At 46.8% G+C, this 57,390-nt stretch carries 59 protein-coding genes, 1 pseudogene and 1 riboswitch (1 of these 61 only partly in view); of the genes and pseudogenes, 21 read left to right on the forward strand and 39 right to left on the reverse strand.

Annotation, left to right across the window (positions count from 1 at the left end; all coding sequences use genetic code 11):
* From FN782_RS10275 to FN782_RS10285, 3 genes are all read right to left on the reverse strand, one after another.
* On the reverse strand, positions 1–270 hold the start of the coding sequence (locus tag FN782_RS10275) for a gamma-glutamylcyclotransferase family protein (protein WP_185956209.1). The gene continues 615 nt to the left of window position 1, outside the view; the window shows 270 of its 885 coding nt (coding positions 1–270); it begins with the start codon at positions 268–270; its stop codon lies off the left edge, out of view.
* 530 nt (positions 271–800) lie between these two features.
* Positions 801–1,046, reverse strand: coding sequence for a hypothetical protein (locus FN782_RS10280; protein WP_142505706.1), 246 nt, complete (start codon positions 1,044–1,046; stop codon positions 801–803).
* Between the two features lie 196 nt (positions 1,047–1,242).
* Positions 1,243–1,800: a DUF420 domain-containing protein gene (locus FN782_RS10285; protein WP_142505707.1), complete on the reverse strand. Its 558-nt coding sequence runs from the start codon at positions 1,798–1,800 to the stop codon at positions 1,243–1,245.
* 241 nt (positions 1,801–2,041) lie between these two features.
* Between FN782_RS10285 and lepB the strand changes: the two genes are divergently transcribed.
* Genes lepB through FN782_RS10305 form a run of 4 tightly spaced genes read left to right on the forward strand, consistent with a single transcriptional unit; the run spans position 2,042 to position 5,126 of the window.
* The gene (lepB, locus tag FN782_RS10290) at positions 2,042–2,515 is read left to right on the forward strand and encodes a signal peptidase I (protein ID WP_142505708.1); all 474 of its coding nucleotides are present in this window, start codon (positions 2,042–2,044) and stop codon (positions 2,513–2,515) included.
* 22 nt (positions 2,516–2,537) lie between these two features.
* Complete coding sequence (locus FN782_RS10295; protein ID WP_142505709.1) at positions 2,538–3,170, forward strand: Yip1 family protein; 633 nt, start codon at positions 2,538–2,540, stop codon at positions 3,168–3,170.
* Positions 3,171–3,179: 9 nt separating this feature from the next.
* Positions 3,180–4,622, forward strand: a complete 1,443-nt coding sequence (locus FN782_RS10300; RefSeq protein WP_142505710.1) for a DUF4244 domain-containing protein — start codon at positions 3,180–3,182, stop codon at positions 4,620–4,622.
* A 15-nt stretch (positions 4,623–4,637) separates the two neighbouring features.
* Positions 4,638–5,126, forward strand: a complete 489-nt coding sequence (locus tag FN782_RS10305; protein WP_142505711.1) for an SMI1/KNR4 family protein — start codon at positions 4,638–4,640, stop codon at positions 5,124–5,126.
* A gap of 341 nt (positions 5,127–5,467) precedes the next feature.
* Here FN782_RS10305 and FN782_RS10310 read toward each other — a convergent pair whose 3' ends face one another.
* Positions 5,468–6,247: an FxLYD domain-containing protein gene (locus FN782_RS10310; RefSeq protein WP_142505712.1), complete on the reverse strand. Its 780-nt coding sequence runs from the start codon at positions 6,245–6,247 to the stop codon at positions 5,468–5,470.
* A gap of 254 nt (positions 6,248–6,501) precedes the next feature.
* Here FN782_RS10310 and FN782_RS10315 point away from each other — a divergent pair, with 254 nt between their 5' ends.
* Both FN782_RS10315 and FN782_RS10320 read left to right on the forward strand, forming a co-directional pair.
* Positions 6,502–6,945 carry a MarR family winged helix-turn-helix transcriptional regulator gene (locus FN782_RS10315; protein WP_221930175.1) on the forward strand — a complete coding sequence of 148 codons (444 nt, stop codon included), beginning with the start codon at positions 6,502–6,504 and terminating at the stop codon, positions 6,943–6,945.
* Complete coding sequence (locus FN782_RS10320) at positions 6,942–8,318, forward strand: MATE family efflux transporter (protein WP_142505714.1); 1,377 nt, start codon at positions 6,942–6,944, stop codon at positions 8,316–8,318. Before FN782_RS10315 ends, FN782_RS10320 begins: the two co-directional genes overlap by 4 nt.
* A 62-nt stretch (positions 8,319–8,380) precedes the next feature.
* On the opposite strand, the gene FN782_RS10325 is transcribed toward FN782_RS10320, so the two are convergent.
* Positions 8,381–9,379, reverse strand: a complete 999-nt coding sequence (locus FN782_RS10325; protein ID WP_246064922.1) for an acrylyl-CoA reductase family protein — start codon at positions 9,377–9,379, stop codon at positions 8,381–8,383.
* Positions 9,380–9,695: 316 nt separating this feature from the next.
* Here FN782_RS10325 and FN782_RS10330 point away from each other — a divergent pair, with 316 nt between their 5' ends.
* Positions 9,696–10,013 carry an iron-sulfur cluster biosynthesis family protein gene (locus FN782_RS10330; protein WP_142505716.1) on the forward strand — a complete coding sequence of 106 codons (318 nt, stop codon included), beginning with the start codon at positions 9,696–9,698 and terminating at the stop codon, positions 10,011–10,013.
* Between the two features lie 43 nt (positions 10,014–10,056).
* Here FN782_RS10330 and FN782_RS10335 read toward each other — a convergent pair whose 3' ends face one another.
* Positions 10,057–10,857 (reverse strand): TatD family hydrolase, encoded by an 801-nt coding sequence (locus FN782_RS10335; protein WP_142505717.1) that lies wholly within the window; start codon positions 10,855–10,857, stop codon positions 10,057–10,059.
* Positions 10,854–11,255: a DUF309 domain-containing protein gene (locus tag FN782_RS10340; RefSeq protein ID WP_246064923.1), complete on the reverse strand. Its 402-nt coding sequence runs from the start codon at positions 11,253–11,255 to the stop codon at positions 10,854–10,856. The genes FN782_RS10335 and FN782_RS10340 overlap by 4 nt, the downstream gene beginning before the upstream one ends.
* A 101-nt stretch (positions 11,256–11,356) precedes the next feature.
* Between FN782_RS10340 and FN782_RS10345 the strand changes: the two genes are divergently transcribed.
* Positions 11,357–11,584, forward strand: coding sequence for a DUF1128 domain-containing protein (locus FN782_RS10345; protein WP_142505718.1), 228 nt, complete (start codon positions 11,357–11,359; stop codon positions 11,582–11,584).
* Positions 11,585–11,623: 39 nt separating this feature from the next.
* Here FN782_RS10345 and FN782_RS10350 read toward each other — a convergent pair whose 3' ends face one another.
* Positions 11,624–12,019, reverse strand: a complete 396-nt coding sequence (locus tag FN782_RS10350) for an acyl-CoA thioesterase (RefSeq protein ID WP_142505719.1) — start codon at positions 12,017–12,019, stop codon at positions 11,624–11,626.
* 282 nt (positions 12,020–12,301) lie between these two features.
* Here FN782_RS10350 and FN782_RS16860 point away from each other — a divergent pair, with 282 nt between their 5' ends.
* The gene (locus tag FN782_RS16860) at positions 12,302–12,454 is read left to right on the forward strand and encodes a hypothetical protein (protein WP_185956211.1); all 153 of its coding nucleotides are present in this window, start codon (positions 12,302–12,304) and stop codon (positions 12,452–12,454) included.
* A 753-nt stretch (positions 12,455–13,207) separates the two neighbouring features.
* Here FN782_RS16860 and lpdA read toward each other — a convergent pair.
* The 5 genes from lpdA to FN782_RS10375 all read right to left on the reverse strand — a co-directional run bounded on the left by lpdA (position 13,208) and on the right by FN782_RS10375 (position 18,868).
* Positions 13,208–14,623 (reverse strand): dihydrolipoyl dehydrogenase, encoded by a 1,416-nt coding sequence (gene lpdA, locus FN782_RS10355; protein WP_142505720.1) that lies wholly within the window; start codon positions 14,621–14,623, stop codon positions 13,208–13,210.
* Position 14,624: 1 nt separating this feature from the next.
* On the reverse strand, positions 14,625–15,905 hold the full coding sequence (locus FN782_RS10360) for a dihydrolipoamide acetyltransferase family protein (protein ID WP_142505721.1): 1,281 nt from the start codon (positions 15,903–15,905) through the stop codon (positions 14,625–14,627).
* Between the two features lie 27 nt (positions 15,906–15,932).
* Positions 15,933–16,913, reverse strand: coding sequence for an alpha-ketoacid dehydrogenase subunit beta (locus FN782_RS10365; protein WP_142505722.1), 981 nt, complete (start codon positions 16,911–16,913; stop codon positions 15,933–15,935).
* A 2-nt stretch (positions 16,914–16,915) separates the two neighbouring features.
* The gene (gene pdhA, locus FN782_RS10370) at positions 16,916–17,989 is read right to left on the reverse strand and encodes a pyruvate dehydrogenase (acetyl-transferring) E1 component subunit alpha (RefSeq protein ID WP_425462706.1); all 1,074 of its coding nucleotides are present in this window, start codon (positions 17,987–17,989) and stop codon (positions 16,916–16,918) included.
* Positions 17,990–18,430: 441 nt separating this feature from the next.
* Positions 18,431–18,868 carry a ferritin-like domain-containing protein gene (locus FN782_RS10375; RefSeq protein ID WP_185956212.1) on the reverse strand — a complete coding sequence of 146 codons (438 nt, stop codon included), beginning with the start codon at positions 18,866–18,868 and terminating at the stop codon, positions 18,431–18,433.
* 165 nt (positions 18,869–19,033) lie between these two features.
* Between FN782_RS10375 and mnmL the strand changes: the two genes are divergently transcribed.
* From mnmL to pknB, 3 genes are all read left to right on the forward strand, one after another.
* Complete coding sequence (gene mnmL / locus FN782_RS10380) at positions 19,034–20,032, forward strand: tRNA modification radical SAM protein MnmL/YtqA (RefSeq protein ID WP_142505725.1); 999 nt, start codon at positions 19,034–19,036, stop codon at positions 20,030–20,032.
* On the forward strand, positions 20,029–20,640 hold the full coding sequence (gene mnmM / locus FN782_RS10385) for a tRNA 5-(aminomethyl)-2-thiouridylate-methyltransferase MnmM (RefSeq protein ID WP_142505726.1): 612 nt from the start codon (positions 20,029–20,031) through the stop codon (positions 20,638–20,640). The genes mnmL and mnmM overlap by 4 nt, the downstream gene beginning before the upstream one ends.
* A 112-nt stretch (positions 20,641–20,752) precedes the next feature.
* Entirely contained in the window at positions 20,753–22,369 is a 1,617-nt protein-coding gene (pknB, locus tag FN782_RS10390; protein ID WP_142505727.1) for a Stk1 family PASTA domain-containing Ser/Thr kinase, read from the forward strand.
* A gap of 96 nt (positions 22,370–22,465) precedes the next feature.
* Here pknB and FN782_RS10395 read toward each other — a convergent pair whose 3' ends face one another.
* A complete protein-coding gene (locus tag FN782_RS10395; RefSeq protein ID WP_142505728.1) occupies positions 22,466–22,837 on the reverse strand; it encodes a S1 RNA-binding domain-containing protein in 372 nt (123 codons plus the stop codon).
* A gap of 218 nt (positions 22,838–23,055) precedes the next feature.
* Between FN782_RS10395 and pckA the strand changes: the two genes are divergently transcribed.
* Both pckA and udk read left to right on the forward strand, forming a co-directional pair.
* Positions 23,056–24,636 carry a phosphoenolpyruvate carboxykinase (ATP) gene (gene pckA / locus FN782_RS10400; protein ID WP_142505729.1) on the forward strand — a complete coding sequence of 527 codons (1,581 nt, stop codon included), beginning with the start codon at positions 23,056–23,058 and terminating at the stop codon, positions 24,634–24,636.
* 230 nt (positions 24,637–24,866) lie between these two features.
* The gene (gene udk, locus FN782_RS10405; RefSeq protein ID WP_142505730.1) at positions 24,867–25,487 is read left to right on the forward strand and encodes a uridine kinase; all 621 of its coding nucleotides are present in this window, start codon (positions 24,867–24,869) and stop codon (positions 25,485–25,487) included.
* A gap of 48 nt (positions 25,488–25,535) precedes the next feature.
* Here the strand turns inward: udk and gcvH are convergent, their stop codons facing one another.
* The 3 genes from gcvH to FN782_RS10420 all read right to left on the reverse strand — a co-directional run bounded on the left by gcvH (position 25,536) and on the right by FN782_RS10420 (position 27,019).
* Positions 25,536–25,919 carry a glycine cleavage system protein GcvH gene (gene gcvH / locus FN782_RS10410; RefSeq protein WP_142505731.1) on the reverse strand — a complete coding sequence of 128 codons (384 nt, stop codon included), beginning with the start codon at positions 25,917–25,919 and terminating at the stop codon, positions 25,536–25,538.
* 13 nt (positions 25,920–25,932) lie between these two features.
* Positions 25,933–26,385, reverse strand: coding sequence for a redoxin domain-containing protein (locus FN782_RS10415; RefSeq protein ID WP_281285940.1), 453 nt, complete (start codon positions 26,383–26,385; stop codon positions 25,933–25,935).
* Positions 26,386–26,479: 94 nt separating this feature from the next.
* On the reverse strand, positions 26,480–27,019 hold the full coding sequence (locus FN782_RS10420) for a peroxiredoxin (protein ID WP_221930176.1): 540 nt from the start codon (positions 27,017–27,019) through the stop codon (positions 26,480–26,482).
* A 296-nt stretch (positions 27,020–27,315) separates the two neighbouring features.
* Here FN782_RS10420 and FN782_RS10425 point away from each other — a divergent pair, with 296 nt between their 5' ends.
* Positions 27,316–28,917 (forward strand): bifunctional metallophosphatase/5'-nucleotidase, encoded by a 1,602-nt coding sequence (locus FN782_RS10425; protein ID WP_142505732.1) that lies wholly within the window; start codon positions 27,316–27,318, stop codon positions 28,915–28,917.
* A 7-nt stretch (positions 28,918–28,924) separates the two neighbouring features.
* On the opposite strand, the gene FN782_RS10430 is transcribed toward FN782_RS10425, so the two are convergent.
* From FN782_RS10430 to FN782_RS10465, 8 genes are all read right to left on the reverse strand, one after another.
* Positions 28,925–29,119 (reverse strand): hypothetical protein, encoded by a 195-nt coding sequence (locus tag FN782_RS10430; protein WP_142505733.1) that lies wholly within the window; start codon positions 29,117–29,119, stop codon positions 28,925–28,927.
* 47 nt (positions 29,120–29,166) lie between these two features.
* Positions 29,167–29,850, reverse strand: coding sequence for an SOS response-associated peptidase (locus FN782_RS10435; RefSeq protein WP_142505734.1), 684 nt, complete (start codon positions 29,848–29,850; stop codon positions 29,167–29,169).
* A gap of 59 nt (positions 29,851–29,909) precedes the next feature.
* Entirely contained in the window at positions 29,910–31,541 is a 1,632-nt protein-coding gene (locus FN782_RS10440; RefSeq protein ID WP_142505735.1) for a thiamine pyrophosphate-binding protein, read from the reverse strand.
* 568 nt (positions 31,542–32,109) lie between these two features.
* The gene (locus FN782_RS10445) at positions 32,110–32,469 is read right to left on the reverse strand and encodes an arsenate reductase family protein (RefSeq protein WP_142505736.1); all 360 of its coding nucleotides are present in this window, start codon (positions 32,467–32,469) and stop codon (positions 32,110–32,112) included.
* 33 nt (positions 32,470–32,502) lie between these two features.
* A complete protein-coding gene (locus tag FN782_RS10450; protein WP_142505737.1) occupies positions 32,503–33,060 on the reverse strand; it encodes a cob(I)yrinic acid a,c-diamide adenosyltransferase in 558 nt (185 codons plus the stop codon).
* Positions 33,061–33,072: 12 nt separating this feature from the next.
* Positions 33,073–33,897 carry a heme ABC transporter ATP-binding protein gene (locus tag FN782_RS10455; protein WP_142505738.1) on the reverse strand — a complete coding sequence of 275 codons (825 nt, stop codon included), beginning with the start codon at positions 33,895–33,897 and terminating at the stop codon, positions 33,073–33,075.
* Between the two features lie 28 nt (positions 33,898–33,925).
* Positions 33,926–34,888 carry a FecCD family ABC transporter permease gene (locus FN782_RS10460; protein WP_342778387.1) on the reverse strand — a complete coding sequence of 321 codons (963 nt, stop codon included), beginning with the start codon at positions 34,886–34,888 and terminating at the stop codon, positions 33,926–33,928.
* Between the two features lie 65 nt (positions 34,889–34,953).
* Complete coding sequence (locus FN782_RS10465) at positions 34,954–35,895, reverse strand: ABC transporter substrate-binding protein (protein WP_142505740.1); 942 nt, start codon at positions 35,893–35,895, stop codon at positions 34,954–34,956.
* Between the two features lie 135 nt (positions 35,896–36,030).
* Positions 36,031–36,224, reverse strand: a riboswitch (cobalamin riboswitch).
* 107 nt (positions 36,225–36,331) lie between these two features.
* Between FN782_RS10465 and FN782_RS10470 the strand changes: the two genes are divergently transcribed.
* Positions 36,332–37,180 carry an alpha/beta hydrolase family protein gene (locus FN782_RS10470; protein WP_185956213.1) on the forward strand — a complete coding sequence of 283 codons (849 nt, stop codon included), beginning with the start codon at positions 36,332–36,334 and terminating at the stop codon, positions 37,178–37,180.
* Between the two features lie 227 nt (positions 37,181–37,407).
* Here FN782_RS10470 and FN782_RS10475 read toward each other — a convergent pair whose 3' ends face one another.
* From FN782_RS10475 to FN782_RS16865, 5 genes are all read right to left on the reverse strand, one after another.
* Positions 37,408–38,211 (reverse strand): DUF2797 domain-containing protein, encoded by an 804-nt coding sequence (locus FN782_RS10475; protein ID WP_342778382.1) that lies wholly within the window; start codon positions 38,209–38,211, stop codon positions 37,408–37,410.
* 36 nt (positions 38,212–38,247) lie between these two features.
* Complete coding sequence (locus FN782_RS10480) at positions 38,248–38,811, reverse strand: glycerol-3-phosphate acyltransferase (protein WP_142505743.1); 564 nt, start codon at positions 38,809–38,811, stop codon at positions 38,248–38,250.
* A gap of 62 nt (positions 38,812–38,873) precedes the next feature.
* On the reverse strand, positions 38,874–39,446 hold the full coding sequence (locus FN782_RS10485) for a nitroreductase family protein (RefSeq protein WP_142505744.1): 573 nt from the start codon (positions 39,444–39,446) through the stop codon (positions 38,874–38,876).
* A 126-nt stretch (positions 39,447–39,572) separates the two neighbouring features.
* A complete protein-coding gene (locus tag FN782_RS10490; protein ID WP_185956214.1) occupies positions 39,573–40,610 on the reverse strand; it encodes a YkvI family membrane protein in 1,038 nt (345 codons plus the stop codon).
* A 132-nt stretch (positions 40,611–40,742) separates the two neighbouring features.
* A complete protein-coding gene (locus FN782_RS16865; RefSeq protein ID WP_185956215.1) occupies positions 40,743–40,880 on the reverse strand; it encodes a hypothetical protein in 138 nt (45 codons plus the stop codon).
* A gap of 295 nt (positions 40,881–41,175) precedes the next feature.
* Here FN782_RS16865 and FN782_RS10495 point away from each other — a divergent pair, with 295 nt between their 5' ends.
* From FN782_RS10495 to FN782_RS10510, 4 genes and pseudogenes are all read left to right on the forward strand, one after another.
* Positions 41,176–41,373: a helix-turn-helix domain-containing protein gene (locus FN782_RS10495; protein WP_142505746.1), complete on the forward strand. Its 198-nt coding sequence runs from the start codon at positions 41,176–41,178 to the stop codon at positions 41,371–41,373.
* A complete protein-coding gene (locus tag FN782_RS10500) occupies positions 41,370–41,879 on the forward strand; it encodes a hypothetical protein (RefSeq protein ID WP_142505747.1) in 510 nt (169 codons plus the stop codon). The genes FN782_RS10495 and FN782_RS10500 overlap by 4 nt, the downstream gene beginning before the upstream one ends.
* A 14-nt stretch (positions 41,880–41,893) precedes the next feature.
* Positions 41,894–42,235, forward strand: coding sequence for a DUF4064 domain-containing protein (locus tag FN782_RS10505; RefSeq protein ID WP_142505748.1), 342 nt, complete (start codon positions 41,894–41,896; stop codon positions 42,233–42,235).
* Positions 42,236–42,983: 748 nt separating this feature from the next.
* Positions 42,984–43,220, forward strand: a pseudogene (locus FN782_RS10510) (tyrosine-type recombinase/integrase); the annotation flags it as partial.
* Positions 43,221–43,272: 52 nt separating this feature from the next.
* Here FN782_RS10510 and FN782_RS10515 read toward each other — a convergent pair.
* The 3 genes from FN782_RS10515 to FN782_RS10525 form a co-directional block, all read right to left on the reverse strand.
* The gene (locus FN782_RS10515) at positions 43,273–45,864 is read right to left on the reverse strand and encodes a transglycosylase domain-containing protein (protein ID WP_142505749.1); all 2,592 of its coding nucleotides are present in this window, start codon (positions 45,862–45,864) and stop codon (positions 43,273–43,275) included.
* Between the two features lie 163 nt (positions 45,865–46,027).
* Positions 46,028–48,676, reverse strand: coding sequence for a transglycosylase domain-containing protein (locus FN782_RS10520; RefSeq protein WP_185956216.1), 2,649 nt, complete (start codon positions 48,674–48,676; stop codon positions 46,028–46,030).
* Between the two features lie 178 nt (positions 48,677–48,854).
* Positions 48,855–51,329 (reverse strand): transglycosylase domain-containing protein, encoded by a 2,475-nt coding sequence (locus FN782_RS10525; protein ID WP_185956217.1) that lies wholly within the window; start codon positions 51,327–51,329, stop codon positions 48,855–48,857.
* Positions 51,330–51,488: 159 nt separating this feature from the next.
* Between FN782_RS10525 and FN782_RS16870 the strand changes: the two genes are divergently transcribed.
* The gene (locus tag FN782_RS16870) at positions 51,489–51,662 is read left to right on the forward strand and encodes a hypothetical protein (RefSeq protein WP_185956218.1); all 174 of its coding nucleotides are present in this window, start codon (positions 51,489–51,491) and stop codon (positions 51,660–51,662) included.
* 93 nt (positions 51,663–51,755) lie between these two features.
* On the opposite strand, the gene FN782_RS10530 is transcribed toward FN782_RS16870, so the two are convergent.
* From FN782_RS10530 to FN782_RS10555, 6 genes are all read right to left on the reverse strand, one after another.
* Positions 51,756–52,520 carry an SDR family oxidoreductase gene (locus FN782_RS10530; RefSeq protein WP_142505752.1) on the reverse strand — a complete coding sequence of 255 codons (765 nt, stop codon included), beginning with the start codon at positions 52,518–52,520 and terminating at the stop codon, positions 51,756–51,758.
* Positions 52,521–52,644: 124 nt separating this feature from the next.
* Complete coding sequence (locus FN782_RS10535; RefSeq protein WP_142505753.1) at positions 52,645–52,896, reverse strand: hypothetical protein; 252 nt, start codon at positions 52,894–52,896, stop codon at positions 52,645–52,647.
* Positions 52,897–53,250: 354 nt separating this feature from the next.
* Positions 53,251–54,849, reverse strand: a complete 1,599-nt coding sequence (locus FN782_RS10540; protein ID WP_185956219.1) for an esterase/lipase family protein — start codon at positions 54,847–54,849, stop codon at positions 53,251–53,253.
* A 285-nt stretch (positions 54,850–55,134) separates the two neighbouring features.
* Positions 55,135–55,326, reverse strand: coding sequence for a hypothetical protein (locus tag FN782_RS10545; RefSeq protein WP_142505755.1), 192 nt, complete (start codon positions 55,324–55,326; stop codon positions 55,135–55,137).
* Between the two features lie 280 nt (positions 55,327–55,606).
* Positions 55,607–56,587, reverse strand: a complete 981-nt coding sequence (gene cbiB / locus FN782_RS10550) for an adenosylcobinamide-phosphate synthase CbiB (protein WP_142505756.1) — start codon at positions 56,585–56,587, stop codon at positions 55,607–55,609.
* Entirely contained in the window at positions 56,578–57,315 is a 738-nt protein-coding gene (locus tag FN782_RS10555) for an adenosylcobinamide amidohydrolase (protein ID WP_342778384.1), read from the reverse strand. The genes cbiB and FN782_RS10555 overlap by 10 nt, the downstream gene beginning before the upstream one ends.
* Positions 57,316–57,390: the final 75 nt, after the last annotated feature.

Genomic DNA, 57,390 nt, shown 5'->3' on the forward strand with positions numbered 1-57,390 from the left:
ATATTGATCCGGGAAATCCGGATCTTCCGGTCGGAATCCCTCCAACTCATCCAACCGGGACAAGGTCTCCCGGTTTACCCGGTACAACTCCCCATAAACCCGTCTCTCTCCCGGAACAGAGAGTCCCGGATATCCCTGTAGGGTATCAAATAATTCCCCTTTGATCCAAGCCTGCATCGCCTCCGGTTTCGACTGAGCGAGCAAGGAGTGATACTTCTCTCCCCGCCGCAGGGAACCATATACAAACACCCGATGTTTTACTTCGTGCAAACCGGTCTCCCCTTCCTTCAAACATGAATCAAGATCAATCCTATAAAATTTATTACCAATATTTTATGCGATCATTTGCTTCAGAGAGCAAACAGCCATCCAACTCCTCCGGAATTTATGCGTTCCTTTGCTCCCAGAAACCTCCACAGAGTGCTACACTATCCGAAAAAATAAAACCCCATATTGACTCTACAGGGATCTGGATACATATTCATCCCCTTTCCTATCCTAAAATAACAGCAATAATCAGAATGATATCAAAATACGGGATAAAGATCCCGTGAGACTGCTGACAAAAATAATAAGAAGGGGATATCCGGTGGAGCATCCTTTTCCGACAACTCAGCGGAACCCCTGGAGGTCCCAACCGTTTAGCGGACAAGCTGCTTTTCCTTTTGTCCGCTGGTTGGGACCGGAGGGGGTGAAGCGGACTCCTTCCTCTTCGTTGCTGGAGGAAAGAGATGCGGAGACGGCAATCCCCTCTCCCAGACTTTGTCATGAACCTCACGGGATAAAGTATCCCGTTTTTCTTACAACCTCCAAGGTAATGTCCTTGGTTGTCCGTCCTCCTCCGACTCCTCAGAACCCTCTGTACGCTTTTGATACCTTTCATAGGATTCAATCGCCCCTTGAACATCTTCCCAATACCTTGTCCCCTTGGCCAGTTCCACCAATATTTCGATCAATTTATCTTCCGGTCGCTCATCATCCTGAGGAGACTTACACAGTTTTTGGGCTTCATCGACCAGTGAAGCGATCCGTTCTTTTTTTCCCATGTGACAACCTCCAACTCCCAAGTGATAGAAATTACGTATATATACAATTCCGACTTAAAAACCCATAAGGAATCTCAGCCGTGCAACGTTTCAAAATCCATTATACAAGCTGAGACTTCTTCAGGAAATTATTCTTTGATGTAAAACGAAAAAACCCCGGCTCAAAAGCCGGGGCGGCAAAAGACAACGGGATCTTTCAGTAATACGGAGAGATCAGAATATACACCAATACCCCTGTAATGCTGACATAAAGCCAGAGAGGCATCGTCCAACGAGCAATTTTACGATGTTTCTCCACTTTCATACTCAATCCCCGGAAGAAGGAAACCAATGCCAGGGGAACAATCATCGCTGCCAGTACTATATGGGTGATTAAAATGAAATAGTAAATGATCGCCAGCACACCATCCCCGCCATAGCTGGTGGAGGGGGCCATGGAATGATAGTACAGATATGAGATCAAAAACAGAAACGTGGATGCAAACGCTGCATAAATAAACCTTCGATGAAGCGTAATGTTCTTTCGACGGATAAAGAAGAGCGCTCCCAAAAGAAACAATGTGGTAAACGAGTTAAAGATGGCATTCAGTCGAGGGAGAAAAACCAATGTTTCATGATCAACGGTCTGATCCTTCGGCATCACATACAAAACGGCTACAATGGCGACAATCAGAATGGAAAGCCCCGTCACCCAGGGAGTGTAATGGATATTTCTCTCCGGTCCATATTCTGATGATCGATTATTCTTTTCCATAAAAAATCACCCTGACACTCATGTTCTCATTCCTGTCATCAGTATAGCATGCCCTGTTTCTACACCCAAAACAGAAATCAACAAAAGCGTGGCAATACGATATATATGAGTTTCTCTTGAGAAGGGAAATTCTAATAAAACATTATTTTCAATTCAAAATATATAATAAGACTTATTGACGCTAAGAAAATATTGTTATAAAAGTAGATATGCATTGTTACTAAAGAATGGAAGGAGGTAATTGACAATCTATAAAAAACAAGCCCTGCTAATCACCCTTTGCACTCTGGGATTCACACTTTTTTCCCTTATTTTCTTCTTCCGTTTTTTTCAATTTTATACCATCAAGGGAGAGAGTATGAGTCCATCTTTACATAATGAAAGAACTTATTTGATGGAAAGAGGTCCGCTTCAACCAAACCGTGGAGATATTATTATTTTTAATGATAAAGAAGCACAAATCGCTTATGTCAAAAGGGTGATTGCTCTACAGGGAGAACAAATCCAAATTAAGAATGGCAACGTCTTTATTAATGGAGAAAAACTATATGAACCCTATCGAGCTACAGATGAACAAATAGACTTTGGGCCGTTCCAAGTTCCAAAAAACCATGTATTCGTTCTAGGTGATAATCGATCAAAAAGTACTGATAGTCGCCAATTTGGTCCCATCTCCTTGCAACAGATTCGTGGAAAGATTGTGGGTTATGAATAAGTACAATGAGGAGGTTGTTTAGATGAATCCTTATTACAATACGACAGACGATTCCACAAATCCTTGGCTCTCCATATGGATTCAACCCAAGGAGACAATTCGTGAACTTCTTCACAAACAATCGAAATTGCCCATAATATTAGCCCTTCTTTTCGGTATCATCATGATTTTGGACCATATGTCCAATAGAGATTGGGGAGACTCTGTCCCGTTATTTTTTATTTTCTTTAGCACCTTCATTTTGGGTCCAATAATCGGTTTTGTAGGTTGGTTTGTAGCCAGTGGAGTTTTTTTTGGTCTCGCTCGATTGTTTGGCGGAACTGCTACTTTCCTTGAAACAAGATTAGCCGTTGCTTGGGCAACCATTCCCTATGTATTAAAAGGAACGTTATGGATTCCACAACTATTCATCTTTGGACGTGAAATGTTTACATCAGATACTCCCGTTATGGACAGTAGTTTGATTCTGATTCTACTATTCTTTTTATTTAGTTTGCTTGAATTGGTGATTCTCATTTGGCACGTAATTATCTTATCCCATGCTATAGGAGAGGTTCATCAAATTTCAGCTTGGAAAGGCTTTGCGTCCGTAGTCACTGTCCCTGTCTCATTCTTTCTCGTTTTATTGATTCTTAGTGGGCTACTATATGCGTGAGGTTCAAATATGAAACAATCTTATCGACATTTTTTAAACCGGCGAGGCGCTTCTACTCTTGAGTATGTGATTATACTCGTTGCTGCAATGATCTTGGCTACCCTCTTATATAACATGGTCTCAGGTGATGAAGTCAAAGGAAAAATCCTAACGGCGATCGAAAATGCTATTAATGGAAAGAGCTCAGGAGAAACCAACGAACCTCATAAAGACAAAGCATCACCAACAAAAAAGCCAGATAAGAAAAAGAAAGCATATTCAAAAAAATCAAATCCTTCATGGGAAAATAGACTCAAACAAAAATATAAGAAATACGAGGAATATATAAAATGTAGCAGAGCATTCCGTGGCGATATAGTCAGTTATTGGACATGTCTAAATCAAGACGATATTGATAAAGATATCAAGGATTTTACTGAAGATCCTAAGGGGTATATAAATGATGTTTTAGGCTTGGATGATCTAAAAGAATCTGTGAACAAGCTTGCAAATGTCAATTATAAAGAGCAATTAAAGCAGGTATGGAATAACCCAGGCGGGTATCTGAAACGGAAAGGTGACTTTTTAAAACAGAAGTGGAAGGCATTTAATCAAGACCCCATGGGTCATGCCAGCACTTTCGTAGCTGAAATTAGCGGGTGGAATGACGCTATAGCCTGGTGGACGGGAATTGACCCCCAAACGGGGGAAAAGCTTAGAATCCCAAATCGTCTGTTTCGACTTGGTACGGCGATACCTTTCTACACAAAGGCAGGTAAAGTTGCATCAAAAGCTACAGATCGGGATGTACTCGATTTTCTTCATGACTTTGCATGTGCCAAAGGAAAAAACTCTTGTTCTAAACCAGATCTTAAAACGCATTCTAGTAATGATACGAACTTTGATTATGATCCAAATAAAGTTAAAAAGCAACTCGATCCTGAAATGGGAAAAGTAAGTGAAGTTACGAAAACATATAAAAGGGACACAAAAAAATATAAAACAGGAGATGAAGTTCTCAAAAGAAGAAAGATTGTCAATTGGGAAGGTAAAAAGAAATCCATATTTAACGGTGATAAAGACAAGGTGGATATACAAACAGAAGATGGAAAGAAGTTCTCCGTTCCCTTTAAGAATGGCTTCCCCAATTTTGATAAATGGTCAGCGATTGAGCTTAAGTTGCCGGAAGAGACATGGTTTAAATCAGACGTTGTTCAGTTTAGGGCACTAAATAGGAAAGTTTATCAACGTGCCCAGTCAGACCCCAACCTGAAAGAACAATTTACAGATGAAGAATTGGAAAAGTTAAAGAACGGCGAGAATATTAATAGGTTCACTTGGCACCATCATCAACAACCTGGTAAAATGCAGTTAGTTTTAAGAGATGTACATGGACAAGTAAGACATACTGGTGGTCGAGAGATTTGGGGAGGAGGAGAAGAGGGACGAACCGGAAAGTTAGATCCCAGTTAAAAGGAGGATCAAACAATGGAATGGAGAAAAAATGAAACACCCGCAAATTCATCCATAATCAGAGATATTGAACAAAAGCTGGGGATTTGCTTCCCAGCCGATTACTTGCAAGTAGTTAAAGACTCTCATGGAAAACAACCCACTCCAAATGTTATCGACTTTGGAGGGCTTCAAGAAAAAGTTTTTGGAAGTTTATTATCTTTTGAAGAAGGATGCCCTGTTAATTTATGGTTTACTTATAAGTCAGTAAAAGATGTATTACCTAAAAAAGTGATCCCTTTTGGATGTGACCCTTTCGGTAACCTATATTGTTTTGATTATAGGAAGAGTGAAGACCCCACCATTGTCTACTGGTATCACGAAGCAGATCGGATTACTAAAGTATGTGATACCTTTACCGAGTTGGAAGGGATGTTCTACGAACCAGAGGGTATTGAAGAAGAAGTGGAAAAAGTCTTGAGACTGATGGAAGAAAATGAAAAGAATAACTTCGATTCTAAATAACTAAAAAACCATCTTTTGATAGGCAGAGACTGTTGACAACGTATCCAGGTCAGCAGTCTTTTTATATTAAAATAAGAAATTAAAATACAATATTTTCCCTCTTTTCCATACTCCCATCTATCTTATAAAATTAACTTTTTAAGGTATACGAAGGAGGATCAAACAATGGAATGGAGAAAAAATAAAACGCCTGCAAATTCATCCGTGACGAAGGAGATTGAATAGCTGGACAGGTGGAGGAAAATAGAAAAAACGACTGGGAACTTACTGACAAAAAAAGGGTCTAGACTGCTGACTTACATATGTGATAAGCAGTCTCAACCCATTCCATTGATAGGTGACTATTTCTTTTTCTCTTGGTCCTTCTCTTCTTCCTTGATGACTGGATAGGCATAGCCTTCCAACTGAGTCGCTTTCTTGGTGAGCTTATACGGAAGCTTTTGGTCGTCTGCTTTAAATTTGGCTTCGCCAGCCGGAGGAATCCCAGGGACCAAGTAATCGCTGAGTACAGCGACCAGTTTTCCCTTCTCATCTTTCATTGCTGTCGTGACAAGAACGCTTTCCACTTGTTTATCATTTGGGTTTTTTACCGTCCCTTTGACAATGGTAGATTTCTTTTTCTTATCTTTCGTTTTCTTTAATGACTCCGTCTCCAGTTTCATTTGTGAGATATAGGCTGGATGAACCTCTGCCTCCACCGCTACATCCTTCAGATCTTTTGTTGATTTTGCCTTTTTAATCTGAACTGTTCCCCCCACATAGGCCGATTCACCAGGCTGGATAATTCGGGGGACCACAGCCAGGATCTCTTCTTTCGCCAGCAAATGGTCCTTTTTCCCCATAAATTTCAGTTGAACGGAATCAAATTGAAGCGGTTTTTCACCTGTGTTTTTGATTTCCGCTGCCCCGTGAACCATCACTTTCCCATCTGATGTTTCCCACGATGTAGAAACCGTTGTATCTTTGATTTTCAGTTCTTCTTTATGTTCTTCCTTTTTTGCTTTTACCTGTGATTCTTCTTTTTTTTGTGCTGAATCGCCTTCCGTTGAACAACCTGTGACAATCAATGTCAGCACGGTCATCAAACCGACGCCCACCCGACTCCATTTATGGACTCCCACGTTTTTTCCTCCTTCTCACACGGAATGCAGATTTATCTTATCATATCTCCCCGTTCGAACAAGGAAAAAATATTCCTTTTACAGCCAATGACGGGAAAATGGTTATTCCAACCCATTAGGACTTCAAGTTCGGGGAGAAGTCTGATGTCCTCGATAAAAAATAGTTGCATAGGCAACTTTTCATTGATATACTCCTATTTAGTTGCAAACACAACTATCAACCGAACGGATCGCAATTGAAAAGAGGGAATAAATTGGAATCAATTGGGAAGTGGATTTCCACAATTCATCGTTATGCACATATGTATTTTGCGCAAGAATCCGAAGGGCTGGGCATCTGTGGTGGACAATTCATGTTTCTCAAATTTTTATACCATCAAGATGGGGTTTCCCAGGAGTATATTTCCAAACAGTTGCTGATTGATAAAGGAACGACTGCAAGAGCGATCCAAAACCTTGAGAAGTTGGGTTATGTCATTCGAAAAAAATCACAAACAGACCGACGCCAAAATGTTGTTTTTCTTACAGAGAAAGCACATGGTATCAAAGCAGAAGTCATGGACAAATTCTCACGTTGGACAGAGATTTTAACCAAAGATTTTTCCCAAGAGGAAACGGAAATCATTCTACAACTGCTTCACAAAATGGCTCATAATGCAATGGAACATATTCAGCAAAAGGAGAACTGTAACAGATGAAAACGAACCAAACCAGTGCACAGCTCGGTGCAGAAAAGATTCCCAGGCTGATCATGAAACTATCCGTTCCCGCATTTATCGGAATGTTTGTCATGGCACTTTATAATGTGGTTGATACCATCTTTATTGCGCGAGGTGTCGGCACCATAGGAGTGGCAGGTTTGTCCATCGCCTTTCCGATTCAGATCATCATCAGTGCGTTTGCAATGGCTGTCGGGATCGGTGGAGCTTCCATTGTATCCATTAAGCTGGGAGCAAAACGGAAAGATGAAGCGAATGAAGTCTTTGGGCATCTCGTATGGTTAGTGGTTGTCTTAAGTATCGCGACAATCGTCATTTCTCTGTTGTTTCTGGAACCATTACTCCGTCTGTTTGGAGCAACGGAAGCCATCTTGCCTTATGCCAGTGATTATTTATCGGTGATCCTCATCGGCTCACTGTTCCTATCTTTTGCAATGTCCACAAACAATGTTGTACGAGCTGAAGGAAATGCAAAAATGGCCATGTGGACCATGGTGGTATCCGCGGGGATCAACTTGGTATTGGACCCGATTTTTATATTCGGTCTTAATATGGGAATCCAAGGGGCGGCCATCGCGACCGTTATTGCTCAAGCTTGCTCAGCATTATGGATATATGCTTACTTTAAAAGTGGAAGAAGTACACTTACATTGAAGTGGATTGGTCTGATTCCCAACATACAGGTTCTCAAAGAGATTATCAGCATTGGAACGTCAACGTTTGTTCGTCAAGTATCATCCAGCCTCATGTTTGTTGTTGTTAACTGGATGTTAATCATGTATGGTAGCGAGATGCACGTTGCCATCTTTGGGATTATTAATCGGATCTTAATGTTTGCACTGATGCCGATCTTTGGAGTGGTACAAGGGATTCAACCCATTGTGGGTTACAATTATGGTGCTCAATTGTATGAACGTGTAGGAAATACCATTAAGTTAGGCTTTATGATTGCTACCTTGATGTCTACCATCGCCTGGCTTACTGTTCTTTTGTTCCCGCAGTTCTTGATTCATATATTTTCAACGGATCAAAAAGTGATTGAAGAAGGCGCATCTGCCTTGCGTACCATCTTAGTGATCGCACCGACGATCGGCTTTCAAATGGTATCAGGCGGAATCTATCAGGCATTGGGGAAGGCCAGGAAAGCTTTCATCTTATCGATTGCCCGTCAGCTATTGTTCCTCATTCCCATTGTCCTCTTATTGCCGATGATCTTTGATTTACCCGGTGTGTGGGCAGCATTTCCCATTGCCGACGGTTTGGCGTTTCTTTTGTCATTGATGATTATTTGGAAGGATCGGGAAAGGCTTTTTTCAAGAAAAGATTCCATTCCTGCAACGGGTACCATATAATATCCAACGACACCTGGCATGAAAAAACAGCCTCGAATTCTTTCTGAGGCTGTTTTTTCGATTCAGGCCAAACGAACCAACTGCCGGCCACGAATCCCCCCCTTTAGTATTGTGGATAAAGCATCTGGAAGCTCCTCCAAGGTCACTTCTTCCATCACGATTTGATCCAGAACGCCTTCCGGTTTCAAATCGGTGGCTAGACGGTTCCACACTTTTTGTCGGTATGTATGGCTAACATGGGCGGAGTCGATTCCAAGGAGGTTGATCCCGCGGAGGATAAAGGGAAACACGGTAGAAGAAAATGCAGGCCCCCCGGCCAAGCCGCTGAGAGCTACAGAGCCTCCCCATTTCATGGTGCTGAGAAGATAGGAAAGGGTTTCTCCTCCCACAGGGTCCACGGCACCGGCCCAACGCATTTTTAGAAGAGGACGCTTCTTGGGATTGGACAATGTTTCTCTGGAAAGGATCTCATCCGCTCCCAACCGGCGAAGATAATCATGGGCAGTATCTTTGCCTGTTCCGCAAGCCACCGTATAGCCCCGTTTGGCCAACATGGTTACAGCTGTGCTGCCCACTCCCCCGGTCGCTCCTGTTACAATCACAGGTCCCTTCTCCGGTGTTAAACCGTTTTCCTCCATTCGCTGAATGGACATGGCAGCGGTAAAACCGGCCGTCCCCAGGATCATCGATTCTTTTAAGCTTAATCCTTTGGGCAAGGGAATCACCCAATCCCCTGGAACACGAGCCATTTCACTGAATCCGCCACAGTGGGACACCCCCAGTTGAGCGCTGGCTACAATGACTTCGTCCCCTTCCTTGAAACGGGAATCCTCAGAATGAATAATCGTTCCTGCCAAATCAATCCCTGGGATCATGGGATACGATTCCACAATCCTCCCGTCAGGCGTTCCGGCCAGACCATCCTTATAGTTTACAGCGGACCAAGCCACACGAACCATGACATCCCCAGGAGGAAGATCATCCAGAGTCAACTCTTTCAGTTCAAGAGAAAATGTAGCATCGGACTGATCCACAACCAGTGCACGGAAGGATTCACTCACGTTTTTTCCTCTCCTTTGCATCCATTTACCTCGATCTTATCATGATTTCACCCCATTCGTCACAAAAGCGTCAATAAAGAGATTTTTCTTATCAAAAACATCTCCATCCGTCCTATGTTAATCTGTGGTAAGATGATATGGAAATTGACGGATATTGACCAGTCATAGTGGGAACCGTGTTTAGCCACACTTCAGATACCATCCATCCAGGAAAAGATGGACGGTCCGCTCCAAATCCTTCAGGAAAATTTTTCTCTCCTCAGTTACTGGATCATCAACCGTTCTGTTTAAAATGAACTAAACGAGGGATGGAACAATGAAGATTCACATCAGTCACAAGGCGGCTGCACGTCTGCAAACATTACTTAGTCATGAAAACTCCGCTCAACTCGCTGTCAGAGTGGTTCCGCTCACTTCCGGGTGTAGCACTCCCTCTTTTGCCCTGGAGCTCACAAAGATTCGGCAGGGATTTATTACCCAGGAAAGCAAGGGTGTCTGTTTTGCCTGTCCTCGACAGGAAGCGGAGTGGATGGACGGGATGGTGATTGACTGGGATCAGGAGTCTGATAAATTTTCTGTTTATCACCCAAACCCTCCTTTTCTGAACGATTGCCAACGAACCGATGATCAGTGAGCGAAAAAACCGTCCACCCCTTCAGCCTCTCGGTTCCCCTGCATCAATATGGGTTAAACAGACGCGTTGCATTTGCTGTGGTCTGTGTGGCTACTTCCAACAGGGATGCCTGTCTGACTTGGGAAACCGCTTCCGCCACACGGCGAACCGCTGCTGGATCAGACGGAGCCCCACGAAAAGGTCCTCCATACCTCCAAGGCGCATCCGTCTCTAACAGAAGGGACGAAATCGGAATTCCCCTGACCCATCTCCGATCCCGATCTCGATAACAGACTTCCGGTGTAACAGAAACCATATAACCCGCGTCCGCAATTTTATACAATATTCTCTCCGGCGCTTTGATCCAGTGAAACACAGCCCTTTGCACCCGATGGGCACAAAGCATTTGAAAAGCCTCCTCTGCCCGGTGGTGCACCGCATGAAGCAAAACGGGCAAATCCATCTCCACTGCAAGTTGTAGAAATTGTTCCAACACCCCGCGAAATTCCGAATCGGCAGGTTCTTTTCGTTTCTCGACAGCCAACGAATACCAGGGCAATCCCACTTCTCCCACTCCCGACAACAACGCTCGATGTTCCCGAATCAGCCCAAGGATCCCGTTCACTTCTTCCCAGTTCACTGTTTGCTCCGGATGAAAACCAAAAGCGATATCCAGGAAATCTGGAAATCGTTGTTTCGCCCGAATCAATGCATTGCATGAAGCGATACCCGTTCCCACCCCCACAACTTTCATCACTCCAGCTTTTTTAGACCGAGCAACGATGGCATCCCATTCGCCCTCTGGAAACTGGTCCCAATGAACATGGGTATCCACCAACCGAATCATACCCTTCTTCCCTTTCATACTCCCCTCACCACCCGTCGTTTCAGTTCATGATCCAGAATCCTGATTTTTGGATCATCAAAGGCAACAGCCTGACCCTCCATTCGCTCCAACCTTTGCAGACGAATTTCCACATCACTCATCAATGCCGTTAGATCAATTCCCATAGAATCACCAGGGTAAGAACGAAGCTTGTCCAACGCTGCCCGAAACAGCTTGCGTGCTCCATTCATATTTTCCTGGTGATAATGGTATAAACCCACCGCCACTTGTAAAATCCCCTGGATCAATGGCTCCCTGCCTTCCTCCATCCATAATTCCTCCAACACCTCATGGCATTCATAATAATCACGGTCAACATTAAAATAGCGAAGAAATTGAATGAATAACGGAGAATAGCGACAATCATACATGGACATCTCCCCATCCCTCCTGTTTTCCCAGTCCATTTTGACAGGGTTGGGTATTTCTGTTCCATTCCTTTAAAATAGTAGAGAGACCATTCGAAAGGAGCCAACACATGAACCTGAATGAACCCACCCGCGAAAATCTGAACTTCCTACTTCAGGAAATCAAAAACCGTTTAAATTTGGTGAATGCCTCCGCCATCCAGCCAGAGGATTACAGCCTGGAAGATTACGACGAAGTCCGGGATCTGTATGAAATGATGAAAAAAAAGCAAGGTAAACTGACGATGATGGAGTTAGAAGGCATTTTGGAAGAGCTGGGTGAATTGCGCAAACGCTAACTTCGCCGGAAGTACAAAAACCGCCGATACAGGCGGTTTTTATGTTGAAAAGAGAACACCCAATTCCGCAGGAATCGGCACGCTTTTCCGCGTCTCTAGATCAATGGTCACACTGATGACTTCCGCATCAGCCACACGTTCTCCCGCTTCATTTACAATGACGTGCTTCAGTGTATAACTGGTACGTCCTTTTTTTACCGGTTGGGTATAAATCGTTAAATGCTCGCCTAGGCGAGCTTCTTTTCGATAATTGATATTAATATTGACGGTAACGGTACCGATGTTCATCTCCGTCAATCGATCAAAAGGCAATTCCGCTTTGTTATACCAATCTTCTCTGCCCCACTCCATGTATTCCAGATATTTGGCATTGTTCACATGACCCATCACATCAATTTCTGTTGGACGAACTTCAATCTCAATGAATGTTTCCATCGGGCCTCTCCTTCAAGCAATGATTTTCGCATATTTTACCATGGTTTGGTGAAGACTGCCAGTATACAAAGGAAAAAACAACTCGCGAACTTACACTGCGAAAAAATTGGTATAGACTCCAAAAAAGACGTCTGAGAAAAAAATTAAGCGAAAAACAGCTATATTTCCGCTTATACTTTGATATTACCTATTGACAACAAAATAAAACGCGTTATCTTTGATATAGGAGGAAATTACTCCTCAATCCTTCGCTTTACTAATTACCAAAAAGGAGGCCCGAAAATGAAAAAACAGCTGTTTTCTCTATCCAAAGGTCGAGGAAAGGAGGAACTGCCTGTACCTGCAGGGATCATCCCTCATTTCCTGTTGAAAAAAAGAAAGAAAAAAGAGGCCAGCCTGTTTAATGGGCCCGCCCAAGAAAAAAACATTCACTGATCACGAAAGATAAAGACTCACTTATACTGTAACATGAAATGCTTACTTTGCCAAAATAGGCCCTGGGGTTCCAGGGCCTTATTGCTTGATAGAAAGATCACATCACTGTACTGTGATGGGTCTGAAAAAACGGCGAACCTGTTCTTCCACAATCAAGCCCTGTAACAACGACCTTTAAGTAAACACCCTTTCTCAGGTTTATATACCCCAGAAAACATACCTTCCTTTCTTCCCTCTTTATCGATGATTATTGATTGATGAATAGAAAATGAACCCTCTTTAGGAAATGCGAGCGGAAATCCTCCCCATTTCAATGGGTAGATAAAAGCGAGCGCACCACGGGTGACCGAAGGAAATGCCTGTGGTGCACTTCCTTCGGTCGCACCACGGGCACTTCCTCCGGTCGTCGGACGAGGGGGGGTACCCCCCCTCGTCCGACAATTTTTGGTATACTTGAAGTACGAACGAAAACTCGTTAAACGATTTGTATCTTGAAAACCGAATCGTATGGGGTTGTGGTGAGGAAGGAACAGTCACCACGTAAAACGATTCCTGTCATGTGGAAGGACCCACAAAACCATTTTCAACATGTACCGTAGGAACTACGGGAAGTGAAGCTCGCGGAGAGTACTCGCCTGGGCTCGATGAACCGAGAAGCTCTACCACTTTCGTGGAGAGCAGTTCACGTCAACTTGACTGCACAAAAACAAAACTCCTTGGGCAAATTGCCCAAGGAGTTTCCGTAACCCTAGATTATTTTTTAACCATATGAACAGGGTTTCCTACGATGCCTTCCGCTGCTTCCATAAAGGTTTCCGGAAGGGTTGGATGAGCATGGATGGTTAGGGCAATATCTTCCGCATTTGCCCCCATCTCAATCGCCAACACCACTTCAGAAATCAGACTGGATGCTTCCGGCCCAACAATTTGTGCACCCAGAATCTGTTGGGTTTCCTTGTCGGCAACCACTTGGAAGAAGCCGTCTGCCGCATCCAGGGACAACGCCCGACCATTGGCAGCAAAGGAGAAGCGACTTACTGACACATCGTAGCCTTCTTCTTTTGCCTCTTTCTCGGTTAAACCGGTATAGGCCAATTCCGGATCGGAGAAGATGACATATGGCATCGCCCGATAGTCAACCTCGCTTGGCTCACCAGCGATCACTTCCGCAGCAATCTTTCCTTCGTAGCTGGCTTTGTGGGCCAACATTGGCTGACCGGCCACATCGCCGATAGCAAAGATCTTATCATTTTTCGTCCGCATTTGCTTATCTGTCGGGATGAAGCCTTTATCGTCCACTTCAATCCCCGCCAGGTCCAGTCCCAGTTCATCCGTATTCGGTTTACGTCCCACAGACACCAGTACTTTATCAGCAGAGAAGGATTTTACTTCCCCTTTTACTTCCGCGGTCACGGTGACTCCGTCGCCGGATGTATCGGCGGATTGAACCATGGCATTCGTCACTACATCTACACCCAGCTTTTTCAGGTTGCGTTTTACCATGCGTACCATGGAGGGGTCTACACCTGGAAGAATGGTATCCATCCCCTCCAGAACCGTCACTTCCGTTCCCAGCTTGCTGTAGGCAGTTCCCAACTCCAAGCCGATATAGCCACCGCCGACAACAATCATTTTTTCCGGTATTTCCGACAAGGACAAGGCCTCAGTGGAAGAAATGATTTTGTCTCCATCAAATTTGAGAGAGGGAATTTCAAACGGTCGGGAACCGGTAGCAACGATGCAGTGCTTAAACTGATAGGTGGTGCTGTCATTGTCAGTGGCCACTTTCACCGTATCTTCACCGGAGAAATAAACTTCCCCTTGTACCACATCCACTTTGTTTGCTTTCAGAAGCGAAGAGACGCCACCGGTCAGCTTTTTGACGACATCATCTTTCCATTTGATCATGTCGGCAAAATTAATTTTGACATTGTCCACTTCAATTCCCATATGGGAAGCATTTTTCATCTTATGCACTTCATCCCCGCCATGAATCAGGGCTTTGGAAGGAATGCAACCCCGGTTGAGGCAAACTCCGCCAATTTCCGCTTTATCGACAAGCGTTACACTTTTCCCCATTTGGGCAGCCCGGATTGCAGCCACATAGCCTCCAGGTCCACCTCCAACAACCAATACATCCACTTCTGTTGCAAAATCTCCAACTACCATATTAATTCATCTCCATCATCAAGAGTTTGGGGTTTTCCAACAACTCTTTCACACGGTTCAAGAAGCGTGCTGCCACATCTCCGTCAATCAACCGGTGGTCAATGGACAAAGAGACATTCATAATCGGACGGACAACCACTTCACCATCCACTGCGACCGGACGCTCTGCCATTTTGCCCATACCGAAAATGGCGACTTCCGGATAATTGATAATCGGAGTAAAGAACTGACCGCCAAAGGAACCGATGTTTGTAATGGTAAAGGTGCTTCCCTTCAAATCCTCCACACCCGCTTTCTTGGAGCGGGTACGATCCACCACATCACGGATTTCATCAGCCAGCTGGAAAATGGACTTCTGGTTGACATCCTTGACCACAGGCACAACCAAGCCATCTTCGGTTGCTGTAGCAATTCCCATATGATAATACTTCTTGATGACAATCTCTTCCCGTTCGTCATCAATGGATGCATTCAGGGTGGGGAACTCATGCAATACAGCCGTAAGAGCCTTGATGATAAAGGGAAGATAGGTAAGTTTAATCCCCCGCTGCTCCGCCATGGGTTTGGCCCATTTGCGCAACTCGATCAATTCGGAAGCATCCACTTCATCCATGATGGTCACATGAGGAGCCGTATATTTGCTTTGAGCCATGCGTTTGGCAATGGTCCGTCTCATCCCGCGCAACGGCATGCGCTCTTCATTGCCTTGCGGAACACTGGGTGCCGTAACCGCTGCCGGTTCTTCCTCCCTGGACGGTTTCGCCTCAGGCACTTCAACCGTTGCCGGCTCATCAATAGCTCCGCTGTCTTTCCACTGTTTCACATCTTCCAGTGTCACTCGCCCATTTTTCCCTGTACCTTTTACCTGGGTAATATCCACCCCAAGCTCCCTGGCTTTTTTCCGAACGGATGGCATCGCCAACACATTTCTTCCGGATGTGGCACCCCCAACCTGGGTAACGGGGCGTTTTTCTTTCTTCGCCGTATCTTCTTTCAATTCCTGCGAGTTTTCTTCAGCTTCGGGATCAGCGGCATCTTCTCCATCACCGGTGTCAAAGACCGCCAGAACGGACCCGACTTCCACTACTTCTCCTTCATTTGCATTTAACTTGGATACGGTACCCGTTACAGGAGAAGGAATTTCCACCACGGCTTTATCTGTCTGCACTTCTGCAAGTACATCATCTTCATTGATGGAGTCGCCTTCTTTTACGTGAAACTTAACAATTTCGCCTTCATGGATTCCTTCACCCACATCAGGCAACTTAAATTCAAAAGCCAATCCGAAAACCTCCTTCCTTGTTTCAGATCAGAAGTCCAATGTTTTGTAAATTCCGGCGCATACCCGATCTACAGTAGGCAACCATTCATCTTCAATCGCAGTCAGTGGATAGGGTGTATCAAAGCCGGTAACACGAACGACCGGTGCTTCCAGAGAAAGAATGGCTTCTTCATTGATTCGTGCCACCAATTCAGCCCCTACACCACCTGTTTGAGCGGCTTCATGAATGACTACTGCACGGTTTGTTTTTTCAACAGAACGAATGATGGTCTCCAAATCCAATGGGGAAATGGTCCGTAGGTCAATAACCTCCGCTTTTACTCCACGCTCTTTTTCTGCCTGTTGAGCCGCCTTTTCAGCTAAGGGAACCATTGCACCATAGGCGATCAATGTGACGTCAGACCCTTCTTTCACCACATTGGCTTTACCCAATGGTACGGTAAATGCTTCCTCCGACACATCTGCTTTCACCGACCGATACAGTTTCATCGGTTCATAGAAAATAACCGGATCGTCATCACGGATCGCTGAAATCAGAAGCCCTTTGGCGTCATGGGGATTACTCGGTACAACCACTTTCACCCCTGGGCTGTGCAAAAAGAGTGCTTCCAGGCTGTCAGAGTGCATTTCCGGTGTTTTGACTCCACCGCCATATGGTATACGGATGGTAATCGGAACATTGAAGCGACCACCGGAACGCATGCGAAGGCGGGCGGCCTGGGTGGAGATTTGATCCATACACTCATAGACAAATCCCGCAAATTGAATTTCCGGCACCGGACGGAACCCTTGGGAAGCCAGCCCGATGGACGCTCCGATAATGCCGGATTCAGCCAGGGGTGTATCGAAGGAACGTTTTTCACCAAAGGTCTGGTATAGATCGGCAGTCGCACGGAACACACCACCGTTGACTCCTACATCCTCACCCAACACAATCACATTTTCATCCCGTTCCATCTCTACCCGCATGGCATCATTAATCGCCTTGATCAACGTCATTGTGGCCATAATTATTTGCCCTCCTTCCAGGAGAGGTATTCTTCTTTCTGCTTTTTCAAAATCTCCGGTGTTTCTGTGTAGAGATCATCGATCAGATCTTCGACAGATCCTTTCGGCATCTTCTCCACTTTCTTGATCGCATTGTTCATTTCTTCCAGCAACTCTTCCTGTACTTTTTCTTCTTCTTGGTCCGACCAGAGATTCTTGGATTCTAAGTATTTACGGAAACGTTTGAGAGGATCTTTTCTGGATGCCCAGTCTTCTTCCTCTTCTTTGGTGCGATAGCGTCCCGGATCATCCCCCGCCATCGTATGCGGGCCGAAACGATAGGTAACCCCCTCGATCAGTGTTGGACCTTCTCCTTTCCGGGCACGGTCCGCTGCTTCTTTTGTTGCTTGGTATACAGCCAGGGCATCATTTCCATCCACCTGAATTCCATGGATACCATAAGCAACCGCTTTCTGAGCAATGGTCTCAGAACGTGTCTGCTTGGACAGCGGAACACTGATCGCATATTGGTTGTTTTGACAGAAAAAGATGGAGTTGGCATCATAAACACCCGCAAAGTTCAGACCTTCGTGGAAGTCCCCTTCGGATGTGGCACCGTCTCCAAAGAAAGCAATGGCCACATGCTCTTCCTCTCTCAGGCGGAAAGCCCAACCAGCACCGGCAGCATGAGGAACATGACCGGCAATAATAATCTGGGGCGGAAACATATTGACATCTTCCGGAACCTTCATGCCATCTTTCATACCCCGTGAGTACAGAAATGCCATTTCCATTGAAATTCCGTGGTACAAGGCTGTACCGATATCCCGATAACTGGGGAACAGCCAATCGGATTTTTCCAATGCTGCCATAGAAGCGATTTGACATGCTTCCTGACCCGCCATGGGAGCATAAAAGCCCAAGCGGCCCTGACGATTCAATTTGATGGCACGCCCGTCAAAGGTCCGGATTCGAAGCATCCAGCGATAAAGATCTTTCAATTCATCGTCAGACAGATCCGGAGCCTGTTGACCGTCCACAATGTTGCCGTTTTCATCCAGAATCTGAAACATTTCCGGATCCTGTTTTAACTCCATCACTTTCGGCACGATGGATACACCTCACTTTTTAAAATTCTATCCGCTATGGGGATATTGGGTATCAGGCCGTCTTTCTTAGACTTCCTCAAACCACCTGACACATTCCACAAATCATGTTAAGAGAGCTAAATGATGGATCACATATCCTACACCAACCAGCTCCCGACCCTAAAACCGCCAAAAGCCAGCACACGATCAAAAATGGTTTTTATTACCATATAATACGTCTGGCCTACTCGATACAATTGAATGATACACTTCATGAACAAGACAGTCAACACAAACAACCAAACCATAACAATTATTGATACAGTAAGGGTTTTAGCTACTATAACAGTACGAAACAGATAATGATACAGTTTATCCGCATCGGCAGAACAAGCCATTCGGTACGGATGAAAAAAACCGCAACCGACCGGCTGCGGGTAACCCCTTTTCCTATAGGCGGGGATCGTTTAAAAGGCGCTGCAGTTCTTCCTTGTGGTTGGACTCATCTGCAACCATATCTTCCAAATCAATTTTCAAACCATATTGCTGTGCTTTTTCCGCCTCTTTGATTCGTTGCATGTAACGCTTGATGGTCGCCTCTTCATCCTGAATCGCATTTTCAAGCATCTCCCGAACTTCTGTCGCCTGCTTTACTTCACTCGGCTTTACTACAGGGAGGCCACCCAGTGCAGCAATTTTTTCTGAAAGGTAGCTGGCATGTTTAATCTCATCTTGGGCTTCATTCTCAAAGAATTCCTTCAAAATGGGTCGCGATAGCCCGGAAACCATTGCTGCATTATAGGTATAGGTGATAATCGCTGCATATTCATTGGCCAAATCTTCATTCAAACCCTCAATTAGAGCTTGTATATCCGAATTCAAAGCCATTCTCCTTTCTTCGTAAACATTAGGTGCGGTTCAGGGTTAGGGTTTCCCACTTGATCAAGAATCAAACAATGGTTTGCACAAAATGACCATCGGAACGTTTGGATGGATCGTTTGTTCCATGTATAATAAGGAGGAAGCTAGAAACAAAAAAGGACGGATGTCCCCATGAATGTTCAACCCTTGGAACTAATCCCCCTTTTCTGGGGGGATAAACGATATCATACATGGAATCATCATCTTCGCAGTCAGTTTGGACAAAAAGTGTTTAAAGTTCCGCTGGATGGAGGATTCACCTGCCCCAACCGGGATGGAGCGGTTGCTACTGGCGGGTGTACCTTTTGCAGTCCAAGAGGTTCAGGAGATTTTGCCGGTGATCGACGACAGGATTTGGTTCACCAGTTTCATACCGTTCGGGACCGTATGCATCAAAAATGGCCGAAAGCCAAATATATCGGTTATTTTCAGGCTTTCAGCAATACCTATGCTCCTGTCGATGTCCTTCGTCCCATGTACGAAGTGATCTTGGAGCAACCGGATGTGGTCGGTCTCTCCATCGCCACCCGACCGGATTGTCTTCCCGATGATGTTGTGGAGCTTTTGGCGGAGTTAAATCAACGGACGTATCTGTGGGTGGAATTGGGATTGCAGACAATTCACGATTCCACCTCCGATCTGATTAACCGGGGACACGATTATGCCTGCTTTTTGGATGGGGTCGCCAAACTTCGCAAACATGGGATTCGCACCTGTACGCACATTATTTTTGGCCTTCCGGGGGAAACGGAAGAGATGATGCTGGAAACAGCAAAGGCTTGTGCAGCCATGGATACGCAAGGGATCAAGATTCACTCCTTGCATCTTTTAAAGAAAACCCCCATGGTGAGACAGTATAAAAAAGGACAACTTCAATTTCTGGAAAAGGAAACCTATATCCGGCTGGTAGTCGATTCGCTGGAGCTTCTTCCACCCGATATGGTGGTTCATCGGGTAACGGGGGACGGCCCTCCGGATTTGATGATCGGCCCAATGTGGAGTACAAAAAAGTGGGAAACCCTGAATGCAATCGATGCTGAGCTGAAACAACGCGGTTCCTGGCAGGGGAAAAGATGGTCACCCACCATCACAACCGCAATCCCTGAACGAAGAAAGGAAGCAAACCGATGAGCTTTCCGTCCACTCTCGCCTTTGCCCATGACCTGGTAAAAGGCGTCTTGTTTCCTGGAGCCTATGCAGTGGATGCCACCCTCGGCAACGGCCAAGATACGCTTTTCCTTGCCCAAGGCGTGGGACCTGAAGGTCAGGTTCATGGATTTGATATTCAGAAGGAAGCCCTTGACCGCACGGAAAATCGCCTCCACCAACACGGTATGGTAAACAGGGTGACACTTCATCAAAACAGTCATCACCAAATGGAACAGATCCTTCCCCCGAAATGGAAGGGGAACATTTCCGCTGTCATGTTTAACCTTGGTTATTTGCCTAAAGGAGACCCTGCAATTATTACAAAGCCGGAAACCACCATTCATGCCTTCTCTCAAGCACTGAAATGGCTGGCTCCCGGCGGAATTCTCACAGCGGTTCTCTATACCGGTCACACCGGCGGTTTGGAAGAAGCGAAACAGGTCCTAAACTATATCAAAACATTAAAACCCAATGTTTTTCATGTGATTCAGTATCAAACCCTGAATCGCCATCATGCTCCCTCACTCATCGCCGTTCAAAAATCCAAAAAGCATCCACCGGATGAAGCTAGAAACTTTTTTGTAAAATAAACCACTTTTTCGTCAAATATATTTTTATAGCGCTCTTATCATGATAGAATCATAATGAAACCTGTGGCAACCATTGTATTCCGCCACAGATTGCTTTGACCCAGAAAGGTGGATGATGGTGGTAGGAAAGCGGTTAGGCGGCCGGTATCAGATTGTTGAACGCATAGGTGGCGGCGGTATGGCTGTCGTCTATAAAGCAGAGGACACTGCTCTGGGTCGCCATGTTGCCATAAAAGTCATGAATGAGTCCCTCAGCCACGATGAAACATTTATCCGGCGCTTTCATCGCGAAGCGCGGGCAGCTGGCAGTCTGTCTCATCCCCATGTGGTCAATGTATATGATGCAGGCAATGAAGGCCACACCTATTATATTGTAATGGAATATATTGAAGGTCCCACTCTGATGGAGCTGGTACAACAACGCGGTCGTATTCCCTATACGGAGGCTGTCACCATTGCCTCCCAAATTTGTGAGGGTCTCGCACATGCCCATGAAAACGGCATTGTTCACCGGGATATTAAACCCCACAATATTATGGCTACAGCAGAAGGGGTTTTTAAGTTAGCTGATTTCGGCATCTCTCGGTCCACTCGTTCTTCTACAATCACCCAAACCGGTTTTATTATGGGATCGGTTCATTATTTCTCTCCTGAACAGGCCGGAGGCAGAGAAGTCCGTTATACATCAGATCTGTATTCTCTGGGGGTTGTGCTTTATGAAATGGTAACCGGTCAACTCCCTTTTGACGGGGAAGAAGCCGTTGCTATTGCTCTGAAGCACCTTCAGGAGCAAGTCCCCGATCCCCGGACGATTGTGCCTGACATTCCGGAAGAGCTGTGCCGGGTGATCTTTCAGCTAATGGAAAAAAATCCTGAGCATCGTTTCACTTCTGCCCTGGAAGTGTCCAATATTCTCCAGTCCATTCATTCCGATCCTGTTCATTTCACGGAAATGAACAAACAGGAACATTTTAAGCAGCCGGACCCACAACCCCTCCAGCAGACGGAAACGGCAGATCCAGACTCTGTACAAAGCCACACCGGGGAACAGACAGCACCACAAGAACCCCCATTAACCGGCTCCAGAAGAGACATTCACAGCAACAAGCGCCGATCAAAGAAGTGGATCATTAATTTAGTATCCGCTTTGGCTGTCGCTATGGCCTTATTGATTGCTTATAATATCTACGGTAACGATACATCTTCCAATGGGGATATGCAGGACGTTGAAGCCCAGGAAAAACAGCCCGCGGATCGAAAAAATGATGAAACCAGCGATCAAGCGGAATCCAATCCTCCCAAAAAGACAAAATCAGGGGATTCCCAATCTCCAACAACCTCTTCCCCGGATTCGGACGACGATACAGAAGATGCGGAGGAAGTGAAAGAGGAGCCCGGTTTCAACTGGAAGGCTTACCGAGGCGAAACGGAAAATGACCACTTCCGTGAGATATCCACAGAGGACATGGGTGACGGAAAGTATCAAATCTCTTTAAAAACCGATTTTGGGCGCGTATATTACGATGTTCTGATCTATGACCGAGACGGTCCACACCAGCCTGTGATCCGCGCCTATGATGGGGAGGAAGACCTTTCCGGTGAATTCCATAAGAAAACCTTCTCCGTAGAGGTTTCCCCACCTGAACAAGGACTGGTCAAAATCCGGTTGTACGATAAGGATAAAAAGGAAGAAGCCATTAAAATTCTAGACGTACGCGATGATGATTGAAAAGGCACGCCACAAAGGCGTGCCTTTTCATGATAAAAAAACACCTTCCGTGGTTCCTTCGGAAGATGCGACGGACGATGTGGAAGAATCTATATCTCAACGGCCCTTCTTTTGCTTGGCCGCCAACGCGCTCAGGCGTTCTTCGCTGCTTTTCATCCATTTTTTCATCATGTCTTCAAAATCCGGAGCTCCTCCCTTGTTACGCCCACGTCGTCCACCCCGCGGGCGGTCGTCGGTCAATGCTTTGATCGACAGGGAAATCTTACCGGATGAATCAATAGAAAGTACTTTTGCCTTGACTGAATCTCCAACAGACAATTCGTCTTCCACTTTTTCGACAAATTTACCGGAGATCTGAGAGATATGAACCAGACCCGTTTCACCGGATTCCAATTTAACAAAAGCACCAAAAGGTTTAATGGCGACAACTTCTCCGGTTACAACAGATCCTTCCGCTAGCTGACTCATTCAAACACTCCCGCAATCTTATTCATTCTGTATGAAGATACCACTTATTTTGGCTTAAGTCAATGGGCAATAAGACCCACAAATCATTCCACCATTTTTCTTATTATCCCATACCGATTCAAACTTAAACGCAAATGTGTTATACTTTTTCCGTTAGCAATCGCGAAACGGGTTTTCATTCATACAATAGAGAACGGCAGAAAGAAAGGGATGGATCGATGAAAACACATATCGATGTTCACAGTTCTGTAGACCTCATCCTGGAAGGGGAAGTCTGTCGCAATTTATCCGCCGCGCAACTGGTGGAAAAAGCCCTGGAACGGAAAGAGGGACAGCTTGCTTCCAATGGTGCGTTTCGGGCCACGACGGGAAAATTTACCGGTCGTTCCCCAAAAGATAAATATATTGTCAGAGATCCGGAAATCGAGGATAAGATTGATTGGGGACATGTAAACCAACCGATGGAACCGGAAACATTTGACCACCTGTTTCAAAAAGTGAGTCAGTACTTACGAAAACGGGACGTCTTTGTTTTTGACGGCTTTGCCGGAGCCGATCCCGCATATCGTCTTCCCATTCAAGTTATCAACGAATATGCCTGGCACAACCTGTTTGCCCGACAGCTTTTTGTTCGACCAAACAAAGAGGAATTAAAACTTCACAAGCCCCAGTTTACCGTGGTCAGCGCTCCTGATTTTCAAGCAGATCCTGAGCGGGATAGAACCCGTTCGGAAACCTTTATCGCCATCAGTCTGAAACACCGGATCATCCTGATCGGTGGAACCCGGTATGCAGGTGAGATCAAAAAATCCATTTTCAGCATTATGAACTATCTTCTCCCGGAAAAAAGCGTACTCCCCATGCACTGTTCCGCCAACATGGGACCGGAAGGAGACACCGCACTCTTCTTTGGTCTTTCCGGAACGGGAAAAACGACACTATCTGCCGATCCGGAACGAAGTCTGATTGGTGACGATGAACACGGCTGGTCCGATCAGGGCATCTTCAATATTGAAGGTGGCTGTTATGCCAAATGTATCGGTCTTTCCCAGGAAAAAGAGCCCCAGATCTGGAATGCGATTCGCTTTGGATCCGTACTGGAAAACGTCGTGCTGGACGAGGAACAGCAACCGGACTACGCGGATGGATCATTGACGGAAAACACCCGTGCCGCTTATCCAATCCAGCACATCCCCTCAGCGAGAATCCCTGGAGTTGGAGGACATCCCAAAGTGATCCTGTTCCTTACTGCTGACGCTTTTGGAGTGCTCCCTCCGATTGCCAAGCTGACACCGGAGCAGGCCATGTACCACTTCCTATCGGGATACACCAGTAAACTGGCTGGAACAGAGCGTGGAATCACGGAACCGGAAGCAACATTTTCCACCTGTTTTGGATCTCCCTTTCTACCGCGACCCGCTGGGGTCTATGCTGAAATGCTTGGAGAGAAAATCGCTCAGCATCATGTCCGTGTCTATCTCGTCAATACCGGCTGGTCGGGTGGACCTTATGGTGAAGGGAACCGAATGAAACTGGCCTATACCCGGTCAATGGTAAAGGCCGCTCTCAATGGCTCACTGGAACAAGCCAACTTTACACCGGATCCGATTTTTGGTATCCATGTTCCGGATCGGTGCCCAGAGGTTCCCAGTGAGGTTTTAGTTCCCCGAAATACATGGAAGGACCCGAAGGCTTATGATGCGAAAGCCAAGGAGCTCGCCCAGCGGTTCCAGGAGAATTTTCAACGTTTTACAAATATCAACGAGGCCATAAAAAAAGCGGGACCCCAAGTCGATTAGTGTCTCTTTACGCAGTTATTCAGAACAACGTCTTCTTATGCCTGAGAAGACGTTGTTTTCTATGAGAGTGCATTTGGACCATTATGTGGAGCCGATTCCTGGAAGACTCTCCAAAGACTACAGCATTGGAATATTCAAGCAGATCCATCTTCCACTTGAAACAATCACTCAAAATTTGCTATGATCACGAAGGATTTAGACTGAAGATACCCGGAAAGGAACTCTATAGAATGAAAAGACCCATCATTATTGGCGTGGCCGGTGGCAGTGGGTCCGGAAAAACAACGGTCGCACGAAATATCTGCGAACATTTTTCCGATTCCGTCGCACTAATCGAGCAGGATGCCTATTACAAAGATCAATCCCAATTGCCATTCGATGAACGCGTCAAGACCAATTATGACCATCCATTGGCCTTCGACACCGAATTGTTAATCAACCACCTGGATCAGCTTTTAAAATGGGAAGCGATCCAAAAGCCTGTTTATGACTATACGCAACATACACGGGCATTGAAAAATGTGACCGTAGAACCGAAAGAGGTTATCATTCTGGAAGGAATCCTTATTCTTGAGGATGAATCCCTACGGGATCGGATGGATATTAAAGTATTTGTGGATACGGATGCGGATGTACGAATTCTACGACGTTTGGAACGGGATATGAAAACCCGCGGGCGCACGCTGGATTCTGTAATTCAACAGTATTTGACCGTTGTCCGACCGATGCACCTTCAATTTATTGAACCCAGTAAACGTTACGCGGACCTGATTATCCCCGAAGGTGGATATAATCAAGTGGCTGTCAATCTACTGATCAACCAGATTCAAACGATTCTTTCTACAAAATGATCCCCCGGTATAACGGGGGATTATTACCTTTTCTATCGCTTTTTTCGGTTATTCTGAAACCAGGGATTTATACTTGTCTGCATCCATTAAGCGATCCAACTCGGAGGAATCCTTCATTTCCACAGTGATCATCCATCCCTCATCATAAGGAGACTCATTCACTTTTTCAGGGGATTCATCCAGTTCACTGTTGATCTCCACCACTTTACCACTTACAGGTGCGTACAGTTCAGACACCGTTTTGACCGACTCAACACTTCCAAAAGGGGAATTGTATTCCAGCTCGTCTCCCACCTCCGGCAACTCCACAAATACAATATCCCCCAGCTCATCCTGAGCAAAATCCGTAATTCCGATTTTCACCCGATTGTCTCCCTCTTGTTTCACCCATTCGTGTTCTTCACTGTACTTCAGCTCATTAGGCAGATTCATTGCGATCCCTCCACTATTCGTTATTTCCCAAAACGCGTTCCAGAGGCCGTTCCATCATTTTCAGGGCTTTTTCACCAGCGGAACGATGGCGAAGTTGTCCTTGCTCGTCAAAGAGGTAATAAGCAGGAACATATTCGTTCTCAAATGCATCCACAATGCTGTGCATATTATCAATCGCCTGCGGATGGGTCATTTCATATTTTTCAATGGTCTCTTTTACCGGACCCACTTCCGTATCCTTTTCGGAACGGGGCATGTGAATACCCACCACTTGAAGGCCCTGATCTTTGTACTGATCCCGGATTTTGAGCACATCCGGCATGCTTTCCTTGCACAATCCACAACTGATGGACCAGAAGTGCACGAGAACGGGCTTTCCTTTAAGCTCTTCCTTCGTCACTTCCCCATTCACCCACTCGGATGCCCCTTTCAGTTCCGGCATTTCCGTACGTAAACGCAAAGCCATATGTTTCAACCTCCTTTAAGCGAAGTCAGATCCTATCCTTGAGAAAAAGAGCCTAACGGCATCGTTAGGCCCTTGGGTATGTGATAATCCTTGATTACAGGGTTTTTTGACCCGGTTTCCAGTCGGAAGGACACAGGCCACCAGTTTGCAGAGCCTGTAGAACACGGAGTGTTTCATCTACGCTGCGACCAATATTGTTGTCGGTAACCACCTGATAGCGGACAATGCCTTCAGGATCAATGATAAACAGACCGCGCAGAGCAACACCCTGATCTTCCAACAAAACTCCGTAATCACGGCTGACTTTGTGGGTCGTATCGGCACCCAGTGGGTATTTGATGTCACCCAATCCGTTTTCATCACGGGGGGTTTTGATCCAAGCCCGGTGAGAAAACTTGCTGTCCGTGGAGACACCGATAATTTCGCAATCCAGATCCTTAAACTCTTCATAACGGTCAGACAGAGCGGTAATCTCTGTCGGGCAGACAAAGGTGAAATCGAGCGGGTAGAAGAACAATACCAGCCATTTCCCCTTATAGTCAGACAGCTTCACATTTTCATCCAAAGTTTCCAGATTCTTGGTGCTCTCCATGTCAAAATCCGGTGCAGGCAGTCCTACCAAACGCATTGCCATGGATTCCTTCCTCCTTATATGTAGAAGCTAGCTTCCACTTTGTTATACCCAAGTTTAATGAAAGATAAACATCTTCCATTACCCGGTCCCATTAATAAAATACCATCTGAGAAATAAAAGTCAATACTAAATTGAATTAAATATTATCTGGGAATCATTATCAATGAAAAAAGGAGAAAATAACCAACACTGTGACTGCAATCTCTCATCTTTTCAAAAAATCAATACATATTCCATCGTTTGTTAAGGGTTACATGGTAAAATATCACTGTAAAAAGGGGAGAAGGAGTGAAATGATGAAAAGCTGGAAACAAACCGGATTGGCTGTTCTTATATGCACGGCTCTGATTGTATCTTTGGGGATCACACCTGATATTCATGCCAAGGGAAAACGAAAAGGACATTTCGTTCAACTTCAGCTTCTCGGCGTGAATGATTTTCATGGACAACTAAATGTTGCGCAAACGATTGGAGACGGGAAAGCGGGACGGGCGGATTATCTCGCTGCACATCTGAAAAAGCGCAAAGCCCAGAATAAAAACACATGGATGGTTCATGCCGGAGACATGGTAGGAGCCAGTGCACCCGTATCAGCCCTGTTGCAGGATGAACCCACCATTGAACTATTAAATCGCTTACATTTTGATGTCGGAACAGTCGGCAATCATGAGTTTGATGAGGGCGTTCAGGAAATGTTGCGGTTAATCCATGGAGGAAAGCACGAGAGTACCGGTTATTTTGAAGGTGCTGACTTCCCTTACACAGTGGCAAACGTCGTTTGGAAGGATTCAGGAAAACCCGTGCTCCCGCCACACAAGATCAAGAAAGTTCGGGGCATTCCGGTTGGATTCATCGGCATTGCCACCACAGACACTCCAAATATTGTCACCCCTAAGGCCGTTAAAGACGTATCTTTTACAGATGCAGCCCAAGCGGTCAACCGTGAAGTGAAAAAACTGGAAAAGAAAGGTGTTCAGGCCATTGTCGTCCTCGCCCATGAAGGGGCCTTTCAGGACAGACATACAGAAGAAATTAGCGGGCCGATCGCAGATATTACCCGGAAAATGGATGATGAGGTGGATGTCGTCATATCCGGTCACAGTCACTCCCGTCTGAACGGAACCATCGACGGAAAGCTGCTCGTGCAATCATACAGCTATGGAACAGCGTTCTCTGACATTGATCTCACTCTAGACCGACGTACCGGCGATATCATTCAAAAAAAGGCTAAAATTGTCACCACTTGGCATGAAGGGATTCAGCCTGATCCAAAAATCCGTTCCATGGTGCAGAAATATGAAAAACAAGTAGCTCCCATTATCAACCGAAAAATAGGTGAAGCTGATCAAACCTTGATACGTAACCCATCCCCAGCTGGTGAATCAGCTCTGGGGAACTTGATCGCTGATGCTCAACGTTGGAAGACAAAAACGGACTTCGCTTTTATGAATCCCGGTGGAATTCGCGCCAATATCGAAGAGGGCACGGTCACCTGGGGAGATCTGTATACCGTTCAGCCCTTCAATAATGACTTGGTTACCATGACCCTGACCGGCAAACAGATTAAACGACTGTTAAATCAACAGTGGCAGGATGGCCGAACCCGCATCCTGCAAATCTCCGGCCTTACCTATACATGGGATGCAACCCGTCCGGCAAATGACCGAATCGTCCAATTGCAAAAGGCGGACGGCACTCCCATTCATCCTGATGCTTCCTATACGGTGACGGCCAACAGCTTTATTGCCTCCGGCGGCGATCACTTCACCGTTTTCACCGAAGCGACAGATCAAACGATTCATTCCGTGGATTTGGATGCCTTGGTGGAATACATTCAGCAACTCTCCCAACCTTTTTCTGCCAAAATTGAAGGAAGAATTCAAAAAATAAATCCGTAGAAAAACATCATGCTCGCGCTTCCGTATAAACGGAAGCGTGAGGTTCATGACAAAGTGGTGAAGGGGAGATATTCGTTTCCGCATCTCTTTCCTCCAGCAAGGAAGTGGAAGGAGTCCGCTCCACCAACCAGCGACCAAAATATCCGCTAAACGGTTGGGACCTCCAGGGGTTCCGCTGGGTCGTCGGAAAAGGATGCTCCACCGGATCTCCCCCTCTTATTTATCTTTGTCAGCAGTCTCAAGTGTTTTTTATAAAGCAAGCGGTCGGATACATTCCGGACCATCATTTTTTGGTGAGTTGACGACAGTGGAAACGGGATACATCTCAATATCTTCTGATTCACAAGGAGACAAAAGGGAATGGAGTACACCGGGATCATGTATAGTGGGGTCCAACCATATCCATTCATCACTTTCCTTCAGGATGACAGGCATCCGGTGATGTAACCTGCGCATTTTTTCGTTGGGATGGGTTGTAAGAATGGTAAAGGAGTATACCGCATTTCCCGTTGCATCCATCCATTTTTCCCATAAGCCGGCAAACGCAAACAACGTACCATGCTTCATGGTGATCCGCATCGGTTCTTTGTTACCGGACTCGCTCTTTTTCCACTCAAAGAAACCGTCCGCCGGAACCAAACAGCGGGCTCGTTGAAAGGCTCGGCGAAATGCCGGCTTTTGACTGACCGTCTCACTGCGGGCATTAATCAGACGGCTCCCAAAGGATGAATCCTTCGCCCAGTGTGGAATCAGTCCCCAACGCATAGGGACTAGCTTCCGTTTCTTCTCCTGTTGGATCACAATCGGCACCCGTTGCGTCGGGGCGATATTATATCGCGGAAGCTCTTCCATCCGCGCATGGTCTGCATCATCGATCCGAAAGCGTCTCTTGATATCATCCGGACGAACCGTCAACGTAAAACGTCCGCACATCGTTTTTCCCCGCCTTTCGCGCATATAGCATTATTTCGTTGCCCTATCTCCCATCCCCTTTATATTTTTGTATGCGGAACGATTGGATCATCACAAACCACATCCACCACGGAGACCTTGTCCGATGTGAGCGCTTGGGACAGCGTTACCTCCAACTGATCCCCGGTCTCCACACGAAATCCTTCGGCTCCAAAGGCTTGAGCCAAGAGCGAAAAGTCCGGATTGTTCACATCACTGCCTAAGGGATGAAGCCCCGCCTGGATCATCCGATTCTGTTCCATGGCAAAAGAACCGTTGTTCATCACCACAATTGTGATCGGCCACTGATAAACAACGGCTGTGACCAAATCTACCATGGTGGTACCAAATCCCCCATCTCCAACCAAAGCGACCACTTGCCGATCCGGCTCAGACCGTTTGGCGGACATCGCTGCTGGCAGAGCAAATCCCAGTGTACGCCAACGACCTGAAACCAGGATTTCCTGCCGGTCTGTCTGAAAGATTCGGTTAAACCAAAGCACATGATCCCCGACATCCAGAGTGATGATCGCATCCGGGGCCACACAGCGATTCAGGGCTGAAATAACCCGTTGGGGAGCGATGGGTTGCGTATCTAAACGGGCTTCCATTTCTATTTGTGCTTTCCACCTTGCTTTTAACTCCTGTATCCGCTGCAACCAAGCAAACCGTTGATGATCCCGGATATTTCGAATAAAAAATGGCAGGACAGATGACAGATCCCCGACTACCGGCGCTGACACTGACATTGTATTCCCGATATTTTCCGGTGTCGCATCCACCTGCACCACTGGAATCTTCTGAGGAACAAAATCCTCTGGCCACCATGTGGAGCCAAGAATCAGACAAGCATCTGCATCCTTCAGGAGATCGGAAGCGATATCACTGCCCGCCTGCCCCAACCCTCCGACAAACAGACGGTGGCTGTTGGAGACAAATGGCCGGGCCGGGAGGGTCGTGATGATGGCTGCACCCAGCTTTTCCGCCAACTCCGGTATTGCTTCCTGTACGTTTTTCACTCCCCGTCCAGCCAGAATCACCGGTCGGGAACAGGCATTCAGTATCTGACATGCCCATTCCATTTCACCTGAATCCGGCGATGGAACTGTTCGAGCAGACATGAGGGGAAACAGATCAGCATCCACTCCTTCCAGCCAAACCTCCTTGGGAACGGACAAATGAGCGACTCCTCCTCTTGAAAGCGCTTTTTTCATCGCCAGATTCAATTGAATGGGTATTGCCCTAGCATCTGTTGCCAGAGCAGAGTAGACAGCCAAAGGCTGAATCAACTGCTGTTGGTCCACTTCCTGTTTGGCTCCGGTTCCCACATCTTTTCGTTCCACTTGACCTGTGATCGCCAGAACAGGTGCCTGATCCTGGGCGGCATCTCCCAATCCATTGATTAAACTGGCCACTCCGGGACCGCTTGTAGCCGTGCAGACGGCTAGACGACCGGTTCGTTTCGCTTCTGCGGATGCCATCAATGCTGCCGTTGTCTCCAACCGGCAATTGACATACTGGATCTCTCCCTGCTGAGCAATTGCATCCATCAAATACAGAGTAGCATCCCCTGCCACTCCATAGATGGTGCGACAACCCCATGCAGCCAATTGCTCCACAACATACTGTGCAACAGCTTTTGGCGTAACCGCCGTCTGTTGGTTTACAGCCATTTATAATCCCTCCCTTTCCCACTATTCTTCTTATTTCATAGGGGAGAAATACAAAAAAGACACCCTGACAGGGTGTGAGAGAGTCAACGACTCACCATTGAAATGGTGAGCTTGTAACGATCCAGTCATGCGAGCGATTCTCGGAATCTCTGACCTTGAACTGATGTTACATCAGGGCAGGCTGACAGCTACCCGTACCACACCAGTCATGCTGATGTGGTAAGAGTGCCTTATGGCACAATGTGCGCCCAACCTTTACCCTGGATAAGTCCCATTCGGTTTTCGGTTATGTTTCATTTATTCTACAAATATGACAGGAATCCTACTCAGAAAGGAGGACGACAGGAGAAAAGATGGTTGCTCTAAGCATCCCCACAAGGGCGATACCGAGCTACGCGAACATCCCTCCACGCCAATGAATTGACGAGTCTCCTGTCGGCAATTCTCATGAACATAGCGGAAACAGTTATTCATTTCGTTCCTTCAACACGAGGTTGATCCACTCAGTATATTTGAGGGTTCTTGTCAGCAATTTCACATCGGGATGGATGGACAAGATGAAAATGGATTATTTCCTCCAAACTTCGTCAAATGTTTCTTCCTTAAAGCCCACGGTCACATTTTCCCCATCGGTGATAATCGGCCGTTTAATCAGCATTCCGTCAGATGCGAGCAGATCCAGCATTTCACTTTCATCCATCTCTTTCAGACGATCTTTGAGACCGAGCTCCCGATACTTTTTCCCACTGGTGTTAAAAAACTTCCGCACCGGCAGACCACTTTTTTTGACCAGCTTTTCCAATTCCACCCGGCTTGGCGGGTTTTCAACAATATGTTGATCTTCAAAGGCAATCTCTTTTTCTTTCAGATATTGAACCGCCTTGCGACAGGTTCCACACCGTGGATACTGATACACTTTTAACGACATCGGCCTGAACCTCCATTTTTCAACGTTATTGATTTAACGGAAGACATCCTTCCCACGATTATACTCCACATCCTGAACTCCTTCCCGAACATTGGCAGCCCGTGCCATGGCAAAAAAGAGATCGGAGAGTCGGTTTAAATAGCGTTGCACTTCCTGATTCGTCTCCTCTTCACGGGATAATGTCACCACCCGCCGCTCCGCTCGCCGGGTTAAAACGCGACAGGTATGAAGAGCAGAAGAAACCGCACTTCCGCCTGGAAGAATAAAACGTCTGATGTCTGGCGCCTCCTGATCATAGCGGTCAATCCATTCTTCCAAACGATCCACCATCTCCGCTGATACTTGGTAGTCTCGCTTTTTCCCCGCTTGAGCCAGGTCCCCTCCTGCATCAAACAGTTCATGTTGTATCACGGTCAAATCCTGGATCATATCGGCATACTTGGAAGATTCCATCCGTACCAGAACCTCGCTGACAAAAGCATTTACCTCATCGGTGGTTCCATAGGCTTCCACTCGGATGGCATCCTTATCCACCCGTCCCCCAACCACACTCGTTTTTCCGGCGTCACCCGTTCGAGTGTACAATTTCATTTTCATTCCTCCTCATCTGAGTATACCGTATGACAACGAAACAGATTCAAGAGATGTCCCGTGTTCACTTGGACAGAGCAATACCTGGGGGAGCTGGGTCACCGGATGGCGGATGATTTGCGGGATGATTCCGTAGACATCATGAATCCGTTCCGCCGTCAACACCTCGGTCGGCGTTCCCTCTGCCACTTGCACCCCTTCCTTGATCAACAGGAGACGATCACAGTACTGAGACGCCAGGTTCAGATCATGCAGCACCACCAAAACCGCCAGCTCTTCTTGGTTCCGCCACTGTTGAATCTGATCCAAAACAGCCACCTGATGGGCGATATCCAGATAGGTGGTGGGTTCATCCAGAATCAACACATTTGGCTCCTGTACCATCGCCTTGGCCAATGCAACAAGCTGTCGCTCCCCGCCACTTAACCGATCGATCCGTCTGTCTCGCTTGGAAAGAAGGCCGGTTTGTTTCATGACACGCTCAACCACTTTCTGATCCATGCGCCCGCTCCACGGCCACCACCCCTGATGAGGATGACGACCTGTAGCGATGACTTCCTCCACAGTAAAGGGAACAGCGGGAAGTCCTTCCTGGGGAAGAACGGCCAGCCGAAGGGCTCTCTGTCGCCCAGACCATTGGGATATCAGCCTTCCATCCAAGTATACCTCCCCTTCATCCGGCTCTGTTTCATTGGACAGCAGACGGACCAAGGTGGTTTTTCCACTTCCATTTGGACCGATCACCCCCATCATCTCACCGGCGGCAACCGTAAACTCCAATCCTTGAAGGATGGTTTGGCCGTGATAGGATTTTTTTAGATTTTCTACTTCCAGCATGCCTCTCCCTCCTTCATGGAGTACAGGCCTATTGACCCAACCGAATCCCGCGTCTTAGCTGCCAGGCAAAAAAGGGAACCCCCACCAACGCAGTTACCACTCCGATCGGAAGTTCTCTCGGTTCTAAAACCGTACGGGCCAATGTATCCGCCGCAACCAGAAACACGGCTCCGCTCAGAACGGAAACGGGAAACAGTACCCGGTGATCCGGACCGATCATCCTCCGCATCATATGGGGAATGACCAAACCGACAAATCCGATCGTCCCGGAGACAGCCACAGCAGCAGCCGTCATGAGTGTGGCCAGCAGAAGAAGCCATGTCCGCGTCCGATTGACGGAAACCCCCAAATGTCCTGCATATCGCTCTCCAAGCGCAAAGAGATTGAGTGTGCGAGACATCAGCCAAACCACAACCCCGCCCGCGAGAAAAAAAGGAAGAACCGCATAAATATGCTGCCATTCTCTCAGAGAAACGCTTCCCATGATCCAAAACTGAATCCGTTGCATCTCTTCAGCGGAAGTGACAGAAATCAATAACATGAGCATTGCACCAAAAAAAGCCTGTACCACCACACCTGAGAGGATGAGTGTCTCTGTTCGCATTCCCCGGCGAGCCAAACCTAATACAAGAAAGAGCGCAATGGCGGCAAACAGAAAGGCCCAGAGGGGGACTGACCATTCTCCCCAAAGGGTTGTGCCCAATCCAGTCAGAAGAGCAAGGGCAGCTCCCAAAGCAGCACCGGAGGAAACACCCAGAATATACGGGTCTGCGAGAGGATTGCGCAACACCCCCTGAAAAACCACTCCCGCTCCTGCCAGTGCCGCACCGATTAAAGCGGATAAAATGACGCGAGGGAGCCGAATATTCCAGACAATGGCATCAGTCGCTGAATCGACGGAAGCTCCCCCAACCAAATGAGCAAGAACCACCCGCCATACATCAGCAAGCCGAAGGTCGGCACTTCCCCAGGAGATGGATACACCCATCACCAAGAACAAAATCAGGATAAGCAATCCTGAGCAAATGTTTAATCGGATCAACCAGCTTTCACGCTTCATTTGACAACATGGGCATATTCCTCAGGATAGATCGCCTTGCAGATTTGCAGCAGTCCCTGGGTAATCCGAGGCCCTGGACGGTTGACGATATTCGCGTCCAACTGTTGGATTCGGTCTTCCTTGACTGCTCGAATCTCATCCCAACCACTCCGGGAAGCAATCGTCTTCTTTTTCTCTGGATGTGTGTACAGAATCACTTCCGGATTCCACTTGACCACTTTTTCCGAGGAAACCTGCCCCCATCCATCCACTTTTACAGAGACATTTTTTCCGCCAGCCAGGGTGATCAGTTCATTCATAAATGTGTTGTTTCCAGCTGTAAACAGGTCCGGGGATACCTCCACCCATACTTGGGCCTTTTCCTGATCCGGTACCTTGGAGGCCACTTTTTCCGCCATTTCTTTTTCCTTCTTCATTTTGTCAATCAGCCGGTCAGCCTCTTCTTTCGCTCCCACAGCCTTGCCCACATCACGGGTTTGCTGGAAGACACTTTTCAGATTTTTGGGATCATAGGCAAGAACGGTCAGCCCCAACTTGCGCAGTTTCTTCACCGAATCTTTATTCATGGAGCTGGAAGCTAATACCAGATCTGGCTTAAGGGAGACTACTTTCTCTGCATCAACATTCATATCTCCCACTTTTTCCACTTTTTTGACCTCTTTCGGATAGTCATCGTTGGTGGTTACCCCCACGACCCGATCACCGCGTTCCAGAGCATAAACCGTCTCCGTCATACTGGGAATCAAAGAAACAATCCGCTGGGGTTCTTCTTTTATCTTTACCTGTTTTCCTGTGTCATCCGTTAATTCAACCGGATATCCTGTTTCCTGTTCCTGTTGGGATTTCTGATCAGCACCCGGTGCCGTCGTGCAACCAGCCACCCCAAACACCAACAACAATGAAAACAGAACGAACAGTATCCTTGACCCTTGCTTCAACCTCGATTTCTCCCTTCCACCATAAATTAGAGGCAAAATAAAACCCCACGCCAAGAGGCAAGGGGATGCGGAGTCGGAACGGGGCACAAACCGTCCACAACAGACCGACGCTCTCCTTTACCTCGAAGGAGATAGCAAGCTTCGCATGAAAAGGCAGGTCTCCTGACTCATGGATCATCGCCTTCCCGCGCCTTCCCATCTTCTCAGACAGTGGCAACATGCGGTCAGGCTCCTCAAATACAGTGGCGGGACCGTGCCGGAATCTCACCGGCTTCCCTTTTCACTTCCACCCGACAGCAGATGGAAGAACCTTTTCATTCTTTTCACTTGTCCCATTCATTATAACATCCCAGCAGGTTCGATTTTATAAAACAGGATGCAAAAATCGATGGAAAGCAGGATAATGAAATGAGAAGTTATGGAAAGGAGCATCCATATGAGGACAAAATCTTTTGTTTTGGACGTGGGAAAAGAAGATCGTCTGATTCATGGAGCGATTCATCTTCCGGATCATCAAGGCTCTCATCCGGTCGTTGCCATTTGCCATGGCTTCAAAGGGTTCAGAAAGTGGGGATTTTTTCCCTACGCCGCCGAAACCCTAGCTGAATCCGGTCTGGCTGTGATCACTTTTAATTTTTCCATGAATGGTGTTGGAGAAGATGGAGAAGCATTCACCGAACTCCATAAGTTTGCCCGTAACACATACAGTCGGGAACAAGAAGACTTACAGGTTCTTTTCCAGCAATTGAATGATGGGAATGTTCCGTTTTCAGAGGAACTGGATATGAAACAGACTGCACTTCTCGGTCACAGCCGGGGAGGGGTCAACAGCCTTCTCTTTGCCATGGATCATCCCGCCATCAGAGGGGTCGCCCTTTGGAACAGTGTTTCTCGTGTGGATTTCTTTTCTGATGATTTAAAACAAGATATCCTGACAAAAGGAACGGGAACGATCCTTAACGCTCGCACAGGGCAGGAAATGCCGATCAGCCGGGAAGTACTGGATGATATCGAAACCAACAAAAAGCGATTTGACCTCTTGGGCCGATTATCTGAGTACAGGCAACCGATTCTCATTCTTCAAGCAGCACAAGATCCCGCTGTTTCCGTGCAAACTGCAAAATCCATCGACCAAAGAGCTCCCCGTTCCCAACTTCATATCATCCAAGAGGCAGGACACACGTTTAACGCCACGCATCCTTTTCAGGAAAGTACCCCTCAATTGGATGAAGCTTTGCAAAAAACGATTCATTTCTTTAAGCAAATTTTCAGGACGAACTTCTAAACGAAAGGACCGGCCTTCTGGGCCGGCCCTTTCGTCTCAAGGGGGTCAAACACATAAAAACAAATATATAGAGAATTGCCTTTCTTCATTACACAATATATATTAAATAAAAATATATGTCAATCATTAAAAACTTAATTAAAAAATATTTCTCCACCAATGGATGCTATTCCTATCTGTTTAAACGGATTTTTTGGGACCCATGTTTCATCTTTGGGTGAAAGTATTCATCCTCCATTTAATTCCAATGAAACATTGTATCCCGAAAACTTGCGCACATTCAAGACTCCCGTATCCAAAATGAGATACTGACCCTTGATTCCCATCAGTTGGCCTGTCACTTCCGATTGCTTGTCCAAATTGAGCGATGTAATCTTGCTCGGTACCATTGTTTGCGGATATGTAAATCGATATAACTTCGGTTCCTTCAACAACCAGGGTTGAAAGGAAACGGGAATTTTTTCCTTCAGTTCTTCCCTTACTTCCCACAAATCACGGTCGACAATCTCATTTTTCAACATCCGGCGCCAATTGGTCTTATCTGAAAGGAACTGGGACAGATGTACTTCCAAAAAACCTGCATCCTTCCTTGTCGGCACTTCCGCAATCGGCAAGGCAGCCACTGCCCCCTGGTCCACCCAGCGTTTGAAGGCACTTCCCTTTCGCGTGATCCCCACTTTGACATCACTGGAAAGTGCCAAGTAGACATAATGGGGTTGCATACAATGGGTTTCACCAAATATATGATCACGACAGGTACCTTGATCATAATGGCATAATTCCGGTTTTACCATGCAGAGGTCGTTTTCAGGCAAATCGCGAAAGCATTTGAAGCAGGAACCGGATCGATACCCTTTTTTCATCCTTCGACCACAATGAATACAGTAAATTTCACCCTTGAAACGGATTCGTATGTTCTCTCCGATCACTTGGTTCATAGGTATAACATGATGATCCACTCTAAGAAAATAGGAAATGGGATCCTGAACTTGATGTTTCAGTGCTCTTAAACAGCCCATATGTTGCATCATGTGCTCCTCCACAACATTCAACTAAGACGCATATTTTTATTTCCAACGGCGAAGACCATGCCACCCACGAATCGGTGCTTCCCTTCCTCTTCTCCAACGCCTGAAAAGTCCCCTCTGACGAAACAAAATCAGGACTCCAACGAAAAAGACCACCAAAACCACATACAGCTTGGGAAACAGAACAAGCGTGAGCAACATTACTCCCACAGCGGATAACACCAAAGAAAGAGATAGGTAGCGAGTCAAAAGTAATGTGATCAGATAAATCCCAACGCCCAAGAGAATCAGCAAAGGACTCAAAATGGCCAGAGCACCTGCGGTGACTGCCACTCCCGTTCCGCCTTGAAATCTGCTGAAAACCGGAAACAGGTCTCCTAACACCACGGCCACAGCAGCAAAAGCCGCTCCAATCCAACCGGAAACCATCAATCCCATCAAAGTGACCAACGCCCCTTTGGACATTTGCATTCCAATGATGATCAATGCCTCCCGAAGGTTGCGAACCGGATAGATTCCTACAAGCGGTTTTCCCCTGAAAAAAGCGAGAATGGGGATGGAGCCAACTAAATAGGCTGTCACGCTAATCAGGAACAGGGTCACTGGCCATTCCCCCTCTGATGGTCAGATCATAAACAAAGGCATAACCGTCAAAGCAAAGAGATTTATTGATCCCACCACTCCACTTTTTCCTCCAGTGAGCTTCGTGGACGTTCTTTCGGCTGAATAGCTGGATAACCGATATACAGAAATCCGAGCAGTGTATCCCGCTCTTTCAATCCGAAAAATTGCTTCATTCGAGGGTGATAGGTCGGCTTTCCCGTTCTCCAAATGGCTCCAAGTCCCAAAGCATGTGCCATCAAAAGAGCATTTTGAATTCCGGCAGCTACGGCGCAAACCTCCTCAATCTCTTCCACCTTTGGATCATCCGAAGGGGTCACCGCTGCGGCAATCAATACCGGAGCCCGAAGAGGCTTTTTCGCTTCCCGTTCCAATCGATCGGTGGAATCCCTTTTTTCATCTTCTGTCATGCTTTCTGCTTTAATCTCCTTCATCACTTCTCCGAGACGGGTTCGGGCATCCCCGGTCAGGACGAAATACTTCCACGGCTGGGTCATATGATGGTTGGGTGCCCAGCGAGCTGCCTCCAGTATCTTTTCGATCAGCTCCCGTTCAGGGAGATTTTCGCTCACCTTTCCAATACTTCTTCGTGTTCGGATCGCTTGACCAAGTTGCAAATGTATCTCCTCCTCTGTCGCCTTATGATCTTATTGTAAAGGAAGACCCTCTTTCTCTAAAAGCCAATTCGCATCGCTTGAATGGAAGGGATGCTTTTGAATCTGACCCCATACTCGTTTGCAAACTCATGTGGGATATTTCCGAACAGCAAGGAGCAAAATTGCGACCATACCACAATATCCAAAAAACGGATAGATCCAACCCACAAATACTGGAAATCCAATCAGGGAACAAATATAGCCCAGAATAAAGATTGCCGCAACCAGCATATTGGTTTGAAGGGGGATCACTTCAACCAAATTAGCTGCCAAACCGTATACATTTCCGACCAAGGTAGTAAAAATCTCTCCCCACATGACCGCCAGAAAAAAATATTTCATCCCTTCTCCCAATGTAGAAATGACCAGGGCAATGGGGATTTCCATATGGAAGATTTCCGGAGATTTCAAAGCCAAGGCAAAGTTTGTTGCCAGAAGCATCATCCCCAGCCCAACTCCTCCAAAGATTCCACCCAAACGAAGTGTCTTTTCATCATTGATTTCTCCACCCATCGGTACCAGTACAGCTTGAGACATAGCCAGATTAAAGGCTACATAGATCACGGCTGAGACCATCCAGTGATTGCTTCCTTCCGTCGGTTGTCCGGCCAAAAAACCATCCAGTCCTTGTACAGCCATCCCTTGTATTCCCACAACCAGAGTAAAGGCAAACATACAGGGGACGACCAGAGCATTGACATTTAAGATCCCTTCCATCCCTCTGAGAATGATCAGAAAAGCAATCAACGAGGTGACAATCACCCCGAAATGAAAGGAACTGTTCAACTGTTCCTTAAACAATGCCCCTGTCCCGGACATCATTGCGGTGGTCACTCCAAACAGGATGAGACCGACAAAACCATTCATCCAGCGTCCCCAGCGGGTTCCGAACAAATAATTGTTAAACTCCTCATAGGAGTGGGCCTGGAGACGTGCCCCCATCACCATCATTCGAATTCCCAGCCAGGAAAACAATACGGTTACCATCAGAATGGATGGCACACTTTCCAGACCATTCACGGTGAAAAATTGCATAATTTCCTGACCTGAAGCAAATCCTGCACCAACCACAGTTCCGATATAAGTAAACCCAACCCGAAGTGCAGTAAACCAACGTTCATGCACCACTTCACACATCCCTCCCGGCTGTCACGCTCCCCGTACAACCAGTCTATTGGGACAACAATCCGATTAGAACCTGTCCGGATTTCAAGAAAGCAACAAGGCCCATCACCAAAGCGATGAGCCTTGTTGCTTTCACGTACTTGGACGGTCAGGACCCTCCAGCTTTTTGTTTCCGTACCCCGGTCGGGAGTCTTCAGTAGTCTCTGGAGCCTCTCTCCTTTTTGTTTTTTTCTTTTCCTGCTCAGGACTCGGTTGAAGTTCTTTGCCCATCCATTCCCTTCCTTTCCATTGGATTCTGCTTGATTATTGTTAACCTCTAATCCCAGCTTTAACCCCCAGTTAACCACTTTGTATTTACATTAATAATTTTACGGTTTATTTATTCAAATTCACTACTGTTTCATTAGTCCGTGGTCAAAATGTGGTCATAGTTTTCAACAAAAAATAGGTATGGATAGATAATTATAGCGAAATATAGTTAAATATAAGTATGGATAGAAATATTTGACACCTAACAAAACAACAAGGTATATTCAAATCTAGCAGCAAGAAGGGAGAGATAGCCATGGGTGGTGATAGAAAGGAAATTAAACTAATCACCCCAGAAAAAGCAGGAGAGCGCTTGTCTGTATCTCCAGTAACGATTCGGAAATGGCTGCGTCAAGGAAAGCTTAGAGGAACAAAAATCTTTGGATCTGGTTGGCGAGTTCGAGAGGATGAAATCGACCGGTTCATCAAAAAAACAGAGGAGGAAACATTATGAACAAAGTATTAGGAATCATCCTAATTGTATCTTCCTTGGTATTCGTTGGTTGCGCCCCGGAAGATGTGGATACTGGTGCCGAAGACAAAAAAGTAGAAGCGGACAAAGCAGTTAACAAAAATGAAAAGAGGTTTAAAGCAGGAGCTTCCACTGAGGTTCTCGGAGTAAAAGTGAATATTGCTGAAGTCGTTATAAAACCGGACAAGATAGAAATCGGTATGAACCTGGAAAACACCAACTCAAATGAAGTGAACTGGTATCCGGATCAGGAAGGAAAGGCCATCATTGGAGACAAACAACTGGACGCAAACATGTTTATGGGTGGAGACATCGGCGGTGAGATCGCTGGAGGGGTAAAACAAGATGGTGTACTGGTCTTCCCCACCCCGAACAATTCCAAACTAGATCCCGAAAAGATCGAGAAAATCAAGCTAGACCTTGGAGAAATTGCTACTCATGACTTTATGAAAACGGACAACGTCCAGATCAAAGTGGAAGTAAAATAAGGAGGATTAAAACAATGAAACGCACAACGGAATTTGTGTTGGGACTGATCGGTGGGATTATCGGTTTTGGTGCAGCGTTTTTCGCCCTCTTCTTCGGAGCGGTGGATGAAGCGGTATCTGGATCATCAGAAGTTTCCAGCCTTGGTTGGGCTGCCTTTCTCTTCTCCATTCTGTCTATCGTTGGGGCCGTCGTTGTAAAATTCAAGGCCAAAATAGGCGGGATATTGATGCTTATATCCGGGATCGGTGGTCTGTTCAGTATTTCTCTCTTCTATGTGCTTCCCGCCTTACTCCTTGTTATTGGCGGGCTTATGGGGGTCTTGCGCAAGGAGAAACAACACTCACTTGAGGGGTAAGACATCATAAAAATGCTAAAACGAATACTGCATTGAATCTGGATTCTACTCATATTTTAGCCAAATCGCTTCTGGTGGTGAGAAACCCCCACTTCTTAGTGTAAGTGGGGGAGATTCACTTGTTATCGTTTTCACTGCATGGTTCAGCAAAAAAACGGAACCCCCTCAAATTATCAATATCACAACTGAACAGTAAAAGCCGGGCAGGGTGATCCCTCCCGGTTTTTATGTGCCTTCTTTAGCATCTGTTCTAGTTTCTTCGCTGTCATCTTGGCTGTACGCTTTCATGAGACGTGGACGCCCTGGCCGTCTATTCTCCATCTTCATGATCTCTAGAGCTAGCTCCAGGGGATCATCTCCTGGAGAGTAAACAATGGTGGAGCGTTGTCCAGTTAAGATGGAGGTAGCACTCTTTTTTTGGATGTGGTGGATGGAGTCTTCTTCTTTCCACCTCAGGGTGGATTTTTACCCGGTCTCCAGTTTCTCCACCTCCAGTTTTGAAAGTAGCCATAGGAAAAACCGAAAACAACGCCAGAGTCGCCCATTACTTCAAAAGTGTTTTCTCCCTTTCACCAGACAGAATAAGTCTGAATCCAAACCGACAAATTTTTTCCTGTTGTGTCCATTGATCAATACTGTTCGATTTTACCGTATCTCCCGGACGTAAAAGAGAGAGATTCATACTTGGTCTGTGGTATCAATCAGGATATGAACTACATCATTAAAAAGAAATATCTCCACCACTTTCTTTCCATATCTGCGTCATACACATGCCACCTTACTTCTCCAAATGGGCGAACATCCGAAAGTTGTATCTGAACGTTTGGGTCATTCCAATGTGGGGATCACTTTAGACACCTACAGTCACGTATTACCTGACATGCAAAAAAGTCTAGCTCAAAACTTTGATCTTTTCATAAAAGCAATATCTCAGAAAAAAGAATGTGGTCAAATTGTCTGTTCACGGGAAACCAAAAAGCCGTAACCCCTTATTATAAAAGGGTTACGGCAATTGACGCCCTGTATTATGATCACAGTTAATCAATGATCCATCGATATAAAAAGTTAAACCCTGAGCCATTTTTCCATAACCAGCTGCTTCTTTCACCTATAGAATCGTTTCCAACAGCATCACCAGACGGATCTGTTCCCTGACTCTCGCCTTGGTCGCCCTGTTGATCGTTTTGTTGATCGCCCTGTTGGTCTCCCTGCTGCTCTCCCTGTTGATCCCCTTGTTGCTCTCCTTCTTGATCACCGGGTGGCTCTCCCTGTTGATCACCGTTTGGAGCTTCATCCTCACCAGGAGAGTCCCCTTCCTCCGGATTTTCCGGCGGTGGATTTTCAGAGGGATGAATTTCCAGTGTGACCGTGTTGGAAGGTTCTGCTTCCTGATTTTCCACCTGATCTACTGCAATCACCCGATAATGATAGACCGATGTCCTTCGCCCAAAAATCTCATCCAATGGAGCACTTTCCGGACGGGGAAGAACAATATTGGGATCGGTAAACCCTCCAGCCTGGGTCTCGCCAATGGGTTTCCAATTCTGTCCATCTTCCGAACGTTCCACCCGATATTTCAGTCGATCTGCATAATCATTCCATTTCAATTGAACCACTTCTTTTTCCTTATCAAACGATGCAGACAGATCGACAGGTCTCAGTTTAAATGGCGGTTTCGGCTCTGGCACACCTGGATTCGTAAACCGGCTGACTGGAGTCCCTTTCAACGCTTCTGACATGACTGAACGGAAAATCCTTGCGGGATATTTGCCTCCGGAAAGCTCTACCTTGCCATCATTCTGATTGAATACCATTGCCGACATCACATATTCCTGGGTGTAACCGACAAACCACGCTTCCTTGCTTCCCTGGGTGGTTCCTGTCTTTCCGGCCACATCCCGTCCATCAGGCAACTGGGCGTTCTTTCCGGTACCTTGGCGAACATTGTAATGCAACATCCGGGTCAAATAATAAGCCGTTTTTGGCGTTAACACCTGTTGATCTTTTTGGATGGTTTCCTCTGTCACCCATTCCCGGTCTTCATTGGCTGTGCTGATCTTTCTGATTCCATGAACATCTGTCAGCTTTCCGTTATTGGCAAAGGCAGAATAAGCCTGAGCCATCTGCACAGTGTTTACCCCTTTTGTCAAACCACCCAGAGCCAACGCGGCATGGGAGTGACGATCTTTTTCCACCAGTTCCAACCCCATCCGTTGCGCATAGTCCGAAGCTGTACCCAAACCCACTTCATTTTTCAGAAGCCAGGCCGTTGCCACGTTTAAAGATTTTGCCAACACATCTTTCAACGGAAGCCTGTCATAGTAACGCCTTTGAAAATTCTTCGGTCTCCAGTCCTGAATATGGAAACCCGGAGGATCCGGTACAGGAGAATATTCATTATATCCTTTTTCCTGAACCGCAGGAGCATAGACAGTAATGGGTTTGATCGCTGAACCGGGTTGTCTTTTTTCTTCCTTGGAGCGAAGCATATACCCTTGCCCTTTATACTCACGCCCTCCAGCAATCGCTACAAGCCCTCCGGTTCGGGGATTAACGATGGTTGCCCCGCCATCCAATTGCTTTTGATTCTGAAAAAGGTCATCGTTGTCGAACGCTTTTTCAATCGCCCGCTGAGCGTGGGGAACGAGATGTGTATAAATTTTGTACCCACCTGTGGCCAGTTCCGTCTCAGAGAGTTGAAAGCGTTCCTCGGCTTCTTCCATAATATAGTGTTTATACGCTGTATATCGTTCTTTTTTCAAGTGTTTCTTCAGGTATTTACGATTCACACCCAAATCCATGGCCTGATATTTTTCTTTTTCTTCCGTTGAAAGGACGCCCTGTCTCTCCATTAGGCGGAGAACCAGGTTGCGCCGTTCTTTTGCTTTTTCTTCATTGCGATAGGGATTATATAAGGAAGGGGCTTTGGGAAGAGCCGCCAACAGGGCAGCCTCATGCGGTTCCAGCTTCTGTTTGGTTAAATCCTTGTCAAAATAGATCTTGGAAGCCATCGATATTCCCTGAACATCATTCCCGAAATAAATGAAATTTAGATAAGCTTCCAATATTTCCTCTTTGCTGTATTTTCGCTCCAAATTCCAGGCTGTTCCAACCTCTTTCAATTTTCGCAGATAGGTTTTGCTCTTATTCTCCAAAATTACATTGCGGGCCAATTGCATCGTAATTGTCCCGCCACCCTGTGCCTTCCGTCCTTCCATCACATTGGTTACAACTGCACGAAGAATACTGCGAAAATCCACGCCATTATGCTCATAAAAACGCCGGTCTTCTACAGAGATAAACGTTTCCTCAATCAGCTTGCGGGACTTTACATCCTCCATTTTGACATACTCTTTATTGATGGAACCCAGTTTGGTGACCGGCTTTCCATTGACATCATAGACGGTGGAGGCCACATCAATCTCATTCAGCCGATCCAACGGCAGGGATTTTGCCGACATCATAATGGCTGAACATCCCCCAACCACCAATAACAGGGTTGTGATCAGTGTAAGTAAAATCCATTTACGGTTAAAAAACCGCCTCCATCCTTTTTGGGTACTATATCTACTTTTTCGGGAATAGACTCTCTTTCTTTCGTCCAGTCCCTTCCCGTTGTTCTCTTCCATGTTTCTCAACCCCTTGTACGATCTGACCTTTTTAAACACTACTATCTATCTCTCTCATTTTATGTAAAATCAGGTCTCAATATCTATATTAATCAATTTCCAGTTCAAATCCAATGAAAAAAAGCCGATTCGTTTAGAACGAATCGGCTTTGAAGTGAAACGCCTATCTAAAGATTGGACCTTGACCATTGGGATTCTGCTCATTGGGATCTTGCTCATCCGGATTCTGATCGTCTGGGTTCTCATCATCCGGATTCAGATCGGTCGGGTCCTGCTCATTGGGATCCTGTTCATTTGGGTTCTGGCCATTGGGGTCCTGGTCACCTGGAGTCTGGTCTTCCGGATTTTCATCTTCCGGATTCTGATCTTCGGGGTTCTGGTCCTCCTCCGGTTCTTCTGGCAGAACGAGTACCGTTACCACATTGGATGGATCAGACTCCTTCGACTCCGCGTCTTCTGCCTTGGTATCAATGGCAATCACACGATAATAGAATGTTTTGGACGGGTCTTCGGAAGTCTCACCGCTAACCTGAATATTATTGTCACTAAATGTTCCTTCTGATGTTTTACCAATTCCCGTCCAGCTCTGACCATCGGCAGAGCGTTCCACCCGATACTCCAATCGGTCGGAGTAGTCGGACCACTTCAGGTTTACGGTTCCAGAGTTAAATTCCCCTTTGAGATCCTGAATCGGCTTTAATTCAAATGGTGGCTTCGGTGCGGGCACACCCGGATTCTTAAATCTTTGCGGAGGCTTTCCTTCCAAGAGTTTCGACATTACCTCTTTAAAGATGGGAGCGGCGTAACCTCCACCGGAAAGCTCCACTTTTGCCTCTTTCTCATTAAATACCGTAACCGCTCCAATGTAATCCGCTGTATACCCTACAAACCAGGACTCTTTACTTTTCTGGGTCGTCCCGGTTTTACCGGCTACCTCATGGCCGGGGATCTGGGCATTGGTCCCCGTTCCTCGCTCCACATTGTCTTTCAGCATCCGGGTCATATACCATGCCGTTTTCTTGTCATAAACCGGATTAGGTGTTTCCGGAATCGGTTTCGCCGGCTCCAGTGTTTCACCATCCTGACCCTTGATCTCTTTCACCGTATGAGCCGGATAGATGCCACCCGTTTTCACATTGGCAAAAGCAGAGTAGGCCTGGGCCATCTGAATGGTACTGGCTCCTTTGGTCATCCCCCCCAGCGCCAAGGCGGCCCAGCTTCCCCGGTCCTTTTTATGCAATTTGATGCCGGCTTTTTCCGCATATTTCTCCGCACCGGCGAGCTTCACCACATCCCGGAGGATTCGGAGTGTAGAGACGTTGAGTGATTTGTTTACAACTTCCTGAAGCGGGATTTCTCCATAAAATTTACCCGTTTCGTTTTTGGGCTCATAGCCCCCTTTAAACTTAATCGGTTCATCCTTGACCATCGTATATTCATTGTAGCCATGATCTTTCACGGCCGGACCGTAAACGGTGATGGGTTTAATACTGGAACCCGGCTGAATCGGCATCCTGGACCAGTTATAGAAACCCGTTTTATAGTTGCGTCCGCCTCCGACAGCCAAGATTTCCCCTTTTTTGTTCATCAGGGTCAATGCTGCATTCAAATCCTTTGCAGGTTGTCCGGTCTCTTGATTCAAAAAGAACTCCTTCTTTTCCAAAGCCGCTTCCGCCGCTTTCTGGGCGTTGGGGTCCAACGTGGTATAGACTTTATAGCCCCCATTGACCAAATCCGTTTTCTTGACACCGGGGTAACGTCTGCCGATCTCATCCAGCACAACATCCCGGAAGGCATCATAGGCATTCTTTTTCACGTATTTATCAATATATTCTGGATTGGTTCCCAGATCCTTCTTCTTGTACTTGTCCGCTTCCGCCTGAGTGATCAGCGGATCAATGGTATTTTGTTCGGCCATTTTGTTTAAAACCACGTTGCGCCGGTGTTCTGCCTTTTCCGGAGCAGCATAGGGGTTATACCCGTATGGAGCCTTGGGAAGGCCGGCCAACAGGGCAATTTCATGGGGCTCCAATTTCTCTTTGGTAATATCCTTGTCAAAGTAAATCTTGGCCGCCATTTTGATTCCCTTGACACCATTTCCGAAGTCAATGTAATTCAGATAGACTTCCAGAATAAAATCCTTGTCAAAACGTTTTTCAAAATCGCGAGCGACGATAATCTCTCTCAACTTCCGGGTATAGGTTTTCTCTCTCGTTCCCAACCCCACATTTCGGGCCACTTGCATGGTGATGGTGCTGGCACCTTCCGCCTTACCCAAAGCGATTATATTCTTGACCACGGCACGGGCCAGACCCTGATAGTCCACCCCATTATGTTTATAAAACCGTTCATCCTCCACCTTGACAAACGCTGTTGCCAAATCCTTGGATTTAATATCCTCCAGTTTGACGTATTCCCGGTTTGCTCCACCGAGATCCATCACTTTCTTTCCATTTCGGTCATACACCGTGGAGGAGGATTCCATTTTCTTCAAGACATCTTTTTTGCTGTACTGTGGTGTGTTCATGGCCAGGTACCAGTAATAGCCAACGGCCACTAAAATCAGGGTCATGAAGATCCCTAGAATCCATTTCCAATTGAAAAAACGGAAAAAGTTCTTCTTATTATTGCGACCTCCCCGTTTCCCTCTCCGACCTGATCCTCTGCTGGACCGACTGACCGGAGAACCATTGCCGGACCGATCATATGGAGCAACGCTTCCAGACCGGTTGGTTGTAGAGCGCCCGTTCGATCGACGGCCGCCTCCTGATCGCGGTGGAAGTCCTCCCGAATTTCTGCTGTTATGGGCCATCATACAACCCCCTGAATAATCACATCATGATGGAATAAATTTAGGATGATTCTATTTTTTCTTCTTTCCTATTCTACACGGTTTTCTCATCATTTCGTATACTTCTTCCTTTTTACAACGAAAGAAATAGAAAGAAACATAAGGCCGATCCAAGGGCGAATCGGCCTTATTCTTTCCATTACCACCAACCGAAAATATCATTCTCCTCGTCTTCTTTGTTCTTACCATGCCGACCATTGCCACGTTTATCGTTGGGGTGATCCGGTTTTTCATCACCTTCATCTCCCGGTGGCTCTTCCCGTGAAGTGACTTGAACAGTTACGACATTGGACGGTTCGGACTCTTTCGGTTCCCCGCCTTGGGCCTCCGTATCCACAGCAATGACACGATAGGAATAGGAACGGGATTCTCCACCGCCGAACCATCCACCACCTTCCGGTTTTTTGATGTTGTCATCGGTAAAGGTGCCTTCGGAGGTTTTGCCGATCTCTTTCCAATCCTGACCATTCTCTGACCGTTGCACCTTGTACTCCAGCCGATCCGACGCATCCGACCATTGCAGTTGAACGGATTGCGAAGCAGGATCATATCCGCCTCGTAAATCCTGGACAGGCTTCAGTCTAAACGGCGGTCTCGGCTCTTCCACACCTGGGTTCTGGAATTTTTGCGGCGCTTTTCCTTCCAAGGCGACGCTCAACACCGACTTAAAAATGGGTGCCGCATATCCCCCACCCGAAAGGTTTACTGCATTCCCCTTCATATTAAATACCGTGACAGCCCCTACATATCGGGGCGTATACCCCACAAACCAGGCTTCTTTGCTGTTTTGGGTAGTTCCGGTTTTCCCGGCGACATCATAACCTGCAATCTGTGCATTGGTTCCGGTTCCCTGCTCCACATTGTTTTTGAGCATCCGTGTCATATACCATGCCGTCTTCTTGCTGAAAACTTTGTGCTTTTTGATCTTGGTTTTTGGCTTGACAACCTCTCCAGCGGAATTGGTAATTTTCCGGATGGTATGAGCATCCCTATTTTCGCCGGTGGAGACATTGGCAAAAGAAGCATATGCCTGCGCCATCTGCGTCGTAGTCGTCCCTTTGGTCATTCCACCAAGCCCCAACGCTGCCAGACTTTGTTTGTCTTTGTCAGTCAGTTTAATTCCGGCTTTCTCCGCATACTTGGCCGCCGGTCCCTTTTTAACCACTTCATGGAGAATCCGAATGGTGGAGGCATTCAGAGATTTATTCACCACTTCTTGAAGCGTAATATCTCCGTAAAATCGACCACTGGAATTTTTGGGCGTGTATCCATTAATATCAATCGGTGCATCTTTTACCGGAGTATATTCATTAAACCCATGCTCTTCCACTGCTGGACCAAAAACCGTAATCGGCTTCATCGTGGAACCGGGCTGAATCCCTTGCTGTGCCCAGTTGAGATAGGTCGGTCGGTAACCTCTTCCACCGCCGACAGCTACAATCTCCCCCGTTTTGGGGTCCAAAAACGTCATCGCGGCATTCAGTTGATCCGCCGGCATTTTGGCTCCAGTCTGTTTATTGACAAAAAATGCTTCATTGGCCAACGCATCTTCCGCCGCTTGTTGAATTTTCGGGTCCAAGGAGGTTTGAATCTTAAATCCATCATTTGCAAATTGTTTCAGATCGGTAATGTTATAGCGTTCTTTCAGTTCATCCAAAACGATATTCTTATATGCGTAAAACTTGTCATTCTTCAAATGCTTTTGAACCGCTTCCTTCTTCACACCCAGCGGCATTTTTTTGTACTTTTCCGCTTCTTCCTCGGTGATAATCGGGTCATTTGGAAGGGCCGTATCTTCAGCCATTTTGTTTAGGACCACATTGCGCCGTTGCAACGCCTTTTCTTTATGTCGAAAGGGATCATATCCGTACGGTGCTTTGGGCAGACCGGCCAACAGGGCAATTTCATGGGGCTCCAGCTTCTCTTTGGTAATATCTTTGTCAAAGTAGATCTTCGCTGCCATCTTGATGCCCTTCACGTTATTTCCCAAATCAATGTAGTTTAAATACACTTCCAAAATATCTTTTTTCGAATAATCCTTCTCCAGATTTAGCGCAACCGTAATCTCATCCAGCTTGCGGGAGTAGGTTTTTTCTCTTCGTCCCTTCATCACAGCATTTCGGGACACCTGCATGGTGATTGTACTGGCTCCTTCAGCCTTTCCCAAAGCGATGATGTTTTTTACAACCGCACGGGCCAGACCCTTATAGTCCACCCCATTATGTTCATAAAACCGTTCATCCTCCACGGCGAGAAAGGCTTGCATCAGCTCTGGGGATTTCACATCATCCAGGTCGACTACTTCCCGGTTATCTCCTCCGAGCGGCAGCGCTTTTTTCCCATTTCGGTCCAATATAACGGACGATTCATCCAAGGATTCTTTAATTTCTTCCATGTTATATTTCTTGGCATTAAGAATAATGAAACCAAAGACACCAACCACCAAAAGAACTGTCGTCATGAATACCAAGATAAACCATTTTTTGTTGAAAAACCGAAGAAAATTGCGGCCGTTATTCCCTCTCTGTCCACCAGAACGGCCAGCCAGAGAGCGACCACCGGCCCGGCGACCAGTGCTTCGGGGTGACGTACCCGACGCTCGTCTAGGATTCATTTGTTTCCCCCCTACATCCATTCATCTGTGGTGGAGTTGTTTTTGCATCGAAATAGAATCAAAAAGCCTCCGTGTTACTTTATCCGTTCAGGGAACCCTTCCCCATCTGGATACACCCATGTTTCAACATGTGGTATATTTGAGGAACGAGGTGATCCCATGAATAAAAAAGCAGCCATTTTTGCTTGCCGATTTACCGGTTGGGTTGGCATCTTACTGTCTCTGTTATTTTGGCAGATATATGGACCGGTGGGATTGGTGATCGGGTGGATCGGTTCCATGCTCTGGTTTGGACTGGCATGGTATTTTCAACGATCCATCGATGCTCAATAATACCAAAACAACAACTATTTCATTATAACGCAGGTGCGATGAATTTTGTTGCAAAATGTCTCTTTTTGTCACTTACGGACGTGATCGTTCCTTTTACACCCGGAAGCTGTTGTTGTCAAAGCCTCCTGTTACCGGGATGACCCCTCCAGTGATAAAGTCGGAATCTGGATTGACGAGAAATTGTATCACCCGTGCCAAGTCCTCTCCCGTACCCGGTCGGCCGACCGGGTTTTTGGAGTCCCGTTTTCCGCGAGCTTTTTCAATGGGCGCCTCTTTGTATGGATGACGAATATCACCCGGACAAACCATGTTGACCGTAATCCCAAAAGGAGCTTCTTCCTTTGCCAATGTCCGGGTGAAGGAAACCAATCCTGCTTTTGCCGCTGCATAGGCAGAAAAACCTTCCCAATGAGGAGCGTTTTCCACTTCAGGAAAACCGAAGGTAATAATCCGCCCCCATCCCTGCTTTCGCATCATGGGAACAACCTCTCTCACACAATAAAAAACCCCGCTCAAGTTTCCATCCACCATTTCACGCCACTGTTCATCTGTCAGGTTCACCGTTTTTATTCGCTGAAATAAAAAAGGACCCGCAGCACAAACAAGGATATCCACTCCGCCCCAGGTTTGTTCCATTTCCTGTACCATCCCTTTGACCGCTTGAGGATCTGCCACATCTCCTTGCAAGGCAAGGTATTGCCGCCCCGTTTTGCGAATCTCCCTGCCTAGCTGTTCCGCCTGATCCTGACTGGTCCGGTAATTCACAGCAATATGGTAACCGTTCTCCGCCAGCTGTTTTGCCACCATCACTCCCAATCCGGCAATTCCTCCAGTTACCCAGGCTGCACGATGCTCCATAGAACGTCCTCCTTCAATGGAAATCCCGTATATTGTACCCTGACTCCTTCCTAGAAGCAAAAAAAACCCTTACGGGTTTTAAAAAACATAACGTTTTTCTTCTATCCTTTGGTTTATTTCTCATTCAATCTTCTGATGGCTCCAAAATCTGCTTGGCCATCAGGAGAAGGAAAACCGCTCCAATCATCCCTCCACCAAACGTAATCCCCGGACCAGAGGATTCAAGAAAGGATGCAGAAAGCACCAATACAGCAATACTTCCCCAAGCAACCGCCCGAAACATACGCCGTTTGGTCCACCACGCCAATCCGGCTGAGAGAACCGTAAGTCCTGTAACCGCTTGCCATTCCCACATAGTAAGTACTGACCAATCCATATGTGAATCCCTCCATCTATTTAACAGTATGACCAAGGATCGACGAGGAATACACACATGCAAGTCTAGGAAATGCTACGGTCACACCACAGGTGACCGAAGGAAATGCCTGTGGTGCACTTCCTTCAGTCGTCGGATGAGGGGGAGAAGTCCCTCGCAAGCCGATTCAAACTGTGAGCGAAAACTCGTGAAAAAATGATTTGTCCCTGAAGAATAAAATCGCGGGATGTGGCAGAAGAAACAGTCACCACGTAAAACGATTGCTGTCATATGGGAAAGACCATACACCTGTGCCGTAGGAATTACGGGGAAGTTACGTTTGTCGATGAAACGGAAGGCTCTGCCCCTTTAGTCTCACTCATCTTCTCCCTGTGGTACATAAAAAGAGCGAATCAAGGTACGTGCAAAGCGCTCTCCTTTCTCATTGATTCCCTGAACCTCTGCCGTCAGATTGTACATGCCAGCCTTTGTCAGTTTGGGCAAAGGTCCGGCAAAGGAGGTTTGGGTGTGATTCTCAGGCTTTAGATTCTCTTCGCTATATTCTGTCTCCATCATTCCTAACCCTTTCATCCCAGTTGGAACCAGACGAACCTTTACACCACCATCATCCGATTTCCATCCTTTGGGCAGCCGAACACGGACCGGGGTTTCCCAGTGGTTCGAATTTGGAACGATTACATCCACTTCTGGAACACTGGTCAGCGAAAACGTCGTTGTTAACAGGTAAGCTCCAACCCGCTGAGAATCGAGGATCACTTTCCACTCCCCAGGCTCAGGCTGACTCACCCGAAACCCCTGGGACTTTGCTCCACGGAATATTTCCGATTCTTCAAGAGTTTGATAATATTCCGTACTTTTTCCATCATAGACCTTGTTGGATGGAGACACCAGTATCGCTTTCACCTGCGTATGATCGGTCATCAGATGAAATACCACTTCCCGCACCCCTGATTCCACAGGGATCTCTTCTTCTACTCGTCGATCGACTGGCAGATATTGACCACGGATCACTTGATGCATCCCTTGATTTCCTGTCCTTTCAAAACTTGCAGCCGTTTCGTCAAACACGGATTCCACCGTAACTCCGCCAGTGGAATGAAGAATAGGATCGATGTGGTGAAAGGAAGCACTGCCCATCCGAATCCGATCATGATCCACATCCTTTGTAAACAGGTGTTTATCATACGGGAGGCGGGTGCTCCATACATTGACCAATCCATCATTGCTCCCATAAGCGGACAAGTACGATCCACCCATCCACAGAGCAGAGGGAAATGTGCCCCAATCCGTTCCCGCAGCAGTAAAGTATGGATTGTTTTTGACATTGGCATGGGAATCGGTCAATGAACGAAAATGCTCCATATACCCCGTTTGCAAAGATTCTGTTCCTGCGTCTCTCATGTCCAAGAGTTCCGCCAGCCAACCCGCCCACCAACTGTGAGCCAAATCCGCTAGGGGAGAGCCCCAGTGTGAAGAGCCCAAGGTGATCACACGCCCCACGTGATGGTGTGCATCATCGTGAACCAAAGCCGTTTGAGTGTCAACTCCTCCTTTACTGTGCGCAACAATGTTCACTTTCTCACCGAAGTATCGCCTGATTTCTTCCAGCATCTGAGCGAGTAACGCCCCATTGTCCCACATGTCAGCTGCTTCACCGGATACATCATAAAGCTCCACAAAGGCGGTGCGATATTGGTTGTTGTACATTCGTTCAAACATGTCATTTTTCCCATGATAGGTTGTATCTCCCCACCAATCATCCGCCGATCCACGTAACCCTGGGACAAATACAACAGGAGGCTTGTTCATGTCCACATCGGGGGGAGTAGCACCTACATACCACGTTCCAGGTTCGGAGACGGTTAACCTTCTTCCGGAAAGCGTCCTGTTCTCTTCCAGAGGAAACGCCCCCCTTTTGATCACCGCGTTCACTCTCTTTCCTGATCGTCCCATTTTTTTGGACCCTCCCCTTTCCTCACCCTGCTTTTCTTTTGACCACATCATTCTCTAATGGTATTCCCCACGCAGAATATTTTTCCTCTTGAGAACGTTGAAGCCAAAACAAAGAAGCGGTACCAAGAAAAAGCCCCCACCCATCCCTTACCGTTTAAAAATTCTCTACCAAACAGTTCCCCAAACATGGAGAGCGGGTGCTTTACTGGTACGGTGACCGTTGTTTTCCTGGAATTATACTTTGATCCCGTTACCTATTTCCAAAATAGTTGCACCCCCCACAGGTCATTCATCTGTCTGCTCCAACAAATCCTTCCACTCTCCGTAGATAGCTTCAGAGATCTTTGCCAACGTTTCCTCCACCTTCGTGCTCCCTTCACCGTAGACCGGCTCTGAGAGAGTTTCTGGGTGGAAAAAAGGATCATCCGTGATCAGGGCTATTTTCCCATCAGACAGCTCCACGTACCAATAACCCATAAGGATCATTCTCCTTTCATTCTTTGTTCCAGTATGGGAAACAGATCACAAAGGGAAACCTGACCCTGTCAAAGAAACATCATCCGTTCAATAACTATCCACTGGCAGGCGAGCCTCTGAGTTCACTGAAGAGTATATCCGCAGTCTGAATAAGAAAAAGACGGGTGCTGGCCCGTCCTTACTTTTTGCTTATAAAGCATTGGAGCGATATATCATTCCGTTCACGGTCACCGAAAAGCACTTTCGCTATAAAAACCAAAAGCATCGTTAGCAATCCCACTTATCCCAAGGAGAAACAACAGAGCCCTATTGACAAACCTGCGACATAGACGAAGGTCGTTCCATATAGGACCCGGACGGCTGTATCGATATCTTGCCGTTCTCTGGAACGACATGCATCTCCAAGGAGTGCCCGGTGGGAAACGCGGCCCTGATAGCGGTTGATACCACCGAGCTGGATACCCAAACCGCCGGCCATGGCAGCTTCAACGATTCCGCTGTTGGGGCTGGGGTGACCGGCGGCGTCCCGGCAAACAATCCGCCAGGCGTTCGCCGGGGAGGCTTCAGCGAAATACAGAGCTGCCAGCATCGCAGGCAGTGTGAGGCGGGCAGGAAGCCAGTTGGCCAGGTCGTCCAGACGGGCGGAGGCCCAACCGAGGTGAAGATAACGCTCGTTCTTATACCCCACCATTGAATCAAGCGTGTTGACGGCTCGATAAGCGAGGGCCAATGGTGCCCCACCAAGGGCGGCAAAAAAGAGTGGAGATGTAACCGCATCTACGATATTTTCGGCAACGGTCTCCACTGTGCCTCGAACCACCTCCGGTTCATCCAGGTGTTCCGTATCCCGACCAACCACCATTGCCAAAGAGGATCGAGCCTTCGGAAGATCTCCTTTAACAAGGGCGTGAAAAATTTCCAGCCCCGCTTCTGCCAACCCTTTGGATGCTATAGTGGTTGCGATAAGGATCGTCTCCAGTATCCAGCTCGCCCAGACGGAAAATCCGTTCACCAAGCTGACCAGACCAACAGCGAGACCATATACACTCCCGACCACAGATAGGGGGAAAAGACAACCTGCCAATCGAAGAGACCATTTCCCTTTTAGACGGAAAGCCGCCACTATCCGCCTGATAACGCTTTCCATCCGGGAAATAAGCCATCCCATCCCGATTACCGGATGGGGCAGCCACCGAGGGTCACCGATCCACCGATCCAGGAGCACTGCCAGCAACAGCATCGAAGCAGCGATCACGGCCATGTCTCTCCTTTAAGGCTCCCACTCTGACGGAGAGCCCCAGTCAAGGCGCGATAAACGGTCAAACCCACCAGACGTCCGAGCGGGCTAGCCGTTCCGGCATATGTATGAAGGAAACCACCTTTGGCCTCCTGGGTGGCAGCAATCACGACAGCATCTGTGGTCGTCCCTGTCGCTTGGTTCCCCATAGCGTCCGTCACCCCCAGATCCTGCAGAGCGGCCACCTTTGCTTCAACAGCGGTGATAACCGCATTCACCATGGACCCAGATGTGACCTGACCATCAATCAGAAGGATCATGTTGATCGTGCCAGGATCGGAATCCATCCGATAAACGGGACCGTCTATCCCTGCACGGGCGGCATTGCTCACCCCCGCTGTCACAATTGCCGCTACTCCTCCTTCTTCCGAACGCTCCTCGGCAATGACCGCCTTTTCCACCTTGGCAGCTGTCATCATTGCAACTGTCGTTTCAGGATTGTAACCACACCTCGTTAACCATTCCTCCGTCTCAAGAGCCGGATCGGATTTATGGTAATTTTTGGAAACATGTCGATTGATGATGGTATCTGCCATCCACTCGCCACCCCCAAAAAAAGAGCTGGACAGCACCTGAAGGGGGCGGGGAAATTTAAGGCAAAGATACTCCGATCCGATATGCAGGATGAAATCTTTATTCCTTAATAAACGAAGTGTTCGTGAAAACAATTTAACTTTATTCACTGCTTCCACCCCAATAACCCATCGATCCGTTCCATATCCAGATACTTATGCACCCATCCAACCAAGTCACCTTCCACACACTCT

The sequence above is a fragment of the Melghirimyces algeriensis genome, assembly GCF_900182565.1.
Lineage (GTDB): Bacteria > Bacillota > Bacilli > Thermoactinomycetales > DSM-45169 > Melghirimyces > Melghirimyces algeriensis.

Excerpts from the sequence above, each read along its gene's own strand:
- FN782_RS10280 (WP_142505706.1), bottom strand. The coding sequence starts at position 1,046 with ATGGGAAAAAAAGAACGGATCGCTTCACTGGTCGATGAAGCCCAAAAA.
- FN782_RS10285 (WP_142505707.1), bottom strand. The coding sequence starts at position 1,800 with ATGGAAAAGAATAATCGATCATCAGAATATGGACCGGAGAGAAATATC.
- FN782_RS10295 (WP_142505709.1), top strand. The coding sequence starts at position 2,538 with ATGAATCCTTATTACAATACGACAGACGATTCCACAAATCCTTGGCTC.
- FN782_RS10300 (WP_142505710.1), top strand. The coding sequence starts at position 3,180 with ATGAAACAATCTTATCGACATTTTTTAAACCGGCGAGGCGCTTCTACT.
- FN782_RS10305 (WP_142505711.1), top strand. The coding sequence starts at position 4,638 with ATGGAATGGAGAAAAAATGAAACACCCGCAAATTCATCCATAATCAGA.
- FN782_RS10320 (WP_142505714.1), top strand. The coding sequence starts at position 6,942 with ATGAAAACGAACCAAACCAGTGCACAGCTCGGTGCAGAAAAGATTCCC.
- FN782_RS10330 (WP_142505716.1), top strand. The coding sequence starts at position 9,696 with ATGAAGATTCACATCAGTCACAAGGCGGCTGCACGTCTGCAAACATTA.
- FN782_RS10335 (WP_142505717.1), bottom strand. The coding sequence starts at position 10,857 with ATGAAAGGGAAGAAGGGTATGATTCGGTTGGTGGATACCCATGTTCAT.
- FN782_RS10340 (WP_246064923.1), bottom strand. The coding sequence starts at position 11,255 with ATGTCCATGTATGATTGTCGCTATTCTCCGTTATTCATTCAATTTCTT.
- FN782_RS10345 (WP_142505718.1), top strand. The coding sequence starts at position 11,357 with ATGAACCTGAATGAACCCACCCGCGAAAATCTGAACTTCCTACTTCAG.
- FN782_RS10350 (WP_142505719.1), bottom strand. The coding sequence starts at position 12,019 with ATGGAAACATTCATTGAGATTGAAGTTCGTCCAACAGAAATTGATGTG.
- FN782_RS16860 (WP_185956211.1), top strand. The coding sequence starts at position 12,302 with ATGAAAAAACAGCTGTTTTCTCTATCCAAAGGTCGAGGAAAGGAGGAA.
- lpdA (WP_142505720.1), bottom strand. The coding sequence starts at position 14,623 with ATGGTAGTTGGAGATTTTGCAACAGAAGTGGATGTATTGGTTGTTGGA.
- FN782_RS10365 (WP_142505722.1), bottom strand. The coding sequence starts at position 16,913 with ATGGCCACAATGACGTTGATCAAGGCGATTAATGATGCCATGCGGGTA.
- pdhA (WP_425462706.1), bottom strand. The coding sequence starts at position 17,989 with ATGGAGTTAAAACAGGATCCGGAAATGTTTCAGATTCTGGATGAAAAC.
- FN782_RS10375 (WP_185956212.1), bottom strand. The coding sequence starts at position 18,868 with ATGGCTTTGAATTCGGATATACAAGCTCTAATTGAGGGTTTGAATGAA.
- mnmL (WP_142505725.1), top strand. The coding sequence starts at position 19,034 with ATGAATGTTCAACCCTTGGAACTAATCCCCCTTTTCTGGGGGGATAAA.
- mnmM (WP_142505726.1), top strand. The coding sequence starts at position 20,029 with ATGAGCTTTCCGTCCACTCTCGCCTTTGCCCATGACCTGGTAAAAGGC.
- pknB (WP_142505727.1), top strand. The coding sequence starts at position 20,753 with ATGATGGTGGTAGGAAAGCGGTTAGGCGGCCGGTATCAGATTGTTGAA.
- FN782_RS10395 (WP_142505728.1), bottom strand. The coding sequence starts at position 22,837 with ATGAGTCAGCTAGCGGAAGGATCTGTTGTAACCGGAGAAGTTGTCGCC.
- pckA (WP_142505729.1), top strand. The coding sequence starts at position 23,056 with ATGAAAACACATATCGATGTTCACAGTTCTGTAGACCTCATCCTGGAA.
- udk (WP_142505730.1), top strand. The coding sequence starts at position 24,867 with ATGAAAAGACCCATCATTATTGGCGTGGCCGGTGGCAGTGGGTCCGGA.
- gcvH (WP_142505731.1), bottom strand. The coding sequence starts at position 25,919 with ATGAATCTGCCTAATGAGCTGAAGTACAGTGAAGAACACGAATGGGTG.
- FN782_RS10415 (WP_281285940.1), bottom strand. The coding sequence starts at position 26,385 with ATGGCTTTGCGTTTACGTACGGAAATGCCGGAACTGAAAGGGGCATCC.
- FN782_RS10420 (WP_221930176.1), bottom strand. The coding sequence starts at position 27,019 with ATGGCAATGCGTTTGGTAGGACTGCCTGCACCGGATTTTGACATGGAG.
- FN782_RS10425 (WP_142505732.1), top strand. The coding sequence starts at position 27,316 with ATGAAAAGCTGGAAACAAACCGGATTGGCTGTTCTTATATGCACGGCT.
- FN782_RS10435 (WP_142505734.1), bottom strand. The coding sequence starts at position 29,850 with ATGTGCGGACGTTTTACGTTGACGGTTCGTCCGGATGATATCAAGAGA.
- FN782_RS10440 (WP_142505735.1), bottom strand. The coding sequence starts at position 31,541 with ATGGCTGTAAACCAACAGACGGCGGTTACGCCAAAAGCTGTTGCACAG.
- FN782_RS10445 (WP_142505736.1), bottom strand. The coding sequence starts at position 32,469 with ATGTCGTTAAAAGTGTATCAGTATCCACGGTGTGGAACCTGTCGCAAG.
- FN782_RS10450 (WP_142505737.1), bottom strand. The coding sequence starts at position 33,060 with ATGAAATTGTACACTCGAACGGGTGACGCCGGAAAAACGAGTGTGGTT.
- FN782_RS10455 (WP_142505738.1), bottom strand. The coding sequence starts at position 33,897 with ATGCTGGAAGTAGAAAATCTAAAAAAATCCTATCACGGCCAAACCATC.
- FN782_RS10470 (WP_185956213.1), top strand. The coding sequence starts at position 36,332 with ATGAGGACAAAATCTTTTGTTTTGGACGTGGGAAAAGAAGATCGTCTG.
- FN782_RS10475 (WP_342778382.1), bottom strand. The coding sequence starts at position 38,211 with ATGATGCAACATATGGGCTGTTTAAGAGCACTGAAACATCAAGTTCAG.
- FN782_RS16865 (WP_185956215.1), bottom strand. The coding sequence starts at position 40,880 with ATGGGCAAAGAACTTCAACCGAGTCCTGAGCAGGAAAAGAAAAAAACA.
- FN782_RS10495 (WP_142505746.1), top strand. The coding sequence starts at position 41,176 with ATGGGTGGTGATAGAAAGGAAATTAAACTAATCACCCCAGAAAAAGCA.
- FN782_RS10500 (WP_142505747.1), top strand. The coding sequence starts at position 41,370 with ATGAACAAAGTATTAGGAATCATCCTAATTGTATCTTCCTTGGTATTC.
- FN782_RS10505 (WP_142505748.1), top strand. The coding sequence starts at position 41,894 with ATGAAACGCACAACGGAATTTGTGTTGGGACTGATCGGTGGGATTATC.
- FN782_RS10515 (WP_142505749.1), bottom strand. The coding sequence starts at position 45,864 with ATGGAAGAGAACAACGGGAAGGGACTGGACGAAAGAAAGAGAGTCTAT.
- FN782_RS10520 (WP_185956216.1), bottom strand. The coding sequence starts at position 48,676 with ATGGCCCATAACAGCAGAAATTCGGGAGGACTTCCACCGCGATCAGGA.
- FN782_RS10525 (WP_185956217.1), bottom strand. The coding sequence starts at position 51,329 with ATGAATCCTAGACGAGCGTCGGGTACGTCACCCCGAAGCACTGGTCGC.
- FN782_RS16870 (WP_185956218.1), top strand. The coding sequence starts at position 51,489 with ATGAATAAAAAAGCAGCCATTTTTGCTTGCCGATTTACCGGTTGGGTT.
- FN782_RS10530 (WP_142505752.1), bottom strand. The coding sequence starts at position 52,520 with ATGGAGCATCGTGCAGCCTGGGTAACTGGAGGAATTGCCGGATTGGGA.
- FN782_RS10535 (WP_142505753.1), bottom strand. The coding sequence starts at position 52,896 with ATGGATTGGTCAGTACTTACTATGTGGGAATGGCAAGCGGTTACAGGA.
- FN782_RS10540 (WP_185956219.1), bottom strand. The coding sequence starts at position 54,849 with ATGGGACGATCAGGAAAGAGAGTGAACGCGGTGATCAAAAGGGGGGCG.
- FN782_RS10545 (WP_142505755.1), bottom strand. The coding sequence starts at position 55,326 with ATGGGTTATTGGTACGTGGAGCTGTCTGATGGGAAAATAGCCCTGATC.
- cbiB (WP_142505756.1), bottom strand. The coding sequence starts at position 56,587 with ATGGCCGTGATCGCTGCTTCGATGCTGTTGCTGGCAGTGCTCCTGGAT.